Annotated in this window: 54 protein-coding genes (2 of these 54 cut by a window edge); 27 read left to right on the top strand and 27 right to left on the bottom strand. The window is 59.2% G+C overall.

The genetic code is table 11. The features are described from left to right. Nucleotides 1–622, bottom strand: the 5' end (the start) of a protein-coding gene (locus ACAM27_RS04290) for a DUF1631 family protein (RefSeq protein ID WP_011786965.1). It extends 3,128 nt beyond the left edge of the window; only the first 622 of its 3,750 coding nucleotides appear in the window; the start codon lies at nt 620–622; its stop codon lies off the left edge, out of view. A gap of 186 nt (nt 623–808) precedes the next feature. Between ACAM27_RS04290 and ACAM27_RS04285 the strand changes: the two genes are divergently transcribed. Beyond that, on the top strand, nt 809–1,879 hold the full coding sequence (locus tag ACAM27_RS04285; protein WP_369612614.1) for an aminopeptidase: 1,071 nt from the start codon (nt 809–811) through the stop codon (nt 1,877–1,879). Here the strand turns inward: ACAM27_RS04285 and argA are convergent. The 7 genes from argA to coaBC form a co-directional block, all read right to left on the bottom strand. Continuing rightward, nucleotides 1,853–3,160 carry an amino-acid N-acetyltransferase gene (gene argA / locus ACAM27_RS04280; protein ID WP_199452966.1) on the bottom strand — a complete coding sequence of 436 codons (1,308 nt, stop codon included), beginning with the start codon at nt 3,158–3,160 and terminating at the stop codon, nt 1,853–1,855. The two genes, ACAM27_RS04285 and argA, sit on opposite strands and share 27 nt — an antisense overlap. An 85-nt stretch (nt 3,161–3,245) precedes the next feature. After that, nucleotides 3,246–4,409, bottom strand: a complete 1,164-nt coding sequence (gene argE, locus ACAM27_RS04275; RefSeq protein WP_011786968.1) for an acetylornithine deacetylase — start codon at nt 4,407–4,409, stop codon at nt 3,246–3,248. Nucleotides 4,410–4,430: 21 nt separating this feature from the next. Continuing rightward, nucleotides 4,431–5,672, bottom strand: a complete 1,242-nt coding sequence (locus ACAM27_RS04270; RefSeq protein ID WP_022993181.1) for a hypothetical protein — start codon at nt 5,670–5,672, stop codon at nt 4,431–4,433. Between the two features lie 23 nt (nt 5,673–5,695). After that, nucleotides 5,696–6,592 (bottom strand): acetylglutamate kinase, encoded by an 897-nt coding sequence (gene argB / locus ACAM27_RS04265; RefSeq protein ID WP_014422830.1) that lies wholly within the window; start codon nt 6,590–6,592, stop codon nt 5,696–5,698. A gap of 34 nt (nt 6,593–6,626) precedes the next feature. After that, the gene (locus ACAM27_RS04260; RefSeq protein ID WP_022993182.1) at nt 6,627–9,272 is read right to left on the bottom strand and encodes a phosphomannomutase/phosphoglucomutase; all 2,646 of its coding nucleotides are present in this window, start codon (nt 9,270–9,272) and stop codon (nt 6,627–6,629) included. A gap of 96 nt (nt 9,273–9,368) precedes the next feature. After that, nucleotides 9,369–9,830, bottom strand: a complete 462-nt coding sequence (dut, locus tag ACAM27_RS04255) for a dUTP diphosphatase (RefSeq protein WP_011786972.1) — start codon at nt 9,828–9,830, stop codon at nt 9,369–9,371. After that, the gene (coaBC, locus tag ACAM27_RS04250) at nt 9,827–11,041 is read right to left on the bottom strand and encodes a bifunctional phosphopantothenoylcysteine decarboxylase/phosphopantothenate--cysteine ligase CoaBC (RefSeq protein WP_011786973.1); all 1,215 of its coding nucleotides are present in this window, start codon (nt 11,039–11,041) and stop codon (nt 9,827–9,829) included. Before coaBC ends, dut begins: the two co-directional genes overlap by 4 nt. Before the next feature lie 179 nt (nt 11,042–11,220). Between coaBC and radC the strand changes: the two genes are divergently transcribed. The 3 genes from radC (at nt 11,221) to rpmG (ending at nt 12,517) form a co-directional block, all read left to right on the top strand. After that, on the top strand, nt 11,221–11,895 hold the full coding sequence (gene radC, locus ACAM27_RS04245) for a DNA repair protein RadC (RefSeq protein WP_011786974.1): 675 nt from the start codon (nt 11,221–11,223) through the stop codon (nt 11,893–11,895). Nucleotides 11,896–12,113: 218 nt separating this feature from the next. Next, the gene (gene rpmB / locus ACAM27_RS04240) at nt 12,114–12,350 is read left to right on the top strand and encodes a 50S ribosomal protein L28 (protein ID WP_011786975.1); all 237 of its coding nucleotides are present in this window, start codon (nt 12,114–12,116) and stop codon (nt 12,348–12,350) included. An 11-nt stretch (nt 12,351–12,361) separates the two neighbouring features. Beyond that, a complete protein-coding gene (rpmG, locus tag ACAM27_RS04235; protein WP_008173465.1) occupies nt 12,362–12,517 on the top strand; it encodes a 50S ribosomal protein L33 in 156 nt (51 codons plus the stop codon). A 70-nt stretch (nt 12,518–12,587) separates the two neighbouring features. Here rpmG and ACAM27_RS04230 read toward each other — a convergent pair whose 3' ends face one another. From ACAM27_RS04230 to ACAM27_RS04220, 3 genes are all read right to left on the bottom strand, one after another. Beyond that, nucleotides 12,588–13,448, bottom strand: a complete 861-nt coding sequence (locus ACAM27_RS04230) for an endonuclease/exonuclease/phosphatase family protein (RefSeq protein ID WP_011786976.1) — start codon at nt 13,446–13,448, stop codon at nt 12,588–12,590. A gap of 54 nt (nt 13,449–13,502) precedes the next feature. Then, entirely contained in the window at nt 13,503–14,141 is a 639-nt protein-coding gene (locus ACAM27_RS04225; protein WP_011786977.1) for a thiol:disulfide interchange protein DsbA/DsbL, read from the bottom strand. 171 nt (nt 14,142–14,312) lie between these two features. Beyond that, complete coding sequence (locus tag ACAM27_RS04220; protein WP_369612613.1) at nt 14,313–14,921, bottom strand: cytochrome c; 609 nt, start codon at nt 14,919–14,921, stop codon at nt 14,313–14,315. Nucleotides 14,922–15,103: 182 nt separating this feature from the next. Between ACAM27_RS04220 and yihA the strand changes: the two genes are divergently transcribed. Beyond that, nucleotides 15,104–15,748 (top strand): ribosome biogenesis GTP-binding protein YihA/YsxC, encoded by a 645-nt coding sequence (gene yihA / locus ACAM27_RS04215; protein WP_011786979.1) that lies wholly within the window; start codon nt 15,104–15,106, stop codon nt 15,746–15,748. Between the two features lie 200 nt (nt 15,749–15,948). Here yihA and ACAM27_RS04210 read toward each other — a convergent pair whose 3' ends face one another. Further along, nucleotides 15,949–16,626 carry a TetR/AcrR family transcriptional regulator gene (locus ACAM27_RS04210; protein ID WP_022993185.1) on the bottom strand — a complete coding sequence of 226 codons (678 nt, stop codon included), beginning with the start codon at nt 16,624–16,626 and terminating at the stop codon, nt 15,949–15,951. Nucleotides 16,627–16,806: 180 nt separating this feature from the next. Between ACAM27_RS04210 and ACAM27_RS04205 the strand changes: the two genes are divergently transcribed. The 4 genes from ACAM27_RS04205 (at nt 16,807) to coaD (ending at nt 21,492) form a co-directional block, all read left to right on the top strand. Further along, on the top strand, nt 16,807–18,252 hold the full coding sequence (locus ACAM27_RS04205) for a coniferyl aldehyde dehydrogenase (RefSeq protein ID WP_369612612.1): 1,446 nt from the start codon (nt 16,807–16,809) through the stop codon (nt 18,250–18,252). A gap of 195 nt (nt 18,253–18,447) precedes the next feature. After that, entirely contained in the window at nt 18,448–19,086 is a 639-nt protein-coding gene (locus ACAM27_RS04200) for a hypothetical protein (RefSeq protein WP_011786982.1), read from the top strand. 36 nt (nt 19,087–19,122) lie between these two features. Then, on the top strand, nt 19,123–20,721 hold the full coding sequence (locus tag ACAM27_RS04195; protein WP_011786983.1) for a GMC family oxidoreductase: 1,599 nt from the start codon (nt 19,123–19,125) through the stop codon (nt 20,719–20,721). Nucleotides 20,722–21,009: 288 nt separating this feature from the next. Next, nucleotides 21,010–21,492 (top strand): pantetheine-phosphate adenylyltransferase, encoded by a 483-nt coding sequence (gene coaD, locus ACAM27_RS04190; protein WP_014422845.1) that lies wholly within the window; start codon nt 21,010–21,012, stop codon nt 21,490–21,492. Between the two features lie 77 nt (nt 21,493–21,569). Here coaD and ACAM27_RS04185 read toward each other — a convergent pair whose 3' ends face one another. The 5 genes from ACAM27_RS04185 to ACAM27_RS04165 all read right to left on the bottom strand — a co-directional run bounded on the left by ACAM27_RS04185 (nt 21,570) and on the right by ACAM27_RS04165 (nt 26,775). Then, nucleotides 21,570–22,862 carry a DUF945 family protein gene (locus tag ACAM27_RS04185; protein ID WP_011786985.1) on the bottom strand — a complete coding sequence of 431 codons (1,293 nt, stop codon included), beginning with the start codon at nt 22,860–22,862 and terminating at the stop codon, nt 21,570–21,572. A gap of 41 nt (nt 22,863–22,903) precedes the next feature. After that, on the bottom strand, nt 22,904–25,042 hold the full coding sequence (gene ppk1 / locus ACAM27_RS04180) for a polyphosphate kinase 1 (protein WP_011786986.1): 2,139 nt from the start codon (nt 25,040–25,042) through the stop codon (nt 22,904–22,906). 52 nt (nt 25,043–25,094) lie between these two features. Then, the gene (gene hemB / locus ACAM27_RS04175; protein WP_049756904.1) at nt 25,095–26,144 is read right to left on the bottom strand and encodes a porphobilinogen synthase; all 1,050 of its coding nucleotides are present in this window, start codon (nt 26,142–26,144) and stop codon (nt 25,095–25,097) included. 149 nt (nt 26,145–26,293) lie between these two features. Next, nucleotides 26,294–26,515 carry a hypothetical protein gene (locus tag ACAM27_RS04170; protein WP_011786988.1) on the bottom strand — a complete coding sequence of 74 codons (222 nt, stop codon included), beginning with the start codon at nt 26,513–26,515 and terminating at the stop codon, nt 26,294–26,296. Next, nucleotides 26,512–26,775, bottom strand: coding sequence for a hypothetical protein (locus ACAM27_RS04165; protein ID WP_011786989.1), 264 nt, complete (start codon nt 26,773–26,775; stop codon nt 26,512–26,514). Before ACAM27_RS04165 ends, ACAM27_RS04170 begins: the two co-directional genes overlap by 4 nt. A gap of 9 nt (nt 26,776–26,784) precedes the next feature. On the opposite strand from ACAM27_RS04165, the gene ACAM27_RS04160 reads away from it, so the two are divergent. The 4 genes from ACAM27_RS04160 to panP all read left to right on the top strand — a co-directional run bounded on the left by ACAM27_RS04160 (nt 26,785) and on the right by panP (nt 31,524). Then, nucleotides 26,785–27,414, top strand: a complete 630-nt coding sequence (locus ACAM27_RS04160) for a TetR/AcrR family transcriptional regulator (RefSeq protein WP_011786990.1) — start codon at nt 26,785–26,787, stop codon at nt 27,412–27,414. A gap of 2 nt (nt 27,415–27,416) precedes the next feature. Next, nucleotides 27,417–29,108: an isovaleryl-CoA dehydrogenase gene (locus ACAM27_RS04155; protein WP_011786991.1), complete on the top strand. Its 1,692-nt coding sequence runs from the start codon at nt 27,417–27,419 to the stop codon at nt 29,106–29,108. Nucleotides 29,109–29,317: 209 nt separating this feature from the next. Further along, nucleotides 29,318–29,665, top strand: a complete 348-nt coding sequence (locus ACAM27_RS04150; RefSeq protein ID WP_011786992.1) for a DUF503 domain-containing protein — start codon at nt 29,318–29,320, stop codon at nt 29,663–29,665. A 182-nt stretch (nt 29,666–29,847) separates the two neighbouring features. Then, the gene (gene panP, locus ACAM27_RS04145; protein WP_222534050.1) at nt 29,848–31,524 is read left to right on the top strand and encodes a pyridoxal-dependent aspartate 1-decarboxylase PanP; all 1,677 of its coding nucleotides are present in this window, start codon (nt 29,848–29,850) and stop codon (nt 31,522–31,524) included. Between the two features lie 75 nt (nt 31,525–31,599). Here panP and ACAM27_RS04140 read toward each other — a convergent pair whose 3' ends face one another. Further along, a complete protein-coding gene (locus tag ACAM27_RS04140; protein ID WP_031210303.1) occupies nt 31,600–31,866 on the bottom strand; it encodes a hypothetical protein in 267 nt (88 codons plus the stop codon). A gap of 100 nt (nt 31,867–31,966) precedes the next feature. Continuing rightward, nucleotides 31,967–33,532, bottom strand: coding sequence for an inorganic phosphate transporter (locus ACAM27_RS04135; protein ID WP_011786995.1), 1,566 nt, complete (start codon nt 33,530–33,532; stop codon nt 31,967–31,969). Nucleotides 33,533–33,727: 195 nt separating this feature from the next. Between ACAM27_RS04135 and ACAM27_RS04130 the strand changes: the two genes are divergently transcribed. From ACAM27_RS04130 to ACAM27_RS04120, 3 genes are all read left to right on the top strand, one after another. Next, complete coding sequence (locus ACAM27_RS04130) at nt 33,728–34,822, top strand: GGDEF domain-containing protein (RefSeq protein ID WP_022993194.1); 1,095 nt, start codon at nt 33,728–33,730, stop codon at nt 34,820–34,822. Between the two features lie 67 nt (nt 34,823–34,889). Then, nucleotides 34,890–35,336 carry a flavodoxin gene (locus ACAM27_RS04125; RefSeq protein WP_011786997.1) on the top strand — a complete coding sequence of 149 codons (447 nt, stop codon included), beginning with the start codon at nt 34,890–34,892 and terminating at the stop codon, nt 35,334–35,336. 107 nt (nt 35,337–35,443) lie between these two features. Continuing rightward, on the top strand, nt 35,444–38,005 hold the full coding sequence (locus ACAM27_RS04120) for an EAL domain-containing protein (protein ID WP_369612861.1): 2,562 nt from the start codon (nt 35,444–35,446) through the stop codon (nt 38,003–38,005). Here the strand turns inward: ACAM27_RS04120 and tesB are convergent. From tesB to ACAM27_RS04105, 3 genes are all read right to left on the bottom strand, one after another. Continuing rightward, the gene (gene tesB / locus ACAM27_RS04115; protein ID WP_011786999.1) at nt 37,972–38,832 is read right to left on the bottom strand and encodes an acyl-CoA thioesterase II; all 861 of its coding nucleotides are present in this window, start codon (nt 38,830–38,832) and stop codon (nt 37,972–37,974) included. The genes ACAM27_RS04120 and tesB overlap by 34 nt on opposite strands. Nucleotides 38,833–38,957: 125 nt before the next feature. Continuing rightward, nucleotides 38,958–40,115 (bottom strand): NAD(P)/FAD-dependent oxidoreductase, encoded by a 1,158-nt coding sequence (locus tag ACAM27_RS04110; RefSeq protein WP_369612611.1) that lies wholly within the window; start codon nt 40,113–40,115, stop codon nt 38,958–38,960. Between the two features lie 15 nt (nt 40,116–40,130). Continuing rightward, the gene (locus ACAM27_RS04105) at nt 40,131–40,298 is read right to left on the bottom strand and encodes a rubredoxin (protein WP_008173532.1); all 168 of its coding nucleotides are present in this window, start codon (nt 40,296–40,298) and stop codon (nt 40,131–40,133) included. A gap of 279 nt (nt 40,299–40,577) precedes the next feature. On the opposite strand from ACAM27_RS04105, the gene ACAM27_RS04100 reads away from it, so the two are divergent. The 5 genes from ACAM27_RS04100 to phoR all read left to right on the top strand — a co-directional run bounded on the left by ACAM27_RS04100 (nt 40,578) and on the right by phoR (nt 44,856). Further along, nucleotides 40,578–41,135: a hypoxanthine-guanine phosphoribosyltransferase gene (locus ACAM27_RS04100; RefSeq protein WP_011787001.1), complete on the top strand. Its 558-nt coding sequence runs from the start codon at nt 40,578–40,580 to the stop codon at nt 41,133–41,135. Then, on the top strand, nt 41,116–41,682 hold the full coding sequence (locus ACAM27_RS04095; RefSeq protein ID WP_369612610.1) for a chorismate lyase: 567 nt from the start codon (nt 41,116–41,118) through the stop codon (nt 41,680–41,682). Before ACAM27_RS04100 ends, ACAM27_RS04095 begins: the two co-directional genes overlap by 20 nt. A 66-nt stretch (nt 41,683–41,748) precedes the next feature. After that, entirely contained in the window at nt 41,749–42,633 is an 885-nt protein-coding gene (ubiA, locus tag ACAM27_RS04090) for a 4-hydroxybenzoate octaprenyltransferase (protein ID WP_023009486.1), read from the top strand. Nucleotides 42,634–42,754: 121 nt separating this feature from the next. Continuing rightward, the gene (phoB, locus tag ACAM27_RS04085; RefSeq protein WP_011787004.1) at nt 42,755–43,447 is read left to right on the top strand and encodes a phosphate regulon transcriptional regulator PhoB; all 693 of its coding nucleotides are present in this window, start codon (nt 42,755–42,757) and stop codon (nt 43,445–43,447) included. A gap of 86 nt (nt 43,448–43,533) precedes the next feature. Beyond that, entirely contained in the window at nt 43,534–44,856 is a 1,323-nt protein-coding gene (gene phoR / locus ACAM27_RS04080; RefSeq protein WP_014422865.1) for a phosphate regulon sensor histidine kinase PhoR, read from the top strand. A gap of 11 nt (nt 44,857–44,867) precedes the next feature. On the opposite strand, the gene ACAM27_RS04075 is transcribed toward phoR, so the two are convergent. Next, a complete protein-coding gene (locus tag ACAM27_RS04075) occupies nt 44,868–45,764 on the bottom strand; it encodes a response regulator (protein ID WP_011787006.1) in 897 nt (298 codons plus the stop codon). Between the two features lie 219 nt (nt 45,765–45,983). Between ACAM27_RS04075 and ACAM27_RS04070 the strand changes: the two genes are divergently transcribed. The 4 genes from ACAM27_RS04070 (at nt 45,984) to ACAM27_RS04055 (ending at nt 49,952) form a co-directional block, all read left to right on the top strand. Then, on the top strand, nt 45,984–47,216 hold the full coding sequence (locus ACAM27_RS04070; RefSeq protein WP_369612609.1) for a lytic murein transglycosylase: 1,233 nt from the start codon (nt 45,984–45,986) through the stop codon (nt 47,214–47,216). 154 nt (nt 47,217–47,370) lie between these two features. Then, nucleotides 47,371–48,108 carry a THxN family PEP-CTERM protein gene (locus ACAM27_RS04065; RefSeq protein ID WP_011787008.1) on the top strand — a complete coding sequence of 246 codons (738 nt, stop codon included), beginning with the start codon at nt 47,371–47,373 and terminating at the stop codon, nt 48,106–48,108. Between the two features lie 120 nt (nt 48,109–48,228). Next, entirely contained in the window at nt 48,229–49,257 is a 1,029-nt protein-coding gene (locus ACAM27_RS04060) for a metal-dependent hydrolase (protein WP_369612608.1), read from the top strand. Beyond that, nucleotides 49,257–49,952 carry a pseudouridine synthase gene (locus ACAM27_RS04055; RefSeq protein ID WP_011787010.1) on the top strand — a complete coding sequence of 232 codons (696 nt, stop codon included), beginning with the start codon at nt 49,257–49,259 and terminating at the stop codon, nt 49,950–49,952. The genes ACAM27_RS04060 and ACAM27_RS04055 overlap by 1 nt, the downstream gene beginning before the upstream one ends. A 10-nt stretch (nt 49,953–49,962) precedes the next feature. Here ACAM27_RS04055 and ACAM27_RS04050 read toward each other — a convergent pair whose 3' ends face one another. Beyond that, nucleotides 49,963–50,442 carry an asparaginase domain-containing protein gene (locus ACAM27_RS04050; protein WP_011787011.1) on the bottom strand — a complete coding sequence of 160 codons (480 nt, stop codon included), beginning with the start codon at nt 50,440–50,442 and terminating at the stop codon, nt 49,963–49,965. Between the two features lie 16 nt (nt 50,443–50,458). After that, nucleotides 50,459–51,385, bottom strand: a complete 927-nt coding sequence (gene pbpG / locus ACAM27_RS04045) for a D-alanyl-D-alanine endopeptidase (protein WP_011787012.1) — start codon at nt 51,383–51,385, stop codon at nt 50,459–50,461. A 229-nt stretch (nt 51,386–51,614) separates the two neighbouring features. On the opposite strand from pbpG, the gene ACAM27_RS04040 reads away from it, so the two are divergent. Next, nucleotides 51,615–54,218 (top strand): EAL domain-containing protein, encoded by a 2,604-nt coding sequence (locus ACAM27_RS04040; RefSeq protein ID WP_369612607.1) that lies wholly within the window; start codon nt 51,615–51,617, stop codon nt 54,216–54,218. On the opposite strand, the gene ACAM27_RS04035 is transcribed toward ACAM27_RS04040, so the two are convergent. Then, entirely contained in the window at nt 54,215–54,505 is a 291-nt protein-coding gene (locus tag ACAM27_RS04035; RefSeq protein WP_011787014.1) for a type VI secretion system PAAR protein, read from the bottom strand. The genes ACAM27_RS04040 and ACAM27_RS04035 overlap by 4 nt on opposite strands. Before the next feature lie 180 nt (nt 54,506–54,685). Here ACAM27_RS04035 and ACAM27_RS04030 point away from each other — a divergent pair, with 180 nt between their 5' ends. Then, a complete protein-coding gene (locus ACAM27_RS04030; RefSeq protein ID WP_222562222.1) occupies nt 54,686–57,106 on the top strand; it encodes a xylulose 5-phosphate 3-epimerase in 2,421 nt (806 codons plus the stop codon). On the opposite strand, the gene ACAM27_RS04025 is transcribed toward ACAM27_RS04030, so the two are convergent. Continuing rightward, a protein-coding gene (locus ACAM27_RS04025; protein WP_369612606.1) for a cation-translocating P-type ATPase crosses the window boundary here: on the bottom strand, nt 57,087–57,263 show its final stretch. Its footprint extends 2,556 nt past the window's final position; only the last 177 of its 2,733 coding nucleotides appear in the window; the start codon falls outside the window, past its right edge; its stop codon occupies nt 57,087–57,089. The genes ACAM27_RS04030 and ACAM27_RS04025 overlap by 20 nt on opposite strands.

Here is a 57,263-nt window from a genome sequence, read left to right as displayed (position 1 = left end):
GCGCGCCTTTGGGCTCCGGTTTTAAGGGCGATTCCAGACTGCGGCTCATGTAATGCCAGAGCACCCGCTGGCGCCCCTGAATCTGGCCGGAGGCATCCATCAACTCATTGGCAAGCTGATCATTGGGGGCTTTCTGGGCTGTAACACGCAGGGCATCCACCGTCTGCACAAAACAGGCATCCATCAGTGGTTCAATAAACCGCGTAACCGTTTTGGCACACTGATGAAGAACAAACTGAACCCGCTCACTGGGGGCGCGAAGGGATGACCGGGACTGATCACCGGAGCTGCCACACAACTGGAGCATGGCGTTGAAGGCATCGGAATCGGGGCGGGTAAAATGCACGCCCATGGCACCATCAATGCGCCGGACCGGGCTGACATGAAGCTCGTATCGACGATTGCCCTCAAGACCCCGGAACCGAACCACCAGTTCGGTAACACCGCCGCGAGCAAAAGCCCGTTCGATTTTGCCTGAAGTTTCGCCCGAATAACGAATGAACATGCCTTCGGCACAGAAATCTGCAATCTGGCAGGGCCACGCCTCACCACTGCCGGCATCTATCTGAGCGGCAAGTTTGATCGGCTGTCGGGGGCTGCTGCGACGCTCTCTCGGATCCATGAACTACCTGACCAGTTGCAAAGCCGGCATGTTGCCGGATGCGGAAATCCGGCCAACGTCCCTGAGTGGGTGTAGGTTCGAGCTGTTATGATAAGGCCTGCGGCGGTCGGTTAAAAATCTGTGACAGCCGTCGGCGGATAAGGAATTGTACAGCCTCATACCCACAACATCATAATATGATGATTCATGAGACAGCTTAGTCAGATCTATCTCCTTTTGCTACTGGTAACACCCCTGAATGGCTGTACGACCATTGGCTACTATGGCCAGGCCATTGGCGGCCATGTGTCCCTGATGATGAAGGCCAGGCCCATCAACCAGGTAACCACAGCACCGGAAACCGACCCGGAACTTCGCCGACGGCTTGAGCTGGCAGCACAAGCACGAGAATTCGCGGCGAAAGAACTGGCCTTGCCGGTAGACGATGCCTTCAGTAAATACGTGGCGCTGGGGCGGCCATGGGTGGTGGTGAATCTGGTCGCCGTGCCGGAGTTTTCGCTTACCCCCCACCAATGGTGTTATCCGTTTGTGGGCTGCCAGTCGTATCGCGGGTACTTCCAGCTAGCCGACGCCCGACAGGAGCAGACGGCCTTTCGCGAACGCCATTATGATACCTTTATCGGCGCCGTTACCGCCTACTCCACCCTGGGCTGGTTCGATGATCCGCTGCATACCGGGTTCACCTCCCTGGCGGATGACCGCATGGTCGCCCTGATGTTTCACGAGCTGGCCCACCGCGTGCTCTATATCAACGGTGATACCGCCTTTAACGAGAGCTTTGCCACTGCCGTGGAACTGGAAGGGCTTCGGCTCTGGCTGAAGCGGCAAGGGGCATCTGAGGGTTTTGAGCGCGCTCTGGCGCGATTACAGCACCGGCAAAAGACTCTGGAACTGGTCGCCGCCACCAGCGAGCAACTCCAACAACTTTATGCCCGCCAGGATACGATGGACAAATCCACGCTGCGGGCGCGCAAGGCCCAACTGCTCGACGAACTGGCCCGGGACTACGCCAACCTGGCCGACCAATATGAAGAGCCGGGGCCTTTCGGCCCGCCGCCGGTGCGGCTGAATAATGCACAGCTGGCACTGTTCCGCCAGTACAATCAGCATGTTCCCGCCTTCCGACAGATGCTGAAAGAGCTGGACTACCACTTCAGCGAGTTTTACCGGGCCGTCAGGGAGCTTTCCCGGCAACCGGCGGACAGTCGATCTGCGCAGTTGAATTTGCTTTCAGAGCGGTTTGTAGAAAACCTTTGAATTGCGCTGGGTGTTGTATGAGGCCAGCTTTGGCCCCGGCAGATCCTGCACGGCGGTGGGTACGAAACCGCGTTCCCGAAACCAGTGTTCGGTTTGGGTAGTCAGCACAAACAGTTTGTGGACACCCTGGCCCCGGGCCAGCTTTTCAACCATGGCGAGAATCTCGTCACCACGGCCGGCGCGTCGGTAGGAGGGGTCGACCGCAAAACAGGACAACTCTCCGGCGCCCTCCTCCGGATAATGGTAAAGCGCGGCGCAGCCGACAATGGTGCCGTCCCGCTCCGCCACCACAAACCGGTCAATTTCGGTTTCCAGCATTTCCCGTGAACGACGAACCAGCACGCCCTGCTCTTCCAGGGGCTGAATCAGCTCCAGAATACCCCCGATGTCTTCTACCCGTGCCTGGCGAATCTGTTCGTAGTTATCACCGCTGACCAGGGTGCCGGACCCATCGCGGGTAAACAGCTCCTCCAACAGCGCGCCGTCTTCTACGTAACTGATGATGTGGGCACGCCGAACGCCTTTGACACAGGCATCGCAGGCGGCCTTGAGCAAGGCCGCATCGTGGCCGGTGACGGCATTGTCGTTCAAGCGTTCGGACGCCTGACGGGCGGACAACTCACGTATCAGGCTACCATCTTCTTCGAGCAGGCCTTCGTCGTCGATGAAGACAATCAGCTTCTCCGCCTGCAGCGCTGCGGCCACCTGGCTGCCAACGTCCTCATAGGAAAGGTTGAAGGCATCACCGGTGGGCGAATAGCCCATTGGCGGCAACAAAACAATATGCCCCAGCTCCAGCAACTGCTCGATGCCACGGGTATCAACACGGCGAACGCGGCCGGTGTAGCCAAAATCAATGCCATCCAGCACGCCAACGGGTTTGGCGGTGACGTAGTTGCCGCTGCTGACCCGAATCCGGGCGTTGTGCATGGGTGAATTCACCAACCCCATGGAGAGCTGGCTTTCCAGGTAGGCCCTGAGCCCGCCAATGGCTTCCATAACCATCGGCAGATGGTTATCGGGGGTGATGCGCAAGCCCCGTGCGAAGGAGGATTCCAGGCCGGCATCATCCAGTCGCGACTGAATCTGGGGGCGGCCACCGAACGCCACCACCAACTTGACGCCAAGGCTGCTGAGCAAAGCGATGTCGTGGATGATGTTGATAAAATTGCGGTGCTCGATGGCATCCCCGGGCATGGTCAGGACGACGGTTCGGCCGCGATGGGCGTTGATGTACGGAGAGGAATGGCGGAATCCGTGCAGCCAGTCGTTTGATTTCAAACCTTTATTCCTTATGCCCTGATAATACTTGCCAAGAATGGAGAATGCCGGGACGGTTTTCTCGCCCGTCTTACCGCTAGTCTACTTAAAGACAGAACCTTTTGATCAATCCCTTCAGGATATCCACCGTCGGCTGCAACTGGGACAGTTCCAGATATTCGTCCGGCTGGTGCGCCTGATCGATCGAGCCAGGCCCCATCACCAGGGTTTCCAGCCCCAGCTTCTGCAGCCAGGGGGCTTCTGTGGCGAAAGCGACGGCGTGGGCCGTGTGGCCCGTGAGTTTCTCACAGGCTTTGACCAGAGCGGCGTCGGCAGGTGTTTCAAACGGCGGCACGCCGTCAAACAGGGGGGCAAACGTGAGTTTGAGTTCCCGCCGCTCGGCCAGAGGCTGCATCCGGTCAAGAATCGCCTGGCGCAGGGTGTCCATGTTCATGCCCGGCAGCGGACGCAGGTCGAAGTGCAATTCGCATTGGGCGCAAATGCGATTCGGATTGTCACCACCGTGAATACAGCCCAGATTCAGGGTCGGCACCTGTACCTCGAAGTTGGGGTTGCGGTACTTTTCCTGCCATTCGCTGCGCAGAGCCAGCAGTTCGCCGAGCGCCTCGTGCATGCCTTCCAGCGCGTTGCGGCCCAGGGCCGGGTTGGAGGAATGGCCCGATTGCCCGTCAAACCGCAACCTTTCCATCATGATACCCTTGTGCATGCGCACTGGCTTGAGATTGGTAGGCTCGCCGATCACCGCGTAGCGGGCTTTCGGTTTGCCGGCTTCCGCCAGTGCCCGGGCGCCATTCATGGAGCTTTCTTCGTCGGCAGTGGCCAGGATAATCAGCGGCTGCTGCAGGGGCTCGCCGGCAAAGGCTTTGGCGGCTTCGATGGCGAGCGGGAAAAAGCCTTTCATATCGCAGGTGCCCAGACCGTACCAGCGGTTGTCCTTTTCCGTGAGGCTGAACGGATCGCTCTGCCAGCGCTTGTCGTCAAACGGTACGGTGTCGGTATGGCCTGAGAGTACCAGCCCACCCGGACCGCTACCCAGCGTCGCGATCAGATTGAACTTGCCGGGCATGCCCGGCACTTCCATGATCTCGACGGTAAACCCCAGGGGTTCGAGCCATTCCGCCAGCTGGCGAACCACACCTTCGTTGCTGTGATCCCACTCCGGTGAGGCACTGCTGATGGACGGCAATGAAATCAGCCGGGCCAGCATGTCTCTGATACCTGGTACCCCTGTGCTTGCGCTTGCAGTCACTTATTGCCTCCCGTCCCGGCGCTATTCCGGGCGGCCCCGGCGCCAGACTTCAAATTGTGTAATGGCACGAATCAGAATGGGGTACGCCACTTCGCCCCCGGCCACTGTGCGGGCGATTTCCATATCTCGCTCGCCAACGCTGACCAGTCGCCCCTCAACCTGGTTTTCATTCGAGAGCGTAACCTTTACGCGCCGGCCAAGCCAGGTATTGGCGTTCTCAACACTGTCAGGGTACCACTGCTCAAAATCCGGGTCTTCCGGCGGTACCACAGGCTCCATTGCCTGCGCAGGCAATGCTGGTTCCACCCGTTGCATTTCGGTCAGGTACACATCCGGCACGGTGGCACCGTTATAGGATACGCGCAGGCTGACGGTGTTTTCCGAATCGGTGCGTACGGGCAGCCCGAAGGTTTCCGAGCCGGGTGCAAGCATCATGGTCACCTCACCCCCTTCGGTCAGCCATTGCCGATACAGTGCCAGCAATTGCGGACTGGCTTCCAGGCCCCGAGCCTGCAGCCCTTTCTCCAATGCCGCGACACCCCGCCCGGCCCAGTCGCTGACCTCCAGCCCGGTCTCGCGGGCACAATAGGCAGAGAGGCGGCGCATCAGACCCGCGTCACGAACGGTCAGTTGCAGTGGCCCGGCCCCCATGGAGGCCGGGTCGGCCAGATTGCCCATGGTCAGTCTGGCGTCTGGCCAAACCAGCTCCAGGCTTCCGGTTTCACGGGTATTCAGTTCAAAACGCAGGGCATCGGGGGTCTGCTCCAGCAACATGTCGCCCCGGATATCAGGAATCCCCATACGCATCAAATCCCCACTGCCCAGTTGCTGCCTTGGGTCCGGCGCACAGGACAGATTGGCTAGCGGGGCCTGGGCAGTTTCATCCGGCGCCGCCGTCACCCAGTTCCGGAACATGGTAGGTTCCAGCGTAATGCTGGCGCGCTCAACGGATAGCCGCCAACTGGCCGGCAAGCTGTCAGGGCTCATCAGTGTGGTCAACAGAGCGATTGGAGAGCCGGTTTCCAGTTCAATCAGGTCCATCTGCAATGGCTGAGTAAGCTGGAAGTCCTCCCAGTGCGCCTGCCGGAGGATGACCCGGCCATCCACAGAGGAGCTGATGCTCCCCCGCTCGAGTACACCGGATTCCGATAGTACCGTGCGCGCCTCTGCCAGACGCTGGTCCGTCAGCCACCAGACGCCGGCTTTAAAGCCGGCGAAGGCCACTATTCCTGTGATAACGAGAAATGACAGCAGGCGTTTCATCCGGTAACTCCCGGCCAGAAGTATCAGTTACGGGAAATCAGCGTACCGACACCCTCGTCGGTGAAGATTTCCAGCAGGCAGGCGTGGGCCACACGTCCGTCGATGATGTGGGAGGTGCGCACGCCGTTTTCCACCGCACTCAGGGCACAGCGGATTTTTGGCAACATACCGCCATGGATGGTGCCGTCTTCAATCAGATCGTTCACCTGCTGGGCGGTCAGGCCGGTCAGCACTTTGTCCTCCTTGCTCTTGAGGCCGGAGACATTGGTCAGCAGGATCAGCTTTTCCGCCTTCATGGCTTCTGCCACCTTGCCGGCTACCAGGTCCGCATTGATGTTGTAGGAAGCGCCATCCGGCCCGACACCGATGGGCGCGATAACCGGGATCACGTTGCTGCGGGTCAGCATGTCGATAACATCCACGTTGACGCTTGCCACCTCGCCAACATGACCAATATCGATGATTTCAGGCCGCTCCAGCTCCGGCGAGCGATTGACCACTTCCAGCTTCCGGGCCCGGATCAGATTGGCATCCTTACCGGTCAGGCCCACCGCGGTGCCCCCGTGGGCATTGATCAGGGAAACGATTTCTTTGTTCACCTGGCCGCCGAGCACCATTTCGACCACGTCCATGGTCTCCGCATCGGTAACCCGCATGCCGTTAACAAAGCGGGACTGGATATTCAGGCGTTCCAGCAGCTCTCCGATCTGGGGGCCGCCGCCGTGAACCACGATAGGGTTGATCCCCACCAGCTTCATCAGCACCACGTCCCGGGCGAAACTGCTTTTCAGGTCTTCGTTCTCCATGGCGTTGCCGCCGTATTTGATCACGACCGTCTTGCCGGTAAACCGTTGGATATAGGGCAGGCCCCGGCTCAGTACCGAGGCCACCTGCATTGCTGTTTCACGATCCAGCGCCATGATGTTGTGTTAATCCTTACGACAGTAATGGGTTTCAGAATTCCGCCACCAGGTCTGGTGCCGCTTTCTGCAGTTGCTCCCGGAACACGGATTTGATCCGCTCCAGTGCCTGTTCGGTTTCGGCTTCGAAGCGCAGAACCAGAACCGGCGTGGTATTGGACGCACGGCATAGCCCCCAGCCATCGGCATAATCTACCCGAATGCCATCAATGGTACTGATATTGCCGTCACCAAAATCCGCCTGCTGACCTAGCCGTTCAATGATGGCGAACTTGTCGCTCTCGGTCACCTCGACATTCAGCTCAGGGGTACTGATATCCTCGGGGAAATCTTCAAAGACTTCATCGGAGTGACGATCCTCAATACCCAGGATTTCCAGCAGCCGGGCAGCCGAGTAAAGGCCATCGTCAAAGCCGTACCAGCGTTCGCCGAAGAAAATGTGTCCGCTCATTTCGCCCGCCAGCAGGGCGCCGGTTTCCTTCATTTTCGCTTTCATCAGGGAATGGCCGGTTTTCCACATGATCGGGCGCCCTCCAGCTTCCGAGATCACGCTGGCCAGCCGGCGGCTGCACTTCACGTCATAGAGCACATCCGCGCCGGGGTTGCGGGACACCACATCCCTGGCAAAGAGCATCAGCAGGCGATCCGGCCAGATGATCTTGCCGGTATTGGTAACCACGCCCAGACGATCACCATCGCCATCAAAGGCCAGCCCGATATCGGCGCCGGTCTCCTTAACCTTGGCAATCAGGTCCTGCAGGTTCGCGGGTTTGCCGGGGTCCGGGTGATGATTAGGGAAATCACCGTCCACTTCACAATACAGTGGTGTGACTTCACAGCCCAGTTCCTCAACCAGCATGGGGCCCAGCTCTCCGGCAATGCCGTTACCGGCATCCACCACCACTTTCAACGGCGCCGCCACAGCAATATCACCGACGATACGGTCCAGATAGGCGCGGCGCACGTCGTCCCGGGATTGCTCACCCTGCCCTCTGGCAAGGTCGGCGGTCTGGATGCGCTGGCACAGCTTCTGGATAGCCTCACCAGAGAGAGTCTCTCCGCCCAGCATGATCTTCAGGCCGTTATAGTTGGCCGGGTTGTGACTGCCGGTCACCATAACGCCAGAACCGGTCTGCAGGTGATGGGTTGCAAAATACAGCACCGGCGTAGGGATGGCACCCAGGTGAATGATGTTGCACCCGGTCGCCATGATGCCGCGCCCCAGGGCATCGGCCAGTTCCGGGCTGGAATGACGGCCATCAAAACCAATACAGATATCCGTAACGCCATGCTCAGTCGCTTCCGAGCCGATCGCGCGACCAATGACTTCAACCACCTCGGCCGAGAGGGTCTGGCCAACGATGCCCCGGATGTCATAGGCACGGAAGATTTCCGGGTTGACCTGAACGGCAGGCAACTCGGTTTCTGCCACTTCTGGAATGTCCTCGTCAAACAGGGAATCGTCGGAGCCACCAAAGCCGAGCACATCCTCGTCACCATCGAGCATGTCAATGTCGGGCATATCCTTGTCCTGAAACAGCGGCTCCTCCTCCGCCGTCGCTGCCTTGCGGCGGGCAGGAGCCGTTTTGGGGGCGGCCGACTCCGCCGCCTTGGCCACCCGTTTCTCAACCATCTGAGACAAACGAAACAGCACTTCTCCTGTGGACGCCACCATATCCCAGCGCAGGGCGGGCAATTTCATCCGCTCGCCCCCGAACACCTTATGGGCCCACTGAATGAGCGCGGTCACATCCTGGCGAATACCACGCTGGGCATTACCGAGAAGCACCCAGACCAGAACCGCCGCCACCAGCGCCGGCACCCCCACCAGAATCGCCAGGAGGATGGTGCTGACCGGCGCCACCGGCGCCGAAGCGGGTTGATAACTGACGGACCAGTCCGGATTGATCAAAGTGCGGGACAGCTCCGGGCCGCTGCCATTACCGACGCTGGCCACGGTTCGTGAAGCACCGGATACGGATTGGACCAGTGACAACTTGCCACCAAGTTGCGAATTGCTCACAGCCAGCAATGGCTGAATATGGGACGCCTCAAAGACCGCCAGTACGCTACCAACCACGGCATTGCTGGTGGGGTGACGTACCGCCGCGGCAAATTGCAGATACCACTGATTGTCCCGGGGGAAGGCGTCCGGCAACAGGTTCTGTCCATTTTCTGCCCGCCGGGCCAGTTCCAGGCCCGCAAATCCCAGCAGGGTATCGCCGTTACCGGTCCGGGGAACTTCCCGATACGGGAAGACAAACACCTGGGCGGAGCCGGGCAGCGCTGCTTGCAGTTGCTCAGCCAGATTCGCCAGATCGGAGCGCTCCGCCAGAGCAAGGGCGGCGTAGCGCTGGTTGGCCACCGCCCGAACCTGTTCCTGCAGCGCCGTCAGTGACTGATTCAGGCGCCGCTGGGCACTGTCCACCTCCATGGCACTGGCCGCCTCATAACGGGCTTCCCCGGCGGGCACCACCACCAGAAAATGCGCCAGCACCACCGCGACCACGCCGGCCACCAGCACCACCAGTGATTGATTCAGCCCGACCGATCCGAGTTTCTTTAGCCCGGAGCCAGCCGCTTCTTTGGACGCTTTGGACGGTTTCTGTTTCTTTCCGGGCTTCTTCTCCGGCTGCTCATCACCGGAAGACGCGTTGGTTTTTTTCTTGGCGAATTTCATAATGCATCCCGCAGTTATTTTCTTTCCCGGATAGTTCTGTATCCGCTGAGTATAGACGCCGGCCAGTCAACTCGCTGCCAGGTAAACAGGCCCGGCTCAGTGGCTCCCGGTGGAGCCAAAGCCACCTTCACCCCGGTCACTGGCATCAAATTCGGTCACAATCTCGAAATCCGCCTGTACCACAGGCACCAGCACCATCTGGGCAATACGTTCACCCACCTCGATGGTGAATGGCGTCTGGCCCCGGTTCCAGCAGGACACCATCAATTCGCCCTGATAATCGGAATCAATCAACCCCACCAGATTACCGAGCACGATCCCGTGTTTGTGCCCGAGCCCGCTACGGGGCAGGATCATGGCGGCCAACTCCGGGTCGGCAATATGCACAGACAGGCCGGTGGGAATCAAAAAGGTCTCGCCCGGCATGATGGTCTTGGCTTCTTTCAACGCCGCCCGGAGATCAAGGCCTGCAGAGCCTTCCGTGGCATATTCGGGAAACGGAATCCCGGTGCCAATGCGGTCATCCAGAACCCGTACCTGAAATTTTCTTTTGCTCATGCCTGTTCAATCCTGTTGCTGTGGTCTGCAATCAACGCCACCAGACGGGCAGCGATCGACTGTTTGCTTTCTGGCCCGATGGATTCCGACCCCTCGGGCCAGAACACCGTAACCGCATTACGGTCGCTGCTGAAGCCGAGCCCGGGCACGGACACGTCATTGGCGACAATCATATTGAGTTTCTTGCGTTGCATCTTGTCGGTCGCATAACGCGCCACGTCCGTGGTCTCGGCCGCAAAGCCGACCGTGAACGGCGCATCAGCCCGGGCCGCGATGGTCGCCAGGGTATCGGGGTTACGGACCAGCGACAGGCTCATGTTGTCGTTGGTTTTCTTGATTTTCTCGCTGGCGAACACCTCGGGCCGGTAATCTGCCACGGCGGCCGTGGCGATAAAGATATCGCAGCCTTCATCGACCGCTTTGCTGGCAGCTTCGAGCATTTCCTGAGCAGTACTGACCGGCCGGAGATCAACCCCCGCCGGCACCGCCAGACTGACAGGCCCGCTGATCAGCACCACCTCGGCCCCGGCGGCAACGGCCGCACTGGCCAGGGCGTAGCCCATCTTGCCCGAGCTGTGATTGGTAATGTAGCGCACCGGATCGATCGGCTCTCGCGTTGGCCCGGCCGTGACCACCAGGCGCTTGCCCGACAGCGGGCCGGTCGTTTCAGCCACGCCTTCTCCGTTTACCAGACGTGCCAGACGTTCCGGCTCCAGCATGCGCCCCGGACCGGTATCGCCGCAGGCCTGCTCGCCCTGATCCGGCCCCCACAGGGTAATCTGCGGATCTTCCATCAACAGCGCCAGGTTCCGCTGGGTACGAAAGTTCTTCCACATGGCCTGGTTCATGGCCGGCGCAACCGCGATCGGCGCCTCGGTAGCACAGCACACAGTGGTCAGCAAGTCGTCTGCCATACCCTGGGCCAGCCGGGCCAGGAAATCGGCAGACGCCGGCGCGACCACCACCTGGTCGGCCCACTTGGCCAGCTCGATATGCCCCATGCCGGCTTCCGCCTCCGGGTCCAGCAGGGACGTACGAACCGGCTCGCCGCTGAGCGCCTGGAAAGTCAGTGGTGTTATGAACGCCTCGGCACCACGGGTCATCACAACCCGCACTTCCAGCCCGGCTTTTTTCAACAACCGGACCAGTTCGGCACTCTTGTAGGCGGCAATGCCACCGGTGATTCCCAGCAGAATTCGCTTGGCAGCCATGTGGGCTCCGTAATCCCGTAAAATGAAAGGGTTATAAGATAGCACGCCGCGGGCCGGCAGGCAGCCTGCGCGGCCACCCCGTTCGTTTACCAAATGTTACCTTTTCAGGTAACCTTTGTAATTCTGAGAACCCGATGCAGGACGCATCGCCCGTATCAAACCAAAGCAAGGAAGCCCGGATGACCGATTCCAGCTGGCCCACCGACGAGCGGCCCAGAGAGCGCCTGCTCGCCCATGGCGCCCAATCCCTGTCTGACGCCGAATTACTGGCCATTTTTCTGCGCACCGGCACGACCGGCATGCCGGTGATGGCGCTGGCACGACACCTGATTGACGAATTCTCCGGCCTGCGGGGACTGATGACCGCCTCCCGCCGGCAGTTTCTGCAAGTGAAAGGCCTGGGTACCGCCAAGTACGCCCAGGTGCAGGCCGCCATGGAAATGGCCCGGCGGGTCATGGACGAACCCCTGCGCCAGGGTGATCCGCTGCGCTCACCGGCAGACACCCGGCGCTTTCTCACCAGCCGGCTGGGCACCTATCCCCACGAAGTATTCGCCGGACTGTTCCTGGACAACCGCCACCGGGTCATCCAGTACCGGGAGCTTTTCCGGGGCACCATCGACGGCGCCGCAGTGTATCCGAGGGAAGTGGTGCGCCAGGCCCTGGAAGACAACGCCGCAGCCGTCATTTTCGCCCACAACCACCCCAGTGGCGTGGCCGAGCCCAGCCAGGCCGACATTTCCCTGACCCGCAGATTGAAGGAAGCGCTGGGATTGGTGGATATCAGGGTTCTTGACCATATGGTTATCGGCCACGGTGAGGTAATATCGCTGGCTGAACGAGGGTTGATGTAACCGCTGCGGGGTCGCCACCGGAAAACTGGACAATTTCCCAACAATTTTTTGCGTTGGCTGGCCAGTTCTGGTATAAAAGCGTCCCTTTCTGGCGGCGTCTGGCGAGCAGCGTTCAGTTTAGAGGCGCGAACCGGTAGCAGTTATGGCTCCGGAGCAACCAGAGACGCATTAAATAACGAATTCGTATAGATAGACCATTGCTCAGGTCGGAGGCAAGTATGTCCAGAGTTTGTCAGGTTACCGGTAAGCGTCCGGTTACCGGTAACAATGTATCCCACGCGATGAACCACACTCGTCGTCGTTTTCTGCCGAATCTGCAGAACCACCGTTTCTGGGTTGAGTCCGAGAAGCGTTTCGTGAAGCTGCGCGTATCCACCAAGGGCATGCGCATCATCGACAAAAAAGGCATTGACGCTGTGCTGGCCGATCTTCGTGCCCGCGGCGAGAAAGTTTAAGGAGCCGCATCATGCGCGAGAAAATCAAGCTGGTTTCATCAGCAGGTACTGGTCACTTCTACACGACCAAAAAGAACAAGCGTAACACCCCGGAAAAAATCGAGATCAAAAAGTACGATCCGGTTGTCCGCAAGCACGTTGCGTATAAGGAAGCCAAGATCAAGTAATTGATCCTGCCTCCATAAAAAAACCCGGCATCTGCCGGGTTTTTTATTGCCTGGACGCATCAGACAAGACTCAGAATGTTTCCAGATAGCCTTTGGGCAGCGCCACATCCATGGCAATGGGAAGGTGGTCGGAAACCGGATAGCTCACCACTTCAGAGCGCCGGATTTCCAGAGAGGGACTGACAAGAATATGGTCAAGCGCCTTTTCCGGGCGCCAGCTCGGGAAGCTGTGCGCGGTGTCGGGCAGCGGAATCAGATCGGTTTCTTTCAGCGGTGTTCGTGTCAGCAACTGCTCTGCATGGGCATTCATGTCCCCCATGAGCACCACATGCCGATAGCTCGCAATCTGCTCGCGGATAAATCCAAGCTGCTTCTGCTGGGCCGACTTGCTGAGAGAGAGATGCATCAGCACCAGTACCAGCGGGTCTTCCTCATCCCCGTAGCGCGCAATGATGGCGCCACGTCCGGGAATCAGCCCAGGCAACTTGTGTTCAGTGACATCCAGCGGGCGGAAACGGCTCAACAGGCCATTACTGTGCTGGGCAATCTGGCCGAGGTTACGATTTAATTGCTGATACCAGTAAGGAATCCCGGCCGCCTCGGCCAGGTATTGCACCTGATTGATGTAACCACTGCGGAGACTGCCGCCATCACACTCCTGCAGGGCAACCACATCATACTGGCTGAGCAGGGTGGCAATCCGATCCAGGTTTTCGTAGCGCCGGCGATTGGGCAGAAAATGCTGCCAGCTGCGGGTCAGGTAATGGTGATAGGACGAAGTGTTGATACCAACCTGAATATTGAAAGTCAGTAGCCGGATGTGCCGGTGAGCTTCAAACTCCGGCACATGCTCGCTCCCGGAACAAGTGCCCCGGGAGCTTTCCTGGTTTCTGAGTATACCGTTCAGCTGGTTACGGATTCGCTTGTACATTATCAGCCGCTTCTCCGGTCAGCCCATCCAGCGTCCGGCGAACCGCATGGCGCCTTACTCAGACCCGCTGCGCTCTTTTTCCGCCAGATACTCGACCACCTTCAGGGTGTTTTCGTGACTACCCGCCATGGAGGCACTTACCACGTACTTGCCATCAACCAGCATAGTCGGTGTACCGGTAATGCGCGCGCCACGAATCTTGGCCTGGGCCTGCTGCACTCTGGCACGCACCCCGAAACTGTTGTAGTTTTCCAGAAACTTCTCGGCGTTCACGCCATACCCGGCAACAAAATCAGCCAGAGCTTCCGGGGTATTGAGGGGACGGCGCTCTCCGGCCAGGGCATCGAACAGCGCGTCATGCACCTTGTCCAGCTCGCCCATCGCCTCAAGGGCATAGAATGCGTAGGCATGCGGCTCCCAGCTGCGACCCAGTGCCGCTGGCAGCTTCACATAGTTGATGTAGTCCGGAGCCTCCGCTTCCCAGGCTTCAGCCAGCGGCTTGAAGTTGTAGCAGTGCGGACAGCCGTACCAGAAGACTTCCGCCACTTCGACACCGTTATCCGATGCCGTTCTTACCGGATTATCCAGTACCCGGTAATGCTCTCCGGCCACCCAGGGCTGGGCATTGACCAGGGAAGCGGCAGACAACAGTGAAAGTGCCAGAACGGCGGAAGATGTCAGGGTTCTGATCATCGGGAATCTCCGAGCCATCAATGAATTTTAACGGGGATTATGACCCAGGGATGCGGAAAAGTTCCACCGGAGGGCCAAAGGAATGCGTTACCGAACGGTTAGGTATTATGAATACCGGATACCAAAAACCCCGCCGAGGCGGGGTTTTCAGTCGTAACTGACGGCTGTCGATCAGTTCAGGCCGGATACGTAGCTGGCGACCGCCTCAATCTCAGCGTCTGTCAGCTTGGAGGCAACATCCATCATGATGCCGGCATTCGCGCCTCCAGCACGCTCACCCGCCCGGTAAGCCTTCAACTGCTTGATAACATATTCTGCAGTCTGCCCGCCCAACGCAGGGTAACCTGCCGGCTCGTTGCCAATGCCGGAGGGGTTATGGCAACCGGAACAGGCCGGTACACCAGAGGCCATATTGCCGCCGCGGTACAGTGCCTGCCCCTGCTCAACCAGATCCGGATTGGCCTGACCAACAACCATTTCCTGGCTGTTGAAGTAGGCAGCCAGATCCTTCAAATCCTGATCGGACATGGCGTTGAGCAGGCCCGTCATTTCAGGAATGGCACGATCCCCGGATTTGATGTCAACCAGCTGGTTGTACAGATATTTCTCGCCCAGACCGGACAGTTTCGGATACACAGCCATTACCGGCTTGGCTCCGCCCTGACCATGACAGCCCGCACACACTGCTGCGTTCTGTTCACCCGCTGCCGGATCTCCTGCCCCGTGAGCCATCGCTGTAAGGCCAACTCCGAGAACAACTCCTGCGATCAGTCTTTTCATGCTCGCTCCGCTTCTCTCATCTTTGCATCTTGAAAGTATTCTTCGTTGTGCAGCCGGCAGGCACTGGGTCGTCAGGTGCAAAACCGGGGCATACAGCGGCAACGCGAGGCGTCCCGCCGGAAATTGGTGTAGCATTATACATTAATCGCCGATAACTGAAATCCAAAGGAACACCAACCGTCGTGGACCCTGATCTGACTCAAAAAAGCCTCTCGTTCAACAGCGCCCGTTTTCTCATCAGCGCCTCCAAACTGGACGAATGCCCCCCCGACCATGGCGCTGAAGTTGCCTTTGCCGGCCGCTCCAATGCGGGCAAATCCAGCGCCCTGAACGCTATCACCGCCAACGGCAAACTGGCCCGCACCAGTAAAACGCCCGGCCGGACCCGGCTGATCAACTTTTTCAGCCTGAACCGGGAACATGCCCGTCTGGTCGACCTGCCCGGTTACGGCTATGCGAAAGTGTCCCGGGACATGAAAGACGACTGGCAACAGCATCTCGGCCATTACCTGAATGATCGCCGCTGCCTGCGTGGCCTGGTTCTGGTGATGGACATCCGGCACCCGCTCACAGATTTCGACCAGATGATGGTGGAATGGTGTGAACATAACCACCTCCCGCTCATGATTCTGGCCACGAAGGCCGACAAACTGAAGTTTGGTCAGGCAAAAACCGCCATGCTGGGTATCGCGAAAAAGCTGAAGGAATATCAATGTGTGGAGCACCTCATCATGTTCTCCGCCACCTCCAAGCGCGGAGTCGACGAGTGCCGGGAAGCGCTGACCCACTGGCTGGAAGCCTCGGAACAGGCGCCGGTTGAGGCATAAAAAGCCGGCCTGAAGAAGACAGGCCGGTGAAAACGTCAGGGTTTGCGACGTGCTATGTGCCTCTGCAACCACAGAGGCCGAAAACCTGAGAACTCACTCAGGAGACGCAGGGAGTGTCCGGTTCCCAACGTCATTAGCTGTGACTGCGCCGCATTCAAAAAGTTCAATATCAGATCAAACTTTGACCAAACCAGCCAGGCTCATGCCTCAACGCCAGAGATACCCTGGGCCTCAGGCAAGGTAGGACGGTATTTTTCTCGCAATGCCAGCACCCGTTCACGATACTCCGGCGTGAGATAGGGCACTTCCAGGGTAAGCACCTGATAGATCCCCTGTTTTAACTCGGTCAGGGACAGACTGGCAGGCTCCTCGGCCGCATGAGCCGTCTTCAGGAAAGCCATCCAGTTGGTAATCACCAGCCAGACATTCAGTGACATGGCCGAACGCAGATCCTCCGGCTGAGGCTGGATAATGCCGGCATCCGCCAGCTTTGCGAAGATCCGGTTGATGGCCGCCAGACAGCGATTGGTAAACTCCCGGTAGTCCTGGCGCAGCCGCGGGTCACTGTCGAGCAGGTATTCCAGATCCCGGTGGAAGAAGCGATAGCTCCAGAGGCCGTCAAACACCGACTCCAGATAGAAGGTCATATCCTCCAGGGTGATCGGTCGGTCTTCCGGAATATCCAGGTAGTAGTCCACCAGCTTTTCATATTCCTGGAAAATCTCGTAGATGATGTCGGACTTGTTGCGGAAGTGGTAATACAGATTACCCGGCGATATCGCCAGGTGCGCGGCAATGTGATTGGTGGTGATGTTGCGCTCACCCTTGTCATTAAACAGCTCCAGGCTGGATAACAGTATCTTGTCTCTGGTTTTCATCGTCATGCCGGTGTTTGTTGTTATCAGTGTCACGGATGGCCTAAAGAGCCATCCGGCTTTCTTGACTGCCTAGAGTATATACTCTAATAATAGCCTCAAGCGCAAATCGCACAGATTTTGGCCAACGACAATAACCGACTGCCAGCGCCTGTCGCTCCAGGCAGTCAGGGGGAGAAAACCATGGGTGCCACCGTCGTCCAGCTCACCGAGAGCAAAAAGCAGATCCAGCACACGCATCGCGTCTTTGAGGACCAGAAGAAGGCGTTCCGCAACAACCCGATGCCGTCCCTGACCGAGCGCAAAGAGAACCTCAAGCGTCTGAAACGGGCGCTACTGGCCCATCAGGATCGCCTGGTCGAGGCCATCGATCGGGATTTCAGCTGTCGCTCCAAAGACGAATCCCTGATCGCCGAAGTCATGCCGTCTATTCAGGGCATCAATTACACGCTGAAGAATCTTGGCGACTGGATGAAGCCCTCCAAACGCCATGTTTCGGTTCTGTTCCAGCCCTCCAGCAACAAGGTTTACTACCAGCCCAAAGGGGTTGTAGGCGTCATCGTGCCCTGGAATTACCCTCTGTATCTGGCGGTCGGTCCACTGGTCGCTTCCCTGGCGGCTGGCAACCGCACCATGATCAAGATGTCGGAATTCACTCCGCACACGTCGGCCCTGTTCAAGGAGATCATCGAGTCGATGTTCCCGGAGGATCTGGTGTCGGTGATCACTGGCGAGGCCGATGTGGCGGCCGATTTCTCCCAACGGCCTTTCGATCACCTGCTGTTTACCGGTTCTACTTCGGTGGGCAAGCTGGTGATGCGCGCGGCAGCCGAAAACCTGACCCCGGTAACTCTTGAGCTCGGCGGCAAATCCCCGGCCATTGTTTCGCCGGATGTGCCGATGGAAGATGCAGCCCAGCGTATCGCCTTCGGCAAAGCCTTCAATGCTGGCCAGACCTGTGTGGCACCGGACTATGTGCTCTGCCCCGCCGACCGGGTGCAGGCGTTCGTGGATGAATTCCGGGCGCGGTTCGCCGAGATGTACCCGAGCCTGCGGGATAACGACGACTACACGGCCATCATCAATGAACGCCAGTACAATCGTTTGCAGGGCTATCTGGAAGATGCCAGGGCCAAGGGGGCTGAACTGGTGGAGATCAATCCCGCCAACGAGAACATGAAGGACGGTACCCGGAAGATTCCGTTGACGCTGGTGCTGAAGACCACGCCGGACATGAAGGTGATGCAGGATGAAATTTTCGGCCCGATCCTGCCGGTCATCAGTTACGGCAGTCTGGACGAGGCGATCCATTACATCAATGACCGGCCACGGCCGCTGGCGCTGTATTTCTTTGGCTATGACAAGTCGCACCAGCAGCATGTGGTGGACAACACCCATTCCGGCGGCATGTGCATCAATGATGCCCTGATGCACGTGGCCCAGGACGACCTGCCGTTCGGCGGGATTGGTGATTCCGGTATGGGGCACTATCACGGTAAGGAAGGCTTCCTGACCTTCTCTCATCACCGGGCGATTTTTACCAAGCAGAAGTTCAACAGCGGCAAATACGTGTATGCGCCCCATGGCACCGCAGCGCATCGGTTGGTGTATAAGCTGTTTATTCGCTGACAAAACACGCCTGCCTGCTTGGCAGGGAGCAAGGCCAGGGTGCAGGGTGTCTCTCCAGGACACGCCGTTAATACGTCCATGTAGGCTTGAGCAAAACATCCGTGTTTTGCACAGTCCTGGAAAGACCTCCCTCCCACCGGCGATCAAACGTTTCGCAACGCGCAAAAAAAAGATAACAAAACGGCCAACAATCAGATGACAGACCCAGTTTCGACAGACAGCTCGCCCAACGCATCCTCTCTGGACCGCCGCAGTTTCCTCAAAACCGGTTTAGGCGGCGCGGTGTTCCTGAGCACCATCAGCCTCTCTGCCGGGCTAACCGGCTGCGCTACGGCCCCCGCAGGCCGGGTCAGCGCGGTCGACAGCCGCATGGACGCCCGCCACCAGTTCCAGTTTCTGAGCCGGGATGACATCGCCCTGTTCGAGGCCCTGTTGCCGGCCATGTTTGCCGGAGCTCTGCCGGAGGAACCGAACCAGCGTCGCTTTGCCATTGCCGGCACGATTGAACGGATCGACCAGGGCATTGTGAAGTTCGGCCCGGCGAATCAGCAGGAGCTGCGCAAGCTCTTTGATCTGCTTAACTTCGCTCCCACCCGGATCGCCCTGGCCCGGGTATGGTCAGACTGGCCTTCAGTCAGTACCGCCGATGCCGACGCGTTTCTGCGGCGCTGGCGCGACAGCCGGATCGGACTTTTGAATAACGGCTACATTGCCCTGACCAAGATCGGCAACGTCGCCTTCTATGGGCATGAAGACCACTGGCACCTGTCTGGTTATCCGGGGCCTCCCGCCTGGATGGTAGATGCCTTGCCACAGTTCAAACCTGCCGTCTGAGAAACCCCGGATACCCATCGTATTGAGGAGCGAAGTATGTCCATGAACGATCCCATTGCCCGGGGACTGGCTGCCGGCTGGAATGTGACCGATGCCAGCAAACTGAGCGAAAACCGCACGGTAGAGGCGGATGTTGTGGTTATCGGTACCGGTGCCGGAGGTGGCACAACCGCGGAGATCCTCGCCCGTCAGGGGCTGTCCGTGATTCTGGTGGAAGAGGGTCGACTGTATTATCAGAAAGACTTCAAGATGGACGAGCTGACGTCCTATGCCAATCTGTACCAGGAAGGCATGAGCCGGGTCACCGCCGATGGCGCCATCGCGATTTTGCAGGGCCGCTGTGTCGGCGGCTCCACCACGGTAAACTGGACCAGCAGCTTCCGCACACCGGACGAAACGCTCACCTACTGGAGCCAGGAGCTCGGCCTCGAAGGACTGGCGCCGGACGCCATGGCCCCCTGGTTTGAGGGCCGTGAGCAGCGCCACAACATGGCGCCCTGGGAAACCCCACCCAACCTGAACAACGACATCCTGCGCCAGGGCTGCGAAAAGCTCGGCTACTCCTGGCAGGTAATCCCAAGAAACGTCAAAGGCTGCTGGAACAGCGGTTACTGCGGCGTAGGCTGCCCCACCAACGCCAAACAGGGGGCACTACTCACCACCATCCCGGGCGCACTGGATCACAAGGCACAGCTCTTCCACGGTCTGCGGGCAGAACGCCTGGTGATGAGTCAGGACCGGATCGACCACCTGCTCGCCTCCGCCATGGGCCCGGACGGCGTCACCCCATCCGGCGTCACGATCACCCTGAAAGCCCGGCAATTCGTGGTCGCCGCCAGCGCCATTGGCTCCCCCGGCCTGCTGCTTCGCTCGCAGTTGCCCGACCCTTACCAGCGCGTGGGCAAGCGATCCTTCATCCATCCGGTCAACGCCACCGTCGCCCGCATGCCGGCGAAAATCGACCCGTTCTACGGCGCTCCCCAGTCCATCTACTCGGACGAATTTAACTTCAAGGCAGGCACCGACGGCCCGGCAGGTTACAAACTGGAAGTACCGCCCCTACACCCGGCCATGGCAGCCGGCGTGGTACCCGGCCACGGCCAGCCACAGCGAGACAACCTGGGCCAGCTGCCCTGGATGCAATCCGTCATCGCCCTGCTGCGCGACGGCTTCCACCCGGACAGCCCGGGCGGCACAGTGTCACTCAGAGACGACGGCAACCCGGTACTGGACTACCCGATCACCGACTACCTCTGGCAAGGCTTGCGCAAGGCCTACCTGACCATGGCCGAAATCCAGTTCGCCGCCGGCGCCGAAGCCGTCCAGGCCATGCACCTGGACTCCGACTGGTACACCAGTTGGAACCAGGCCAGAGACGCCATCAACAACCTGCCCATGAAGCCCCACCGCGCCCGCCTGTTCACCGCGCACCAGATGGGCGGCTGCAGCATGGGCACTGACCCGAAAACCTCGGTAGTGAACAGTTTCGGTGAGCATCACCACATCGCCAACCTGAACATCCACGATGCCTCCATCTTCCCCACCAGTATCGGCGCCAACCCGCAGTTGTCGGTGTATGCGTTGGCAGCGAGGAACAGCTCGAGACTGGCGCAGAGGCTTGCCAACTCTGCCTGAACCGCGATTAAGAGGCCCCCTTCCAGAGAGGCAATAAGGAGTCTGAAGTAGGAGGCCGGGGCGGCCAGCACTCCAGTTGATCGCGCAGGTCGGGGGCGGGTTTCCGGGAGTCTTGAGGGCCATGGACGGCCCGAAAGAAGCGCACATGGATGTGCTTGTAGCGTCTCCCGGAAACCCGCCCCCGACCTGCGCCAGCACCAGAGTCATAAAACAGATTGTCGGCGCTCCGGACTACAGCCCCAAAGGCAATGCTGCTATCCTACGGCTCACCAACAAAAGGAGCTGTGCATGCCCAAAGTCATATATCCCGGCACCTTCGACCCCATCACCAACGGCCACACCGACCTCATCGAACGGGCCGGCCGCATGTTCGATGAAATTGTCGTCGCCGTCGCCTACAACCCGAAAAAGCAGCCACTTCTCAATCTTGAAGAACGCTGCGAACTGGTCCGCAAGGCTACCGCACACCTCCCCAACGTCAGCGTCACCGGTTTCAGCAACCTGCTCGCCGACTTCGTGCGCGAGCAAAACGCCTCCGTTATCCTGCGGGGACTGCGCGCGGTTTCTGACTTTGAATATGAATTCCAGCTTGCCGACATGAACCGCCGACTGGCGCCGGAAGTTGAGAGCGTGTTCCTGACTCCCGCCAACCACCTCTCTTACATCTCCTCCACCCTGATTCGCGAAATTGCCTCGCTGGGCGGGGACATTTCCGAGTTTGTAGACCCGGCTGTGGCAGAAGCCCTGCAACAGAAGTTCAGCGAATCCTGAGGAAAATCCGAAGGGCGTTGATGATCACCGAAGCGCAGCTGATGGCGAAGTACCAGCAGCTGGCGGGTCGTTGAGATTCAGAGCAGCGGAGGCAGGGGGATTTCCACGTCGTTTACGGTGAGTACCAGATCCTCCATCCGGCCATCCATGACCAGGCGCTCACCGTTCTGAACCAGCAGGCCCTGTTTGATCAATGGCGCCACCTGCATACGCACGGCGGGATAGTCTTCCGCAAGGGCAACCGGCATGCTGAAATTCACACTCCCGGTCAGCGCCTGCATGACCATCAACATGTTGTCACGCTGTTGATCGGAGAGCTCCGGATGGCTGATGTCCAGTGAGCCGGTAACTTCCCCTTCAGGCGTTGCCAGACTGAGCTCCCGGATCCCCATGGAAAAGCCTTCGGCAGCAAGACTGCGGAGGGCTTCGTTAAAACGCTGCATCACCGCCATCTGTTGTTCAAACGCGGCCCTCGGGTCGTCTCCGGCGGTCAAAGCCAGTGCCTGCATATCCGCCATGGCGCCACTGAAGTCATTCCAACTGGCCACATCCAGGTTCTCCAGCGCCACCTCCAACCGATGCGGCCCAAAGGCCTGATCCGCCAGAGCGGCCGATTCCAGCGACAGGGTAACCTGCGAGTCCAGGCGCTCGCCGTTCTGGCGGGCATCACTGGCGCTTTCAAGCGACATCCCGGCCAAGGTCATTGCGGGAGCCTGAGCCCCCTGCAAGGTCAGGTTATCCACGGTCATCACGCCAGCGCCGGTCCAGATATCCCCCACCAGCCATTCCATGCTCTGTTCCATATGGACGTTATCGATCGTCACATCCATTTCCGGATCGCTGAGGCGGATAGCCGGCCAGACCACCAGCAAGTCTGCCGCTTCACCAAGACGCCCAACATCAATCCGCACCAGACCGCCACTGCTCTTGAGTGAGGTCTCCCGCTCCGGGTTATCAATGTCCATCACCGGTGCTGTCAGCTCAAGCGTGGCGCTGCCCCAGAGCCGGGTTTCCAGCGTCAGACTGGGCTCATCGTCCGGAAACCAGTCAGCACCCTCTGGCTGCCACCCCTGGCGCGGGCGGAAATCCATCAGGCTGCCGGTGACGCCATGGGACACCTGGATTTCGATCGCTATGGTGTGAGAATCCCCGGTCTCAGGATCTCTCAGGGTCACGGTAGCGGATACCTCGGAACCAAGCACACCACGACGATACTGCTCGGTCTCAAGATTCAGAAAGGGCTGGGCCCGGTTTACTTCCAGTGTTGCTTCACGCCAGTGCTGCTCGGTGACATAGCCCACACCCCAGGGAGCACCGCCAGCCACCAGCAGTACGGCCAGACCGGCCAGCGTCCATTTTTTCAGTTTCAAGGTATCCGTCCTGTGTTTTTTTCGGTGCCGGCCCACCGGCCTCAGTTGGGTTTGCCGGTCAGGCGCTCCAGCAGGACCAGCTGTGATGCCAGTCGCTCTTCGCCTTCCCCGGGCTGATTCTGAATGTAACTGCCATCGGGCTGCAACACCCAGGCCTGGCAATTGTCCGCCAGATAGGTATCCAGATCTTCCCGCAGGCGTGCAATCAGCGCGGGCTCCTCAACCGGGAACGCGGTTTCGACCCGGTGCAGCAGATTACGCTCCATGCCATCAGCACTGGAACAATACACCTCCGGCCGGCCACTATTACCGAAATAGTACACCCGCGTGTGCTCCAGGAAGCGGCCGATCACCGAACGCACCCGGATATTGTCCGAGAGTCCCGGCACTTCCGGACGCAGGCAGCAGATGCCACGGATGATCAGATCAATCTTGACCCCGGCCTGGGAGGCCCGATACAGGGCCTTGATCATCTGCGGCTCGGTCAGGGCATTGAACTTGAAGATAATCCGCCCCTGCTCACCATAGCTGGCCTCTCGTTCGATCAGACTGATCAGACGGTTGTGTAAGGTAAACGGCGCATGAAACAGCTTTTTGATCTTCAACGCCTTGCCCATGCCGGTCAACTGCTGGAACAGCTTGTTGACGTCGTCGCCTATGGACTCGTCACAGGTCATGAAACTGTAGTCGGTGTACAGGCGTGCGTTCCCGGCATGGTAATTACCGGTGCCCAGATGCACGTAGCGCCGCAGGCGGCCTTCTTCCCGGCGGACAATCAGGATCATCTTGGCGTGGGTTTTGTACCCGACCACACCGTAAACCACGATCACGCCGGCTTCCTGCAGCCGACTGGCCAACTCCAGGTTCTCGGCCTCGCTGAAACGGGCTCTCAGTTCGATAACCGCCGTCACTTCCTTGCCTCGACGCGCGGCATCGGCCAGGGCCTCGACAATTTCCGAGTCGGCACCGGTGCGATAAAGCGTCTGGCGAATGGCCAGCACCTGTGGATCCTTGGCTGCCTGGCGCAGCAGGTCCACTACCGGGCTGAAGTTTTCATAGGGATGTAACAGCAGCAGGGGCCGTTTGCGAATGGCATCGAACATGGATTCCTTGCTGCGAATCTGGCGCGGAATCGACGGCGAGAAGCTGGAATAGGTCAGGTCTGGGCGGTCCACCAGGCCACCCACCGCCATCAGGCGGGTCAGGTTTACCGGGCCGTGGACCTGGTAGAGATCCCGCTCGGTCAGGCCGAACTCCCGGAGCAGGAACTGCACCAGCTCTTCCGGGCAGTTATCCGCCACCTCAAGGCGAACGCCATCGCCAAACCGACGGCTCAGCAGCTCGCCGCGCAGGGCCGAGGCCAGGTCTTCCAGATCGTCTTCAAGCTCAAGGTCCGCGTTCCGGGTCAGCCGGAACTGATAGCAGCCCTTCACTTCCATCCCCGGGAACAGCTCATCAGCATGGGCGTGAATCATGGACGACAGGAACACCAGGTTGTCACCACCCTCGCACACCTCATCCGGCAAGCGCACCAGGCGCGGCAGGGAGCGAGGCGCGGGCACAATCGCCATCCCGGTCTCACGACCAAAGGCATCCTTGCCGTCCAGCTCAACGATGAAGTTCAGGCTCTTGTTCACCAGGCGGGGGAACGGGTGTGATGGGTCCAGCCCGATCGGGCTGACCACCGGCAGAATTTCCTCGTCAAAGTAATTGCGCACCCACTCGGCCTGGGCCGGTGTCCACTCGCGGCGCCGGACAAAATGGATGTTCTCCTGCTCCAGCTCCGGAATCAGGACATTATTGAGAATATCGTACTGTTCGTGGATATAGTCGTGGGCAACGCGGCTGATCTCCGCCAGCACCTGTTCCGGCAACATGCCGTCGACACCCACCGTTTCGCGGCCATACTTCATCTGCTGGCGCAGGCCCGCCACCCGGATTTCAAAGAACTCATCCATGTTACTGCTGAAAATGCAGCAGAAGATCAGACGATTGATCAGAGGATGCGTGGTATCCAGCGCCTGCTTCAACACCCGGTAATTGAACTGCAGCTGGCTCAGTTCGCGGTTGAAGTAGTTCTCGCTGGCATCCAGATTCACTTCCTCACCAACGGGAGGAAGATCCACCGGCGCCGGGACGCTCTGTTCACTGCCTGGCTCTGTCACGGTTTCGCTTGTCATTGCTCTTTATATCCATCGTTGAGGCGGGCTTCGGCCACCAGCCGCTGCCCGGTTATGATCGCTGTCGTTCCCGCATCAGTCTGGCGGCGCGCACGGCGAAATAGGTCAGAATGCCATCGGCACCGGCACGACGCATCGCCATCAGGCTCTCCATCATGACCGCATCGCCATCCAGCCAGCCGTTTTGAGCTGCGGCCATATGCATGGCGTATTCGCCACTGACCTGGTACACAAACGTTGGCACCTGCAGTTCGGTTTTCACCCGGCGCACGATATCCAGATAAGGCATGCCCGGCTTGATCATCACCATATCGGCGCCTTCAGCCAGATCCATGGCCACCTCATGAATGGCCTCATCACTGTTGGCCGGGTCCATCTGATAGGTGGCTTTGTTACCCTTGCCGAGGTTGGCAGCCGAGCCGACCGCATCCCGGAACGGACCGTAATAACTGGACGCATACTTGGCAGAGTAGGCCAGAATCCGGGTGTTCACATAGCCTGCCCCCTCCAGGGCTTCACGAATGGCCGCCACCCGACCATCCATCATGTCAGAGGGTGCCACCACATCGGCACCGGCATCGGCATGGGACAGTGCCTGATTGACCAGCGCTTCAACCGTGACATCGTTCAGCACATAGCCATCGTTGTCGATAATGCCGTCCTGCCCATGGGTGGTGAACGGATCCAGCGCCACATCGGTAATCACCCCCAGTTCCGGATGCGCCTTTTTCAGGGCACGAACCGCCCTCTGGGCCAGGCCATCAGAATCCCACGCGCCGGAGCCGGACAGGTTCTTTTTCTCCGCCGGCACTACCGGGAACAGCGCCACGGCTGGAATACCGAGCTCTACCAGTTCCGCCGCCTGCTCCACCAGCAGATCGACGCTCAGGCGCTCGACACCCGGCATGGAGGGTACGGATTCACGCTGATTCTCGCCTTCAAGCACAAACACCGGGAAAATCAGGTTATCGGGTGACAACTGGTTCTCCCGAACCAGACGACGGGAAAAATCACTGGCACGATTGCGACGCAAACGGGTGAACGGATAGGCTCGACTGGAGTGCGCAAGACGCGGCTTCGACACGGATAACCTCCTGAACATGGATGGCCTTGGAAAGTGATGACATCATACACCCCAGAAGCCGCCCGTTGCAGGCCTGAGCCGAGTGTGCCGTTGACAGATGACAAAGAGATGACAGATAAACGGAGTTGCCGGGGCAACGGAAGCCGCTGCCCGGCGAGGAAACGCCATCAGAGGGAGCGGTTGTTGAACCCGATCTCCACCTTGCGCGGGGTATCAGAACGGAAGGTGGTGTCCACCTCCTGTATCTTTCCGCCGCCTTGCAGGAAGGCCTCAATATCTGCCTGCAACTGGGCCCGGACCCGGGCACGGCCGGCAATGGAATGGTTATCGTCGCTGTCGCTGGTCCAGTTGCTGGACTGCTCCAGATTGCTTTCGTCGAATTCACTCATGGTTTATCTCCATCAACGAAAACAGCTTTACGGGTGGCCAGATGCTCTGGAAGACGCACCCCGTCTCGACTGCCGGCCATCTGACGGCCCGTCTTGGCGTCTTTATAATCCGCTTTCACGACCGATGCTATTTCCTGACAACCACTTTTTTGTAATTTTTTGTAATCGGAGATAACCCATTGTTTTAAAAGATCAGATAACAGCCTTTTAACGGCACATATAATTGACACAAAGAATGAATATTGATTCAATGCTTGCAAGGAGCCGGCATGGCCTACCGCGAAACTGAAAAAATGCGCCAGCGCAAAGCCGAAGCGCGGAAAAAGATCATTGAATGCACCTGGGAGTGCGTATCCGAAGGCGGTTTCCGCAGCGCACGCATTACCCGCATCGCGGGACTGGCCGGCGTTGCCACAGGCACCATCTACCGCCACTTCGAGTCACGGGAGGACCTGTTTGCGGAAATCTTTCGCCTGGCCACCCAACGTGAAGTCGACAAGGTCGCCGAAGCACTCGCGGTAGACGGTAGTGCGGTTGAACGCCTGGACAACGCTCTGCGTCAGTTCGCCCGCCGGGCACTGAAAGGCCCGATGAAAGCCTGGGCACTGATTGCCGAGCCGGTAGACCCGAAAGTCGAAGAAGAGCGGCTGGTGTACCGCAAAGCCTACGCCAACCTGTTTGAACAAGCGATCCGGAGCGGCATAACCGAAGGCTGCATACCGGATCAGGATGCCCGCCTTACCAGCACCTGCCTGGTTGGCGCCATCTCGGAATCCCTGGTGGGGCCGCTGTCACCGACCCAGACAGAAACACCACCGGGACACGACAACAACGAAGATGAGCTGGTCGACACCATCGTTTGCTTCTGCCTACGGGGGTTAACCGGCACCAGGAGCTAACCATGAACAGCCCGCAGCGCAAGACCGAGTCCAACGCCGACAGCCACTATCTGTCAGCCACTCACGAGGTCATCAACCAGCCCCGACCGCTGGAAAACTATAACCTCTACGAACAGGACAGCGCGCTCCGGGAAGCCGTATTGCGAGAAGGCGCCGGCCACGCCAGCGAAGACCTCAGCCGCTTCGGCGCCTGGGCCGGCAAGGCCGACACCATCGAGCTGGGCAACCTGGCGAACGCCAACAAACCCAGCTTTCGTACCCACGACCGCTACGGCCACCGGGTAGACGAAGTCACCTTCCACCCGGCCTACCATGAACTCATGCGCGTGGCCTTGGAAAACGGCCTGCACAGCTCCCCCTGGACCAACCCGGGCAAAGGCGCCCACGTGGCCCGGGCCGCCAAGTATTACCTGCACTCCCAGGTGGAAGCCGCTCACTGTTGCCCGGTCACCATGACCTTCGCGGCCATCCCATCCATCCAGAACCAGCCAGACCTGGCCAAACTCTGGGCCCCGAAAATCCTGGCCAACGAATACGACAGTCGCAACGTGCCAGACGGCGACAAAACCTCCGTCACCATCGGCATGGCCATGACCGAAAAACAGGGTGGCAGCGACGTGCGCGCCAACACCACCGTGGCCTACCCGACAGGACGGGAAGGTCCCGGACAGGCCTACGAACTGGTCGGCCACAAATGGTTCGTTTCCGCCCCCATGTGCGACGCCTTCCTGGTACTGGCCCAGACCACCAATGGCCTGTCCTGCTTCCTGATGCCCAGATGGCGCCCGGATGGCAGCAAGAACCCCTGGCAGGTACAGCAACTCAAGAACAAAATGGGTAACGTTGCCAACGCCTCCAGCGAAGTGGAAATCCGCGGTGCGCTGGCATGGATGGTGGGCGAGGAAGGCCGCGGCGTCAGAACCATCATCGAAATGGTCGCCATGACCCGCTTCGACTGCATGATTGGCAGCGCCGCCGGCATGCGCCAGGCCGTGGCACAGGCGACGCACCACTGCCACAACCGCAGCGCCTTCGGCGCAACCCTCAGCGACCAGCCGCTGATGCAGAACGTCCTGGCCGACCTGATCATCGAAAACGAAGCCGCCCTCGCCTACACCATGCGCGTCGCACGGGCCATGGACAACCAGAACAACGAACACGAACGCCTGCTGGCCCGCCTGGCCACCCCCGTCGGCAAATACTGGATCTGCAAACGCACCCCCAACCACGCCTACGAAGCCATGGAATGCATCGGCGGCAGCGGCGTGATGGAAGACTGCATCATGCCCCGCCTGTTCCGGGAATCGCCGGTCAACGCCATCTGGGAAGGCAGCGGCAACGTCCAGTGCCTGGACACCCTGCGCGCCCTTCAGAAAGAACCCGAAACCCTCGACGCCTTCTTCAAAGAAACGGCCGAAGCCCGTGGCACCGACCGCCGCTTCGACCAGTACCTGGCACAACTGCAACACGACTTCGCCGACATCAGCGATTTCCAGTACCGGGCCCGCAACCTGGTCGATCGCATGGCCCTGGCCATGCAGGGCTCCCTGCTGCTGCGCTTTGGCGACAAAGACGTCGCCGACGCATTCTGCGCCTCACGCCTGCAAAGCGGCGGTGGCATGAACTACGGCAACCTGCCCTCCGGCACCAACCCGGCGGCGATTATCAAACGGGGGACGCCTGTAGTAGGCTAGAGGAAACTCAGTCCGCTAGGCGCACCAGTAAGATGCCAGCAGACTGACAAGACTCCCCTTGCGAGGTTTGTGAACCGGCGGGGGATGGCTTTCCAAAAATTTGCGGAGCCAGGGATGGCGGAGCAGAAGCGCCACAAGGATGTGCCGAAGGAGCGGTTTTTGGAAAGCCATCCCCCGCCGGTTCCTGCACCAACACGCGGTATCGGACCATGTCAGAAGCCCTTAGAAAACTGCTGAAAGAAGGCAAAACCCCACAACAGCACCAGGATATTACCCCCCACGTAGGCGTCCTCACCCTGCACTTCCAGCTCTACGGCTGCGAAGACCTGAAAGCCAAACGCAAAGCCTTCACCGCCATGAAGGCCATCTGGGGCAGAGAACCCGACCTCGCCGTCGCCGAAACCGCCGACCAGGAAGCCCTCGACTGTGCCACCTGGACCATCGCCGCCCTGGGCGCCAGCGCCCAGCAGATCACCCAGCGCCTTGACCAGGTGGAAAAAGACATCCAGGACCGCATCGACGCCGCCATCCTGGATGTACACCGGGAAATCCTCTAACCCGGACCAGTGGCCCGCCAGGCATGGCGTCATTGCCTGACAGGTCTTATACTACGCAGCCTCAGGGAACCAATGCCCCGCTTGGCGGCTGGCAGACATTTTTCGCAACCGGGCCACGCCCGGCTCCATCCGACGGGTTTCCGGAACCAACCCATCGGATACCACTGAATGTGTGTGGTGCTATGACCGGAAAGAAAAAATCCGCCCAGGCCTCATTAGAGGCAATGTATCGCGTGTTCACGGTGCCCGAAGCGCCGGAGTCGACCCTGAGCCGGATCGACCAGGACATCTCCCGTAACCTGGCCGGATTCCTCCAGGAGCACATCGTCGCCATCGAACGGGACCTGTCCGAAGTCGAGAAAGACTTCTCCGACTACGTCATCCCGGAGAAACCTGTTTTTGTCTCCGAGCAGACCCAGTTCCTGCTCGACAAACTGGTGGCCAACTCCGTTCATACCGCGTCACCCGCCTTCATCGGCCACATGACCTCGGCACTGCCCTACTTCATGCTGCCGCTGTCGAAGATCATGATCGCCCTGAACCAGAACCTGGTGAAAACCGAAACCTCCAAAGCGTTCACGCCCATGGAACGCCAGGTACTGGGCCAGATACACCGGCTGGTGTACCAGGAAGACGGTTCTTTCTATCGTAAATGGATGCACGATCCCCGGCACGCCCTGGGCGCCATGTGTTCCGGCGGGACGGTCGCCAACCTCACCGCCCTGTGGGTGGCTCGTAACCGTGCCTTCCCCGCTGAAGGCAGCTTCCGCGGTCTGCACGAAGAAGGCCTGTTCCGCGCCCTGAAATACTACGGCCATGAAGGCGCCGCCATCGTCGTGTCCAAACGCGGCCACTACTCCCTGCGCAAAGCCGCCGACGTCCTCGGTCTTGGCCGGGACGCCCTGGTGCCAGTGGAAACCGACGAGTTCAACCGCATCCAGACGGACGCCCTGCGCGACAAATGCCTGGAGCTGCAGAAGCAGAAGATCAAGATCATGGCCATCTGCGGCGTGGCCGGCACCACCGAAACCGGCAACGTCGACCCACTGGACGCCATGGCCGACATCGCCCGGGAATTCGGCGCCCACTTCCACGTCGACGCCGCCTGGGGCGGGCCAACCCTGTTCTCACGCACACACCGGCACCTGCTGCGCGGCATCGAAAAGGCCGACTCGGTCACCTTCGACGCCCACAAACAGCTTTACGTACCCATGGGTGCCGGCCTGGTGGTCTTCAAAGACCCCAGCCTCGCCAGCGCGGTAGAGCACCACGCCCAGTACATCATCCGGAAAGGTTCCCGGGACCTCGGCAGCACCACCCTGGAGGGCTCACGGCCGGGCATGTCCATGCTGATCCACTCCGGCCTGAAAATACTCGCCCGGGAAGGCTACGAAATCCTGATCGATCAGGGCATCGAAAAAGCCCGCACCTTCGCCGAGATGATTGACGAACAACCGGATTTCGAACTGGTCACCCGCCCGGAACTGAACATCCTGACCTACCGCTATTGCCCGGAAGATGTACGCCAGGCACTGGCCATGGCCGATGAGCTGCAGGCAGAAAAGATGAATACCTGCCTGAACCGCATCACCAAGTTCATCCAGAAAACCCAACGGGAACGCGGCAAAGCCTTCGTCTCCCGAACCCGGCTGGAGCCAGCCCGTTACTATCACTTCCCGTGCATTGTGTTCCGGGTGGTTCTGGCCAACCCGTTAACAACGCCGGATATTCTGGAAGATATTCTCAGGGAGCAGAGGGAACTGTCGAAGGAAGATGGGATTGCCGATGAAATCGGCATCCTGCACCAGATGGCTGCGGCGGTTTTGAAGCAGAACCAGAAAGAAGCCCGACAGGCCTAGTGCTTCCGGAATACAGCTCCGCGGCGTGGGGCGGGGCGGGGCTTGTGGGAGCCCCAACCTACTCCAAAGCCAGAATCAGTAAAGCGCCTCTTCGTCATCCAGCACCTCGTGCAGGATTTCCAGAAACATCTTGTCGGCCTCACTCCAGCTCTCCGGAATCCGGATCGTGGTATTGGCACTGATCTCACGAGCCATCAGCTCATCGGCATTGGCCTCGCCCTTGTACTTGCGGGCAATCTCCATGGATTTCACGGCAATCGTCGGATCGCTCATCACTTTCTTGATGAACACCCGCAACTCTTCAATCATCCGCGCCTGACGGCTCTCGACAGATGAACTCATGCTGTACTCCCCGAATATGGATAGCGACAGGCCACGCCTGCCGGATGCATTGCCTATAGTATGGACAAAGCGCGGGGCCATCACCAGCCCCGCACAACGGTCAGACCATCAGGCCACGCAGGGTAAAGAACAGGAACGCCGCCATAATCGCTGACGCCGGCACGGTAATGATCCAGGCCGCGGCAATCTTTACCAGATGGGAGCGCTTGACCATCTCCTCGCGGTAAATCTTCTTCAGGCGCTTGCGCTCCGACTTGGACAAAGGCACCTGCTGCTTTTTCTTCTTCGCCTGCTTCAGCAGCTTCTCCATTTCCTCCACAGAGGCATTACGGAAATCATCCAGGAACGGCTTGAGGCGCTCCTGATCGGTCGGGTCATGCTGTTCGATGATTTTGTGCAACTGGGTCGCGTAGTTGGATTTCAGGTACTCACGCAGGAAGCCGACACCGAAAACGCCGCCAATGGCAATGTGGGTGGAACTGACCGGCAGGCCAAGCTGGGAAGCCAGAATCACCGTCAGTGCCGCAGACAGTGCAATACAGAAAGCCCGGGTCTTATCAAGCTCAGTAATCTCGGAACCCACGGTTTTAATCAGGCGCGGGCCGAACAGCATCAGCCCGACCGCCAGCCCCAGGGCACCGACCAGCATCACCCAAAGCGGGATCTTCGCTGAGGTAACCACACCACCACCGGCCTGAATGGCATCATTGATGGCCGCCAAAGGGCCAATGGCATTGGCCACGTCGTTGGCGCCGTGGGCAAAGCTCAGCAGGGCCGCGGCGAAGATCAACGGCCAGGTGAACAGGGTATTCACCCCCTGCGCACTGTTTTCCATGGTCGAGGCTTTGCGGCCCACCAGGGTCCGCATCACGAAAAACACTACCCCCGCCACAATCAGGCCGATCACCGAGGCTTCCACCATATCCACTTTGACGATCTTCTTGACGCCCTTGATCATCAGATAGGTGGCAAAGGCCCAGGCCATAATCGCCACCAGCCAGGGCACAAAGGTACGGGCAGAAGACACCAGATTCTGGCGGTAAAGTACGGTTTTCTTGATTGCGAACAGGAACAACGCCGCCAGGGCACCGCCCAGCACCGGCGAGATCACCCAGCTTGCAGCAATTTTGCCCATCACCGCCCAATCGGCAATGGCCCAGCCCCCGGCCGCAATACCGGCCCCCAGGACACCGCCAACGATTGAGTGGGTGGTTGAAACCGGCGCACCCATCCAGGTGGCCAGGTTCAGCCACAGGGCGCCAGCCAGCAGGGCCGCCGTCATTAACCAGACAAAGGCGCGCGGATCTTCCAGGCTAGTCGGATCAATAATTCCGCCCTTGATGGTCGACACGACATCGCCACCGGCGATCAACGCGCCGGCCGCCTCGAATACCGCAGCAAGAAGAACGGCAGCCCCCAGCGACAAGGCGCCGGAGCCCACCGCCGGGCCGACATTGTTGGCCACATCGTTGGCCCCGATATTGATCGCCATATAGCCCCCGATAACGGCGGCGGCCATCAATAACATGGCGTTAGGCAGGCCCTGGCTGAAGGAGCCAACCACAAGCCAGACACAAAGAAGGAAAAGTACGCTAAGTCCGACCCTGTACCGTTCCGTGGAGGGGCTGGTGAGAAGGTTATCCAGAAAGCTGCTGGAACGGGCCATACCAATTGATTCTCTTGTCTTGTGGACAGAAGGGGTTTCGGCAGTATTCGCCGGGGGCAAACTATAAATTTTTTGCCATCAAATTGAAACAAATCCCGGTTGATGGCCCCCTTCACAATCCTGATAGTTAATGCTGCAATTCAGATGGTTTTTGACGCATAATTCCGGAAAATATGTCAAAAAGAACAACAGTTAATGACGAATACCAGCCAAATCCAGTCCAGCGAGCATGAAGAGCTGCAGATCTCCCGGCTGCTCAATGGCCTGTCAGCCATGGCGGTCCTGTTCCTGGCCGGTATCGGTGCCAAGGCGTGGTATGCCGAGCATTATATGCACGCATGGGTGCTCTGGGCATTTGTTGTTCCAATTGTCGCCAATATAGGCTGGTACGCTTGGCGCCGGGATCGAACGGTACAGAAAAGGGGACTGCTGGTCATTGTCGGCCTGCTGTTTACCTACCTGATTGCCTCCGGCGGCGAGGGCAACACGGGCCCACTCTGGTTCTATGTGTTCCCACCGTTGCTGTTCTACCTGACCAGCCTCAAGGGTGGCACCGCCATCCTGCTGTTCTGCTACCTGCTTGCCGTTCTGGTTTTTCAGTTTCCCGATATGCCCGGCGTCAGTGCCGAATACAGTACCGACTTCAAGATCCGTTTCTTCGCCACGCTTACCTTTGAGTCAATCTTCTGTTTCGTGCTGGAAGCCGGACGTTTACGGGCCCGCAACAAACTGGTGGCACTGGCCCAGGCCCACGAACACGCTGCCCGCACCGACGAACTGACCGGGCTGGCCAACCGGCGGGACATGCAGGGCCGTCTGAACACCGAATTCTCGCGGTTCGAGCGCTCCGGCCACCATTTTTCCGTTGTGCTGATCGATCTGGATCTGTTCAAACGCATTAACGATGATTTCGGCCATGATGCCGGCGACGAGGTCTTGCGCCAGTTCGCCGATCTGGTCCGGCAAATGGTCCGCCAGTCGGATGTGGCTGCCCGCTGGGGCGGCGAAGAGTTTCTGCTGCTACTGCCCGACACCACCTTGCTGCAGGCCCTCACACTGGCTGAGCGCCTGCGCGCCGAAGTGGCGGCCACCCGTTTTCACCACCGGGAACAGACCCTGCCGGTCACCATCAGTGCCGGGGTATGCTCGATTTCCAAATCCGGATCGATCAACGAATTACTCAAGCAAGCAGATGTGCAGCTCTACAACGCCAAGGAGAGCGGTCGGAATCGAATTTCACCCCGGGTAAGGAGCCAGGACACCGGGTCCAGCCCTCAGACGCCGGCTTGAGCCGAACCCGCCACGCCATTACTATCTGCTCCCGAATATTCCCACCCCACCAACACAGGCAGTGGTCATGGCAGCAATCCGCATTCTAACCGGCAGCGTTTACGGGGGCGCCCTGCTGACAGCGCGCCGTATCAAGCAGGAACTGGAACCCGAAGGGCATACCGTCACGGTTCTGGAGAATCCAACTCTGGCCGATATCAGCGACAACCACGATGCCTTGCTGGTATGCACCTCCACCACCGGCCAGGGAGAAGTCCCTGCCAACCTGTTACCGTTTTATCTGGATTTGCGCGAACAACTTCCCCAACAACCCGGCCGCCCCTTTGGCGTGATCGTGCTGGGCGACAGCTCCTACGGCGATACCTTTTGCGGTGCCGGAGATCTGATGGAAGAGGCGCTTTATGAAACCGGCGCCCGCAAGGTCGGTGACACTCTGCGGATTGATGCGCTGGAAACTCTGGAGCCGGAGGCCGAGGCCCTGCCCTGGGTACGGAACTGGATTAACGGCATTTGACCAATAATTACACAAGTTACCAAAAGTCTGCCGGTTACGACTTGAGCCGCCTCAGACGACAGGCCATACTCAGGCCATAACGACAAGAACGGTAACCTGTGATTCTGATGCAACTGGCCCGATCCCTGGCAGCCCTGCTGATTCTTCTGGCGCTTTCGCTTCCCGCTATGGCTGCCAGTGATGGCTATATTCCAGCCATTGAGTATCTGAGACTGGCGCCGGACGACCAACGCAGCCCGCAACAGGCTCTGGAATCCGGCGACTGGCAAATCCTGAACGAACAAACGCCTAATTTTGGTTACACCCGGGACCAGGTCTGGCTGAAGTTCCCCATCACCCGGCCCCAAACCACCAATCTCCTGGAGATCACCTACCCGCACCTGGACCGGATCGATTTCTATCTGTTACGGGACGGCGAAATCCAGCTGAACTACCAGACCGGTGACCGCATGCTGTTCTCGGAGCGCCCGGTGGAGCATCCGCATTTCCTGTTTCCGTTCCAGCTTGAAGCCGGTCACGACTACCGCATCTTGCTGAGAATCGACACCGACGGTGCCATGCAAGTGCCGCTCAGGCTGTGGAACAATCGCAGTTTTTTCGAGAAGACCTCCGTAGAAAGCCAGGTTCACGCCCTGTACTACGGAATCCTGATTACCGCCATCTGCTTCAACCTGTTTGTATTCCTGGCGCTCAGGGAGTCGATCTACCTCTATTACGTACTCTCGACTCTGGGCTACCTGATCCTGATCGGCACCCTGAACGGTATTACCTACCAGTTTATCTGGCCCGCGCTTCCTGGCCTGCAAAGCAACGCCATGGTCCTGTCCATACCACTGGCCTTGCTTTTCACACTCATGTTCGCCAGATCCTTTCTGAAACTGGAGCAATGCAGCCCCCAACTCGATCGACTCATACTCGGCACTATCCTACTAAACGGCGCCCTAGCTCTTGCTCTTGCCACAACTGTGATTGACTATGGCACGGGTATCCGTCTGGCTGTCGCTCTGGCCATGCCGAGTTGCCTGCTGTTAACGGTTGTCGGACCGATACAGTGGGCCAGAGGCAATCCACAGGCGGTTTACTACACTCTGGCCTGGGGGGCCGTCACTCTGGGCAGTGCCATTACCGCCGCCAATAAGTACGGTCTGATTGCCACCAGCTTCTTCTCTGTGTATGGCATGCAGCTGGGCTCGGCCTTCCAGGCCATACTCCTCAGCCTCGCCCTTGCCATCCGGATATATCACGAACGCCAGGAGAAAGTGCTGGCCCAGGAGGCTGAACTGAAGGCGCTTGAAGCCCGACGCGCGGCCGAACTCCGGCTGATGGACCAGGCCCTGCATCATCCGCTCACCGGCCTGCCTAACCGCAGCAGCTATGAAATGCGCCTGAACGAATTGATCCGGAGCCAGCGCGGCAAACGCTTCGGCGTGGTCATCATCCATCTGGACAACCTGTATGCGGTCACCAAGACCCTGGGCCACCGCAACACCGACCGCATACTGGAGCTGGCCTCCAAACACTACAACGCGGTGATCAAGGATGTACCTGGGGCCATCTCTCTGGAGCAGACCGACAACCGAACCTTCTTCCTGGCCAGCCTCGACCCGCAAACCTTTGCCTTTGTGGTGGATGCTGACCAGGCGCTGTCGGTACCCAGAATCGTGCTGCGCAGCATTGAAGAGATCCGCTACCCGGTAGATTTCCTTGGCATGCAGGTTCCCCTGAACCCACAGCTCGGCGTGGCTTTCTACCCGACTCACGGAAACGATGCCAACACCCTGATTCGCCGGGCGGTGATCGCCGAAGGTTCTGACCGCGCCCGAGACCGCGGAATTGCCTACTACAAATCCTCCCGTGACTCCTACAGCGCCGACCGACTGACTCTGGTCTCCGACCTGCGCCACGCCATCGATCACAACGAGCTGACTCTGTTCCTGCAGCCCAAGCTGTGCCTGCGTACCCGCGCTATTACCGGATTTGAGGCACTGATTCGCTGGCCAGGACGGGAACAGCCGGTTCGGCCCGATGAAATCATCGCAGTGGCCGAACAGACCGGCCTAATCAAACCGCTGACGCGCTGGGTACTGAAAGAGGCCCTGGAAATGCGCGGGCGGCTGCTGGAGATCGGCTGGGATGCCGGAATCGCCGTCAACATCTCGCCCAACAATCTACGGGAACCGGATTTCGCCGTGTTCGTGCAACGGTTGATGCAAAGCTACCAGATCCACTCCGGGGCCATCACCTTCGAGGTCACGGAGACCTCCATGATGCAGGACCCTACCAATTCCCTGCGGGCGCTGAATGCGCTTGATGCCGCGGGCATTCCGCTCTCCATTGACGACTTCGGTTCCGGCTATTCATCCCTGTCCTACATCAAGCAATTGCCAGCTGGAGAAATCAAGATCGACCGTTCGCTGATTACCGATATCGCGGAACGGGAGCAGGACAGAGTGATCGTGCGCACCACCATCGATATGTGCCACAGCCTCGGCTACACAGTGGTGGCCGAGGGGGTGGAGGATGAGGAAACCCTGTCACTGCTGCACGACATGGGGTGCGATCTGATACAGGGCTACTTCCTAACCCGACCGCTACCCTTTAACGAAATGGTTGACTGGCTCGGCAACTACAATCCTCAGGCCTTACGTTCCCGGATCAGTGCTTCCTGAGTGGTGGAGGCCACCAAAACACCATCCCGGGTAAAGAAATTACCCCGATTGAAGCCCCTGCCCGCCGAGGCACTCGGACTGTCCTTGTCATAAAGCAGCCAGTCATCCATACGGAAATCCCGATGGAACCAGATGGCATGGTCCAGGCTGGCAACCTGCATGTTCTTGCTCATGAAGGTGCGCCCGTGAGGAGTCAGGGACGTTCCCAGAAAGGAGAAGTCAGAGGCATAAGTCAGCAGACACCGATGCAGTACCGGGTCATCCGGTAAAGGTCCGAGGGCCCGAAACCAGTTCTGGCGATGGGGCGGGCGCTTTTCCGGCTTGAATGGATTCATCGGGTCTACCGGACGGATCTCTATGGGCCGGTCACGGGTCAGCATGTCCCGCATTTTCTCCGGCACTTTATCTGCGATCAGCTTGCCCCAGTCCTGCTCCGACTTGAGCGTATCGGGGTCCGGCGCTGCCGGCATGGCAACCTGATGGTCCAATCCGTCTTCTGCGACCTGGAACGACATGGAACCGGTCAGGATTTCCTTGCCGTCCTGACGGGCAATCACCCGGCGCACCGAGAACGTGCCGCCATCCCGAACCCGCTGGACTTCATAATCGATCGGCATGCTGTGATTGCCAGGGCGCAGAAAATAGGCGTGCAGGGAATGGCACAGGCGATTTTCGACGGTCCGGCTGGCCGCCATCAGGGCCTGCCCCAGAACCTGCCCCCCGAATACATGCGGAAAGCCCAGATCCTCACTGTCGCCCTGAAAATGATCGTCTCCGATCGGGGAAAGATCCAGCAACTCCACCAGTTTTCGGGTTACATCCAGCATGCGCGCTCCTGTCTTTTGTTAGCTCACGAACGGGTTTTCTACCCCAGACAGGAAAATTTCGCAACGGCTGAAACTGCCAAAGACGACAAACGGCTACCAGCCAACCTCACTGGTAGCCGCAGGCTTCAGTCCCGGTGAATAGGAGGGACTTCCTTCGCCAGTGTCTGCTTTTCCAAAGCAAACCTGCCGGTCACTGCGAAGCCAAGCGTGTCGCCGTCCGGGCTCCGGAACAGGGCTTTGACATCAGCCCCGTCCCGCTCCACCTGCCATTCGCCCTCGGCATCCATCGGTGGTGAGCAGACTGCGGTCGGGCAACAGGGTGTTTTTACCATCACCGGCATGGTGCCGTAGCTCACTTCCGTGCGCTCACCGGCCAGAGTTTTCGCCAGCGCCCGGGCACAGGCCATCAACGGCAGCACGTAGAGCAGAACGCGCCCATCCACTTCGGCACAGTCACCCAGGGCATAGACATCCGGTGCGGAGGTTTCCAGAGCCCGATTCACCTGAATGCCCCGGCCAGCATTGATCCCGGAAGCGCGAGCCAGTTCAGTACGGGGGCGCAGGCCCACTGCCGACACGACAAGGTCAGCCTGTAATGACTCACCATTACCGAGTGTCAGCTCAACGCCACTGCCCTGGTGCTCTACCCGCTCAACCACCGACCCCAAATGAAACCGAACGCCAAGCTTCTCCAGCTCTGCCTGCACGGCACCTGCAGCCGCCTCCGGCAGCAGGCTGGGCATCAGAGATGAATCCGGGGCGATCACATCAACTTCGTAGCCACCGTTACGCAGATCATTGGCAAACTCACACCCGATCAGGCCCGCCCCCATAATCGCAACCCGCTTGCCACCGGCGAGGGCTTTACGGAAGGCACGGTAATCCATCAGGTCGTTGATGGAATGAACTCGATCCTGCGCGTTGCCATCCAGACTCAGGCGGATGACATCGGCGCCCAAGGCCAGAACCAGCTTGGCATAGCGTATGCGCTGATCGCCCAGCTTGAGCTCATGGGCATCGGTATCAATGCCCGTGACCGTGGACCAGGGACGAATCTCCACCCCCAATTGCTCGGCCATGGCCTCAGGGTTTGCCTGGGCCAGACCATCGGCATCCTTGTCTTTGGTAAAGCCGGTCGACAACATGGGCTTGGAATAGCTGACGCCGTCGTCGGCAGTCACCATAATGACCGGGGTTTCCTTATCCAGTTTGCGAAGCTCCCGTACCAGCGAGTAACCCGACAAACCAGTACCAACGATCACAATGGGTGTCTGCTCGGTCATGATTCTTTCCTGCCTTTAGCCGATTTCTATCATTTCAAAATCTTCCTTGCCCACACCACAGTCCGGGCAAACCCAATCCTCAGGCACGTCTTCCCATTTGGTGCCAGGCTCAATACCGTCCTCCGGCCAACCCTCGGCTTCATCGTAAATCAGACCACACACCACACACTGCCACTTCTTCATAACTAGCTCCCACCGATTTGTCTGCGAGGATATTATTGTCGAACAATAAAGCAATCAAGCAAAAATCGCAAAATGCGACCGAGTTCCAGCCGACCACCACTCACCCGATTGGCTGCCATCATAACCGCGACACCGGCATTGACCAATGCCACCACCGACAGCCCGGATCGGGGTTTTCTGCCAATAGCCATAATTACAGACCTGGCAATACCGCCGCGCCCCTCCCTTCGATCGCCCCACTTCGGTATAATCCGTCGTTTTGGACAGGACCCGATCGTTATGACCGATACCGTCGCTGAAATGAACCAGGTCATGGCAGACGCTGACTGCCTGGTTCCCGAAGAGCAGGTGCATGCCGCCATCGACACCATGGCCAGCGCCATCACCGATCGCCTCAAAGACAGCAACCCATTATTGTTCTGCGTCATGAACGGCGGCCTGATCCTGACCGGTCAGCTCCTGCCACGACTGAAATTTCCGGTTCAGGCCGAGTATCTGCATGCTACCCGCTACCGCCAGGAGACCACCGGCGGCATTCTGGAATGGAAGCTGCAGCCAGAAGCCGACATGAAAGGCCGCACGGTTCTGATCGTCGACGACATTCTCGACGAAGGTACGACGCTGTGCGCCATCGCAGATTACTGCCTGGCACATGGCGCCAGCGAGGTTCTGACTGCGGTGCTGGTAGACAAGGAGCACGATCGCAAGGCGCGCCCCGGCCTGAAGGCAGACTTTACCGGCCTTTACGTTGAGGATCGATTCCTGTTCGGCTATGGCATGGACTATAAAGGCTATTGGCGCAACGCTCCGGGAATCTATGCCGTTAAAGGACTGTGACCAGCCCCCCGAGCTGAGCATACCTCCCACGTTCTGGTACCGGTCGCTGGCGGCGGCCGGCCTTTACTGTCCTGAGGTTCATGGCCCGGCCCGCTACTGGCTGACGATAGAAGGTTCCTTTACCCGGGCACTGCAGCAAAAATGCCAGGAACGCTTTCACGTTGAAATTCTCAGGGAAGGCTTCTCGGCGCCAACCCCTGAAGAAGCGAAGCGCCTGAACCTGGCACCGCGCCAGCTCGCCTGGGTACGGGAAGTTCGCCTGTGCGGTGACGGCCGCCCGTGGGTGCTGGCTCGAACGGTTATTCCACAGAACTGCCTGCACGGCCACGGCCGCCGCCTGCGCAATCTTGGCAACAAGCCCCTGGGCGCCTATCTGTTCAGCAGCCCCGAGTGGCAGCGGGGGCCACTGGAAACTGGGCTCTGCAAAGTCCGCAGCAACGGCCACCCTCGCCTTGCCCGCAGATCCCTGTTCCACCGGGGTTCCTGCGCTCTTCTGGTGGGGGAATATCTTCTACCCCGGTTATACCAGTCGCCCAACCGGGGTTAACCCTACCGCTGCCGCTGGCTATAATCTGATGCACTCTCACGCATCAACACGCGGATACCAGCTCCTATGTTGCAGATCACCCTGCCCACCCACGTTCATGCCCGCCTGGCGGATTACGCACGCCTGCTGCGCATCGACCGCCCGATCGGCACTTTGTTGCTGCTGTGGCCAACCTATTGGGCACTCTGGCTGGCGGCCAAGGGGGCACCGTCATTTGCCAATCTGGTGATTTTTACCCTGGGCGTGTTCTTCATGCGGGCGGCAGGCTGTGCTATCAACGATTTTGCCGACCGGGACTGGGATCGCCATGTCAAACGCACCAAAGACCGCCCGCTCACCGCCGGCCGGGTCCGTGCCTGGGAAGCCGTCGCCCTGTTTGCCGGGCTATGCCTGGTGTCGTTTCTGATGGTAGTGCTGTTCACCAACACCCTGACCCTGTATCTGTCATTCGGTGGTGCACTGCTGGCCTTTATCTACCCGTTTATGAAGCGTTACACCCATTTGCCCCAGCTGTTTCTGGGCGCAGCCTTTTCCTGGGCCATTCCCATGGCCTGGGCAGCTGAGGCCAACCAGCTCAGTCAGCTCACCTGGTTGCTGTTTACTGCCAACGTGCTCTGGACGGTCGCCTATGACACCCTCTATGCCATGGTCGACCGGGATGACGACCTGAAGGTCGGCATAAAATCGACAGCCATCCTGTTTGGTGATGCAGATCGGGCGATCATTGCTCTGCTGCAGACCATGGTGGTGGTGATTCTGGTGATGGTGGGCCAGCGGGCGGAACTGGGCTCTTTCTATTATCTCGGTGTCGTGGCCATGGCCACGCTCTTCGTCTACCACCAGTACCTGGCCAGGGAGCGGAACCGGGAAGGATGCTTCAAGGCATTTCTCAATAACAACTGGGCCGGCTTTGCAGTGTTTCTGGGGCTGGCGTTGGATCTGGCGTTCTGACTACCCGCCCATGTCATATACTTGTAACAAAGACGCGTTGTAATGACTCGGCAACATTACAAGGGAGTGTGTTCGCACCTCTGATCAGAGAACTCCCGAGGTCTGACACAGGTTGATGCATATGAGTGGAAAAACTGTCCTGATCGTCGATGACGAAGCGCCTATCCGTGAAATGATTGCGGTCGCGCTCGAAATGGCGGATTACGACTATCTGGAGGCAGCGGATGCCCGTGAAGCCCATGCCCTGATTATCGACAAGCAACCAGACCTGATCCTGCTGGACTGGATGCTGCCGGGCACCAGCGGTGTCGAACTTGCGCGCCGGCTGAAGAAAGAAGAGGCCACCGCCGATATCCCTATCATCATGCTGACCGCCAAGGTGGAAGAGGATAACAAGATTCAGGGCCTGGAAGTCGGTGCCGACGATTACATCACCAAGCCGTTCAGCCCACGTGAGCTGGTAGCCCGCCTGAAAGCGGTTCTGCGTCGTGCCACACCGCCGGGTGTCGACAGCCCCATCGAAGTGGACGGTCTGACCCTGGACCCGATCGGCCATCGTGTGACCACGGTCGACGGTGCCATTAATATGGGCCCGACCGAGTACCGCCTGCTGCAATTCTTTATGACTCACCAGGAACGGGTCTATACTCGGTCTCAACTGCTGGATCAGGTCTGGGGCGGCAACGTGTATGTCGAGGAACGCACCGTCGATGTTCACATCCGCCGCCTGCGCAAGGCGCTGGGAGACAGGTACGATCATCTGATTCAGACCGTGCGGGGAACGGGCTACCGGTTTTCCACCAAAGTGGCCTGATTTACTCCCTGGCGACAGCTCCGGACCGCCCCTCATCGTCCGGCGATCACGGCATCAGCGCCGGCAACACGACAAGGCAGTAGTGGATGCAACACAACTGGTCCCGTTACCTGAGACTGATCATCACCGCGCTCGCAGGCACCACACTGGTGGGGTTCTATTTCGGCGAGCCGCTCTACGGGCTGCTGGTGGGACTTGTTGCCTATCTCTGGTGGACCCTGGTCCAGGCCCGGCGCCTTTACCAGTGGCTGGGCAACCCCAGCGCTTCCGACGAAGCGCCCCAGAGCATCGGCTTGTGGGGTGATATCTTCGACAGCCTGCACAAGCTGAACCAGAACCACCTGATGACCCAGGATCGCCTACGGGCCCGTATCAACCGGGTTCAGGAATCCACCAACGCCATGCGCGACGGCGTTATCATGACCGATGCCCGTGGCGCCATGGAGTGGTGGAACGGCTCGGCCGAATACCTGCTGGGTTTCCGCCGCAGCACCGATCAGGGTCAGTACATCCATAACCTGATCCGCAACCCGGCATTCAAGGCCTATTTCGATACCCGGGATTACCGCGAGCCCCTGGAAATCAACTCGCCGGCCAAGCCCCACATCCATCTGCAGATCCAGATCAGCCTGTTCGGCGACGATGACCGACTGATCGTGGCCAAGGATGTCACCCGGCTGTATCAGCTTGAACAAATGCGGCGGGACTTTGTCGGCAACGTTTCCCATGAAATGCGCACACCGCTGACCGTGATCAGTGGCTACCTTGAAACCCTGGTGGATCATGGTGATGAGCTGCCTGCCAAGTGGCGCCGGGCTATCAATACCATGGCGGCACAGGCCTCACGGATGGAGGCCCTGATCACAGATCTGATTCTCTTGTCCCGTATCGAAACCGGCGAGCATACGGTGGATGACACCCTGACCGATGTCGACGCCCTGCTGAACCAGATCTGTCATGATGCCCGGGCCCTGAGCGGCGACAAGGGCCACCAGATCACGGTTCAGATCAGTGACCACCGACTGCTGCAGGGCGATGAAAGCCAGCTACGCAGTGCGTTTTCCAACCTGGTGTTTAATGCGGTGAAATACACACCGGCCGGCGGAGCCATCACAGTTGCCTGGAGCACCAATCGCGACGGCGCCCACCTGTCGGTGAAGGATACCGGCATCGGTATTGACCCGATCCACATCCCCAGGCTGACCGAACGGTTCTATCGCGCCGACCCCAGTCGCCACAAGGACACCGGCGGAACCGGCCTGGGCCTGGCTATCGTCAAGCATGTGCTGATCAATCACGACGGCAACCTGGAAATCCGCAGCAAAGTCGGCGAAGGCAGCGAATTTATCTGCCATTTTCCAAGGGAGCGACTGGTCGAGAGGATTCCCGAACAGGTTCCGGAGGACTGAGGCGCCCTCAGTTAGCGGTTTGAGGCCCGGAACCTGGCCACAAATCGTGACAGATCCTCCAGCTTCTTCGGGTCTTCATCGACAAAACGGATAGTGACACTGACAAAGTCGGTATCCTGGCGCTTGTCCACAGCCTGCAACTGATGCACGTAACCGTTCAGACGCGCCATCTGGCCATCGCCCATGTCGATATCCACCACCGCCTGATCGAGAATCCCCGGGAATTCCTGATCCCGCTTGGCGATCACCCGCACTTCCGTCAGATTGATATCCTTGACCACCGATTTCAGTGTACTGTCGGAAAACCTCACAGAGGCCATACTCATGACACCACGAGTCTGAGGCTTGCCGGTCGCCGCTTTTGCACTACCTGCATTCAGCAGCGGGTTATCAGCAACGGGCTCAGGCTTTGAGGCTTCGGGCCTGGATGCCGGCGCCTCCCGCTTCTGGGTGAGCAAGGCGGCGGACTCCTTGAACGCCTCCGCCGGTCCTTCCAGTGATTTGCCGCTGCGATCCATGGCGTCCTTCAGGCGGCGACCCATCACTTTGATGATTTTCTTACTCAGCCCATCCGGACTGAAAGGCTTGCCCAGGTATTCAGAAACCCCTTCCTTGACCGCCTCAATAACATGATCCTTGTCGCCGCGACTGGTAATCATGATGAACGGCACCTTCTGGTACTGCGGTTGCTGGCGCATCCACTGCAGCAGTTCCAGCCCGGACATCTCCGGCATTTCCCAGTCGCACAGCACCAGGTCAAAACTGGTTCTGGACATCAGGGACTGGGCACGCCGGCCATTCTGGGCATCAGTGGTTTCAATGACGGGAAAGCGCTGTCGCACTGTCCGTTTCACCAGATCTCTCACAAAACTGGCGTCGTCGACCACCAGCGCCTTCAGTATTGCCATAGCGACATCTGCTCCGGATTCCACTCATGCTCCAACTATAGAACATCCCGGTCTTGACGTGACCTAAGTGCTACAAAAAGACGACAAAACCGGCGTTCACCGGGACCATTCCCAACCGAAAAAAACACGTGGCACTGTAGGCTATGGCGGTATTTCCCGACACGGAAAACGCGCTAACATGGCAGCCGATGCCCAAACGATTCTATTGCGAGGATTCCCGTGCCTGACCTGATCTCCCGGACTGCCATTCGCCGTACACTGTTGGCGATTTCCCTGAGCACGCTAGCGCTGGTTGCCAGGGCAGAAACCGAAACAACCAACACACCGGCGTTTGAGCAATGCAAACAGGCGCTCGGAGAGAAAGCCGTCGCCGCCGGTGTGCGTGAATCCACGGTGCAGTCCGTGATGGCCGGCGTGGTGCACCTCGACAGAGTGATTGAGCTGGACCGAAGACAGCCCGAATTTACCACCACCTTTGCCGACTACCTGAACCGACGGGTTAACGACGCCCGGGTCGGCAAAGGCCGAGAATTATTGGCAGAACACCGTAAACTCCTGGACCGCGTGACCGCGGAAACCGGTGTTCCCGCCCCCTATCTGGCCGCATTCTGGGGTCTGGAAACCAACTATGGCAGCTACTTCGGCAAGATGCAGGTGCCCAGTGCCCTCGCCACCCTGGCTTGCGATGCCCGGCGCAGCAGCTTCTTCACAGAGCAATGGATCGCTGCCCTGCGGATTATTGACGAAGGCGCTATTCCCGCTGATCAGATGGAAGGCTCCTGGGCCGGCGCCATGGGCCATGTGCAGTTCATGCCGACGGTATTCCTGAAACACGCGGTCGACGCCGATGGCGATGGGCGCCGGGATCTCTGGAACAGCCTGCCTGACGCCATGATGTCTGCCGGTCGTTTTCTCGAGTCCATGGGCTGGGATGGCGACTATCGATGGGGGCGGGAGGTGCTGTTACCCGACAACTTTGATTTCAGTCTGGCCGATGGCCGTCGCCTGCCCCTGGCTGACTGGCGCAAGATGGGAATCACCGATGCATTTGGTAACCGTCTGGCCAACGAACCCATTGAAGCGGCCCTGATCGTGCCCAGCGGCCATCAGGGCCCGGCCTTTCTGGTATACAGTAATTTCCGGGTGATCATGGGCTGGAACCGATCCGAGTTCTACGCCATTGCCGTTGGCCACCTGGCCGACCGGATTGCCGGCGCCGGAAAGCTTCAGAACCCTCCCCCGGAAGACCAGCCCGCGCTGTCAAGAAATCAGGTGCTGGAGCTCCAACAGGCTCTGAATGACAAAGGCTACCCGAGCGGGGAACCCGACGGCATACTGGGCTCCAATACTCGCAAGGCCATTCGCGCGTACCAGAAGGCGGAGGGCCTGGTGGCTGACGGCTTTCCATCAGAACAGGTATTAGCGGCTCTCGGAGTTTACAGCGGCTCCTGAAAGCGTCCAGTTTTTTTACATCTAGAGAAATACCACGCTATAAGGCATTGTATTACATAGACAAAAAATACTGGCACGCATTTAGCTACACACCTTGGCAGTGCCTGGCCATTTCCAGGCAATCCTACAACTGCGAGTAGTTAAGGTGTGGACAATGCTTAAAATGATGAAAGGAATCGTAGCGGCGGTAACATTTGGATTCGCCGCAACTGCCTGGGCCTTCCCGGTGGACCTCGAATCGGTTTCAGGAACCTGGAACGCTCCGAGCAATGGCAGCAACGTTACGGGCGTAGGTACTGATACCCTGCGCTGGGGAACCGGCGAGGTTAGCTGCACCGGGCACTTGTGGTGGAAAACCTGCAGCGAGGGCCCGCAGAGTGGCTATGGTTTTCAGGGCCCGAACAGCCTGCCACAGACCATCACATCAGACGATCCGTTTGTGCTGGGAACCTTTACCCATTTCAACAACCGCATTACCGGTGAAAGCATTACCGGCGTGAGCCTCGATGTATTCGCCACGTTCTCCACAACGGCTAGCAACAGCAAGGTAACTGGCCCCTACACCTTTGATTTCATCCATGATGAGACACCGAATGTCGGTCAGGAATGCTGGTGGGTGTTTTGCTGGAGCGTCGAGCAGGACGTTGATGATGTCGTCATTCTCGACAACATGATCGAGAGTTCCGAGTTCCAGTTCGGCTCCAACATCTATTCCCTGTCTCTGCTTGGCTTTGCCAACGGCCTGAATGAAGTTGAAACCCAGGAAGGCAAAGCAACCTCTGTGGATCTGCTGGCCAAGCTGAATGTTCGCTCCGTACCGGAACCCGGCACTCTCGCGCTGCTGGGACTCGGTCTGGCTGGCCTGGGCCTGGCACGCCGCCGCAAGCTCTGAGCAATATCTGCTTCGCCGGCAGTACCTTGTGCTGCCGGCGATTCTGCTGCCCTCCCGTGATCTGAATCCCGAATCCGCGCATAATACTGGTATCACCCAGTCACCACGAATCGGGATACTATGGATTCCATCACACAGGCCGCCCTTGGCGCCTCCATTGCGGGGGCTGTTGCCGGCAAAACCCTGGGGCGATCGGCCCTTCTGACCGGCGCATTGCTCGGCACATTACCCGACCTGGATGTGGTCATTGACTATGGCACAGCCGTTGCCAACTTTACCCAGCATCGGGGGTTCAGCCACTCCCTGTTTATTCTGGCACCCTTGTCTCTGCTCATCGCCTGGGGTCTGTGGCGCTGGAACCCGTTCATTTCCTATCAGCGATGGCTGGCACTGGTTGGCCTGATACTGATTACGCATCCATTACTGGATGCCTTTACCACCTACGGCACCCAGCTGTTCTGGCCCATCGGCCCACCCGTAGCGATCAACAGTATCTTTATTATTGATCCGCTCTATACCTTGCCACTACTGGCGGGTTGCCTGGCCTTTCTGTATCGCCCACCGGCGTCGAGAACCGTTGCCGCCGGATTACTTGTTTCCAGCCTTTATCTCGGCTGGACCCTGATTGCACAACAGATCATCACCGATCGGGTGCGACCGGCGCTGGCGAACGCCGGTATGGAACAGGCGGCCCTGATGGTTCAACCCATGCCATTCAACACCGTTCTGTGGCGTGCCACAGCGGTCAGTGCCGGGCAAAGAATCGAAGTAGTGACCGGTTTCCTCGATGCCAGCGACGAGCTGGTACTGGAACGCTTCCCGCGGCAACCAGAGCTTGCCCGCCTTGTCGCCGAGCTGCCGGAAGCCCGGCGGCTGGAATGGTTTACCGGCGGTTTCCTGGACTACCAGCAGAACGGCACTCAGATAACCGCAACGGATATCCGGCTGGGCATACCCGGCGCTCACCCTTTCACCTTCATCCTGGCGGAAACCGCCGAAGACGGACTGCAGCCACTGGCCAGCGATCGCCTGCCCCGCCCGGCGCTGAACCGGGCCGCCCTGCCCCTGTTGTGGAATCGAATGACCGGCCAGGTACCGGTATTGTGCCTGGCCACGCTGTCTGCTCCCAACCACGGGAGCTCCTGCTGATGCGGCTGGATCAATATCTGAGCAACGGTACAGAGCTTTCCCGCAAAGAGGCGAAAAAGGTCGTGTCAGCGGGACGAGTGAAGGTGGATGGCGAAACCTGCCGACAGGCCAATCGCCAGGTGGAGGCCGAACAGTCCGTTCATCTTGATGGAAAACCGGTTAACCCACCCGGCGATATCTACCTGATGATGCATAAACCCGCCGGAGTGCTCAGTGCCACCACCGACAGCAGCCAGCCAACGGCACTCGACCTGCTGCCCCGCGGCCTGGCCAGTCGGGTTCATATCGCCGGGCGGCTGGACAAGGACACCACTGGCTTGCTGTTGCTGACCAGTGATGGCCAATGGTCCCACGCGGTCACATCCCCCCGGCGGGAATGCCGCAAAAGCTATCGGGTCTGGCTGGCTGAGGCTATCCCGGAACAGGCCTGCCGGGCACTTGAGAAGGGAGTCATGCTGAACGGTGAAACCACAGAGACCAGACCCGCCGAAGTTCGTGTACACAACAACCAGCTGATCGACCTGACCATCGGCGAGGGCCGTTACCACCAGGTCAAACGGATGCTGGCGGCGGTTGGCAATCGTGTTGAGGCCCTGCACCGTTTCCGTATCGGCAGCATTGAACTGGATGATAAGCTGGCGCCCGGAGAATTCCGGGCACTGACCTATCAGGAAATCCGCTCAGTAACAGAGTGAAGGCTTCGGCCTAGGCACGCTCGAACCGCTGGGCTGCCAGATTTTTCCGCACTGAACCTGCTTCAAACACCTCGCCGTTCATGGCGATGTAGACCCCCGCCGGTAACAGCGACACCGCGGCCCAGGCAAAGCCGATGTTGAAGATAGCGTCGGTGCGCCGCATCCGCGCGGGCTGCATGGCACCGGTCAACACAATCGTGCGATCGGCTACCGATTTCAGTGCCTCGGCGGTCTGCGCCATGGTATCGGTGCCATGGGTAATCAGGATACGCTGGCAGGCCGAAGCCTTGACCGCTTCCAGAATGGCCTGACGGTCCTCATCGGTCAGTTCCAGGCTGTCCTTCCGCATCAGGGGACGAATCTCGTAGCCGTCGTGGATGTTGGATTCCGTCAACAGTTCCGGTAACAGGCTGTCACCGATTTCAAACTTGCTGTTGGCATCAAAATAGACCTTATCGATGGTGCCACCGGTGGTCAGTATCTCAATCATGGTCTGAACTGTTCCTTTATTGTGAGGACGCTGTGGTGGCCCGAGACTGCTTCGCCTCTGCCGCCATCAGAACTGCATTCTTTTCCTGTGCATAACGCTTCGCGGCCGATGCCACCGAGCCTGGCTGGCCGGTGGCAAGCCAGCGTTTGATTCGGCCGGCATCGCCCATCGGAGACCGGGTACCCAGGGAGTCCAGCAAAACCGTGATTACCGGTGTTCCGTTCATCTCAGAGACCATCACCAGACAACGCCCCGCCTCTGTGAGGTATCCGGTTTTACTCAGGCTCACGCCCCAGCTGTCCCGGTGCACCAACGCATTGGTATTGCCAAACGACAGGCTGTACCGGGGTTTCCGGAATTCGGCCCGGTAGTATCCGGTGGTAGAGGCCTCACGAATCTCAGGATGCTTGAGCGCAGCACGTGCTAGGATCACCAGATCGGCGGCCGTGGACACGTTGTCGGTAGAGAGACCGGTCGGGTCAACAAATCGGGTCTGGAGCATCCCCAGAGCTTTTGCCTTGGCATTCATCGCGGCAACAAAACCGTCGAAGCCACCCGGATAGACACGCGCCAGAGTGTAGGCAGCAAAGTTCTCGGATGACATCAGGGCAATCCGCAGCACATCCCGGCGCCGAAGCTGAGAGCCCACCCGAATGCGGCTCCAGGCGTTCGCGGCAGCCTCGACATGACGCTCCTCGAACGTCAGCCACTCGTCCATATCCTGTCCCGATTCCACCACCACGAGTGCCGTCATCAGCTTGGTGATCGACGCCACCGGTACCGGGCGATCGGCGTGCTTACCGAACAGCAGGCCCTCTTTGCCAACTTCGGCCGCCGCTGCCTGCACCGACGCCAGGTTCGGCGCCCGCTCCGGACTGGCGAGGCTCTGGCCGGACACCGCCAGGAAAAAGACGACAACAGTGACAAACACGGAATAACGCATGGTGAACTACCTGCCTCTCAGGCCTTAACAAGGAATGGGTCAATAGCGCGAACTATATCAGCGCAGACGGGCCGAACGCAGGTCTCATTTTCAATCATGCGTTTTAAACAGCAAATGCAAAAAATCTTAAATTCCTGTAAAATATTAATCAAATCAATTCGTTACATCTCGTTAATCATTGTAACCAGAGTGTAACGGTGCCGCTTTCCAGTTTCAGGATGCGTTCAGGATGGACTCTCCGTCGCTCGGCCAGACTCTCTCCAAGGAAACCCGCTCGGACAGATTACCGGCGTGGCTGCACCAGTCGTTCCCGTTTGTCATCCTTCTCCTGGCCATTACCTACGGACTTGCGACGACCTTCTGGCAGGATCCGCCGACTCTTTCGGTCAGTCCTTCGGTGCAGACCAACAGCGACACAAACGGCCCTCACATCGCAGGCCAGATCGAATATCTGATCCACCCCCTGGGCAAGGTACTGCAAGACAGACTCTGGCAATCCGAAGTCTGGAGCCGGACGGATACCCGCTATTCCGGAATCGGCTATCCCTACAAACCCGCAACTTTCCGGCTGACACTCGAAAACCCGACGTCAGAACCTGCCACCAGCCAGGTGACGGTACCTGCACCTTACCTGGACCACCTGCAGCCTGCCCTGGTTCACCCGGACGGAAGCATCGAACACCTACCCGCCATGGGCGACCGATACCCCTTTGATCAACGATTCCTGGCGTTACCGCAGTGGGTCTGGCCGGTCACGCTGCAACCGGGCACCACCACCCTGCTGATGGAAGTGCAGAATCATGGCCCGGTACTGTTGCCGGTCATTCTGTCAGACAGCGCCGAGGCTCTCGGTGCCGGCACCGCCATCACCGCCTGGAAGTCGTTTGTCACCGGTCTGCTGGTGTTTGCACTCTTACTCAACCTGAGTATTGTGGCCAAGCTCCGCCGACCGGGCCTGGCCTGGCTGAGCGTGCTGATGATCAGTGTTATCTACAGCCAGCTGGTGATGGACGGCCTAGGGCTGTGGCTGATCTGGCCGGCACTGCCAGAGCTCAATGCCCTGCTCAGCATCAGTCTGCCGCTGTGCCAGATCGCGCTTTGCGAATTCACCCCACACTTCCTCCAACTGACCCGCACGGAAGCCCGGATACTCCGGGCCTTCAGCCTTCTTGCCGGAGCGCACCTGCTGGCAGCGCCTCTTGGGTTTCAATTCCTGGGTCAACATGCCTTCCTGATGAGCAGTGCCGTCGGCGGGCTGTTCATCTTTGCCCTGAGCCTGCGCCAGCTGAACAGCCACGTTTACGCCCGTTACTATGCCCTGTCGGTACTGGCGATCGTGATCGGGGCTGTCACGTCGTCACTTCGTACCGTTGGCTGGCTACCCGTGAATGCGGTGACCGACTCCGCCTTTTTCCTGGGCGCAGCCACCGGCTCCCTGATCCTGACCAGTGGTGTGGGTAAACTGCTGCTGGAAGAGCGCAAGAAACGTCTGAGCTCGGACATACGTGTACAGGAGGAACAGAAACTCCGGGCCAGCATCGAGCGTGATTATGACCGTTTGCTGAAAACCCACAGGGTAACCGGAAAGCCAAACAGGCCCATGCTGGAGGAAACCCTGGGCGCGCTGGACTGCCACAAAACGCCCTACACCCTATGCATGATTCGCCTGGCCCGGTTCAATGAACTGGAACAGGCCCTGGGCTACCGAGCGGCCGAAGAACTCCTGAAGCAGTATCTGCGGCAACTCAACCGGTATCTGAAGCAAACGGTGGGCGATCAACTGGTGATGATCAACGGTTACAGCGTGGCCACCCTGGACACCGTCAACCATGCTTTTGCCCTGTTGCGCCATCCCGACGAGGCGCTGGAGAGCCAACGCCTGCAGGCCATCAGCCGCTGGTTGTCCGAGAACTTCCGTGAGGGCCGTTTTTCCTTTTCCTGGGCCGCCTCGGTTGGCGTCGCCCACGCCCCGGAACATGCTGCAGAACCGGCCGGCGTACTCGCCTGTGCCGGCTTTGCCTCACTGGACGAAAGCCTGCCGCTGGTGGTTTATGATCCTGCCATTGCCGAGTGGCAATACCGCCAGCAAATGCTGATGCTGGATGTGGAACAAGCGCTGCGTTCCGGCGAAATGTGGCTGGAGTACCAGCCCAAGATCAACATCCGCGATGGCCGGATTGGCTCACTGGAAGCCCTGATTCGCTGGCAGCACCCGGAATTCGGCAGGATTGCGCCCAGCCAGTGGATTCCCCTGGCCGAAGAAGTGGGGATCATTCACACGGTCACACTCTGGGTTCTGGACCGAGCCTGCAGGGACAGCCATCAGCTTCGTGAACAGTATGGGCGTGATATTACGGTCGCGGTGAACATTTCCGCCAAGGATCTGGCCCACAGTCTGTTCCACGAGGAAGCCGGCGCCATCGTCCGACGACACAAACTGGAGCCGGCCAACGTCAGCCTGGAAATTACCGAAACCGCCATGATGACCGATCCGGAAACGGCCCGCAGCACCATCCGGACCCTGAGCGCGATGGGCTTCCGGATTGCACTGGATGACTTCGGATCCGGCCACTCATCACTTGGCGCCCTGGCACAATTCGAGCTGGATGAGCTGAAAATCGACCGCAGTTTTCTGGAGGGGGTACTGGATTACCCCTCAAGACAGAAAATACTTCGTGCCGCTCTTGAGCTGGGCACAGCCCTGGACCTGGATGTGGTGGTCGAAGGCGTGGAAGACGAAACCATCGCACTCTGGCTGCATCAGTTTCCGGGCTTGCAGGGGCAGGGTTATTACTGGGGCCGCCCATTCAGCCTGGAACACAAAACCCGTTAGCTGCCGATAATCACCGTTCCACTGCCAACGGTAACGCCCCCGCAGGATACAGCACCGCCGGTAACCGCAGCCGGTTTGCCATTGATCATCACGGTTCCGGAACCGGCCGCAATGGCCCGGGGATGGGGCGGATGCTTGGGCTTTGAATGGGGTTGCAGCGGATCGCCTACCCGGGCAACGGGTTTACCGTCCACGAGAACATCGGGGGAACCGGCAATCACCGGTGTGGGCGGGAATCCCTGATGGTCCATACCGAGATCGCCCAGCAATACTATTGCCTTACTCATGGATTGATTCCTTTCATCATTGAGTCCTGAGCCACCATCCTATACCGAAATCCGCACGGACCCAAGTCCCGCACCAGCTCAGTGCATGCTAAAAGATGCAGATACGACTGACCTGCATCAAGGGGGCTGACGGCGGTCCGTTTTACACTTCCTTCACACTCATCAGCCATGGAGGCCGTCATGTCATCGCCCACTGAACCCGTTCAGGCGCCCAACGAGGCAACACCAGGCTCAGCCTTCCATTGCTGGCAGCAGGGCTATGGCGTTATCCGGCACTCCGAACAGACCTCCGCCAGAGTCCGGGAACTCGCTGGAAAACTGGTTAGTGCCGGGCACCAACCGGATGAAGATACGGTGTACCGGAAGCTGATCGCCCTGGACCGGCTCACCAGCGCCGGCCTGTGGCTGGTGGTGCACATGACCTATTGCAACCGGGTGGACATTGCCGGCGCCCCCCTGGTCGCCCAGGATTTCAAGGCTTCGCCGGAAGGCCATACCGGAGGCGCCCTGAACATGGCGCCTGCCTACGCGGCCTACCTGGCCCTCAACAACCTGACCGGAAAAACCCGCAGCTGGCTGATGGGACAAGGGCATTGTGTGGCCGCCGTGGATGCACTCAACGTTCTGACCGGCAATCTGCATCCCGAGCAACGCGCCCGTTACCTGGCGCCTGAGGGACTATCTCGACTGGCCTCCGACTTCTACAGCTATCGCCAGAAACCGGATGGCACGATGGCCGCCCCCCTGGGCAGCCACGTAAACCCCCATACCGCCGGGGGCATTATCGAAGGCGGCTACCTTGGGTTTGCAGAGCTGCAGTACGCACATATGCCTCTGCCCGGTGAATCTCTGGTGGCCTTCCTTTCCGACGGGGCCGCCGAAGAACAGCGCGGAAGTGACTGGATACCCCGATGGTGGCGTGCCGAGGACTGCGGACTGGTCTTGCCGGTGATGATTGCCAATGGCCGTCGCATTGAACAACGAACCGAGCTTGGTACCCGAGAGGGTCTGGAACGGTTTGAGCAGCACCTGCAACACCGGGGCTTTGACCCGGTGCGATTTGACGGCCGTGATCCCGCGGCTTTCGTCTGTGCCATGTACGACATGGAGCAGGCACTAGCAGCCCATGGCACTGCTGCGCAACAAGGTGAGACCAGCTACCCGGTTCGCATACCCTACGGTATCGCAGAGACCGTGAAAGGCTATGGTTTCTATGGCGCCGGAGAAAACGCAGCTCACAATCTACCTCTGCCCGGCAATCCTCGTATGGATGCCATATCCAGGGAGCTGTTCAATGAGTACGCAACACCGCTATGGGTAAAACCGCAGGAGCTGAACCTGGCGGTATCCGAGCTGAATGAACACAGCCAACAGGGCCGGCCACTGGAGCGGGATCACCCGCTGGCGCTTCGCCGTCCCTCGGAACCTGCCATTCCGGTTTTGCCCTGGGCTCAGAACAAATGCTCACCCATGACTGCCGTTGATGAATTCTTCAAGGCTCTGGTCGCGGACAACCCGGAACTCCGGCCCCGGGTCGGCAACCCGGACGAACTCGCCAGCAACCGACTCAAAGGCGTGCTCGACAGCCTCAAGCACCGCGTGAACGACCCGGAGAACGAGGCCGAGTCAGTACACGGCAAGATCATTACGGCACTGAATGAAGAGGCGGTCGTCTCTGCCTGCCTGGCCAACAAAGCGGGATTGAATCTGGTGGCCAGCTACGAAGCCTTCTGCGTGAAAATGCTCGGCGCTATCCGCCAGGAGTTGATCTTCGCCCGACATCAGAAAGAAGTGGGCCGGCCACCCCAATGGCTGGGACTGCCAGTGATTGCCACCTCGCACACATGGGAAAACGGCAAGAACGAGCAATCCCACCAGGACACCAGCTTCTGTGAGGCTTTACTGGGAGAAATGAGTGATGTCTCCCGGGTGATTTTCCCGGCTGACTACAACAGCGCCCTGGCGATTCTGCCATCGGTTTACCGGGAGCGGGGCCGCATCAGTTGCCTCGTTATCCCGAAACGGGAGCGCCCGTGCGTCTTCAACGGCAGCGAAGCCGAAGCACTGGCAAGACACGGCGCACTGGTGGTGGACGAGGATACCTCGGCTGGCGAAGAACCCCTTCTGCTGATTGCCAATGGCGCCTATCAGCTTTCCGAGGCCATACGGGCTTGCGAGCGTCTGCGCGAGACCGGCACACCGTTCCGGCTGGTCTATCTGCAGGAACCCGGGCGCTTCCGTCAACCCCGGGATCCGATGGAAGCCACCTCCTGCCTGACCGAGTTTGAGCGGGAGCGTCTGTTCCCCCATCGCATGCACCGACGGGTTGCCCTGACCCATATGCGGCCGGAAGTGTTTCGCGGACACCTGCACACGCTGTTCCCGCATCCCGGCCATTCCCGGGTACTGGGCTACATCAATCGGGGTGGTACCCTGAATGAAGCGGGCATGCTGTTCGCCAACCGTTGCTCTTGGGGCCATGCCCTGACGGCCTGCGCCGAGGTGATGGACAAACCTCCCGGAGAATGGCTCTCCAGCGCCGAACTGGCCGCGGTGGAGGGCCGAGGCGATCCGGGAGTGATTACCCGCGGACTGCCTTGACCCGGTTACGTATCGCAGTTTCCAGTTCCAACACCAGCAGAACCACAACACCAGCCACCACGGAAAACGCCAGCTGCTCCAGGCTCAGGGCCGCAGTGGTAAAGGTGTGCTGGAACCAGGGCAGGTAGGTGAACAACAACTGCAATACCACGACCGC

The sequence above is a fragment of the Marinobacter sp. RI1 genome, from assembly GCF_041155085.1.
In the GTDB taxonomy this organism is placed as follows: domain Bacteria; phylum Pseudomonadota; class Gammaproteobacteria; order Pseudomonadales; family Oleiphilaceae; genus Marinobacter; species Marinobacter nauticus.
The sequence above is the reverse complement of the archived record's forward strand: the minus strand, read 5'-3'. Positions and strand labels throughout refer to the sequence as shown.

Bases quoted from the DNA above. Each gene is read 5' to 3' on its own strand.
- phoB (WP_011787004.1), top strand. From the start codon at position 42,755: ATGAGTGGAAAAACTGTCCTGATCGTCGATGACGAAGCGCCTATCCGT.
- ACAM27_RS04230 (WP_011786976.1), bottom strand. From the start codon at position 13,448: ATGTACAAGCGAATCCGTAACCAGCTGAACGGTATACTCAGAAACCAG.
- ACAM27_RS04270 (WP_022993181.1), bottom strand. From the start codon at position 5,672: ATGAAACGCCTGCTGTCATTTCTCGTTATCACAGGAATAGTGGCCTTC.
- hemB (WP_049756904.1), bottom strand. From the start codon at position 26,144: ATGTTCAGGAGGTTATCCGTGTCGAAGCCGCGTCTTGCGCACTCCAGT.
- ACAM27_RS04170 (WP_011786988.1), bottom strand. From the start codon at position 26,515: ATGAGTGAATTCGACGAAAGCAATCTGGAGCAGTCCAGCAACTGGACC.
- ACAM27_RS04065 (WP_011787008.1), top strand. From the start codon at position 47,371: ATGCTTAAAATGATGAAAGGAATCGTAGCGGCGGTAACATTTGGATTC.
- tesB (WP_011786999.1), bottom strand. From the start codon at position 38,832: ATGCTGGATGTAACCCGAAAACTGGTGGAGTTGCTGGATCTTTCCCCG.
- ACAM27_RS04200 (WP_011786982.1), top strand. From the start codon at position 18,448: ATGACAGACCCAGTTTCGACAGACAGCTCGCCCAACGCATCCTCTCTG.
- ACAM27_RS04155 (WP_011786991.1), top strand. From the start codon at position 27,417: ATGAACAGCCCGCAGCGCAAGACCGAGTCCAACGCCGACAGCCACTAT.
- rpmG (WP_008173465.1), top strand. From the start codon at position 12,362: ATGCGCGAGAAAATCAAGCTGGTTTCATCAGCAGGTACTGGTCACTTC.
- ACAM27_RS04210 (WP_022993185.1), bottom strand. From the start codon at position 16,626: ATGAAAACCAGAGACAAGATACTGTTATCCAGCCTGGAGCTGTTTAAT.
- ACAM27_RS04105 (WP_008173532.1), bottom strand. From the start codon at position 40,298: ATGAAGAAGTGGCAGTGTGTGGTGTGTGGTCTGATTTACGATGAAGCC.
- ACAM27_RS04110 (WP_369612611.1), bottom strand. From the start codon at position 40,115: ATGACCGAGCAGACACCCATTGTGATCGTTGGTACTGGTTTGTCGGGT.
- ACAM27_RS04125 (WP_011786997.1), top strand. From the start codon at position 34,890: ATGGCAGCAATCCGCATTCTAACCGGCAGCGTTTACGGGGGCGCCCTG.
- ACAM27_RS04050 (WP_011787011.1), bottom strand. From the start codon at position 50,442: ATGATTGAGATACTGACCACCGGTGGCACCATCGATAAGGTCTATTTT.
- ACAM27_RS04055 (WP_011787010.1), top strand. From the start codon at position 49,257: ATGCGGCTGGATCAATATCTGAGCAACGGTACAGAGCTTTCCCGCAAA.
- ACAM27_RS04160 (WP_011786990.1), top strand. From the start codon at position 26,785: ATGGCCTACCGCGAAACTGAAAAAATGCGCCAGCGCAAAGCCGAAGCG.
- ACAM27_RS04035 (WP_011787014.1), bottom strand. From the start codon at position 54,505: ATGAGTAAGGCAATAGTATTGCTGGGCGATCTCGGTATGGACCATCAG.
- ppk1 (WP_011786986.1), bottom strand. From the start codon at position 25,042: ATGACAAGCGAAACCGTGACAGAGCCAGGCAGTGAACAGAGCGTCCCG.
- ACAM27_RS04095 (WP_369612610.1), top strand. From the start codon at position 41,116: ATGCCGTTAAAGGACTGTGACCAGCCCCCCGAGCTGAGCATACCTCCC.
- ubiA (WP_023009486.1), top strand. From the start codon at position 41,749: ATGTTGCAGATCACCCTGCCCACCCACGTTCATGCCCGCCTGGCGGAT.
- ACAM27_RS04135 (WP_011786995.1), bottom strand. From the start codon at position 33,532: ATGGCCCGTTCCAGCAGCTTTCTGGATAACCTTCTCACCAGCCCCTCC.
- phoR (WP_014422865.1), top strand. From the start codon at position 43,534: ATGCAACACAACTGGTCCCGTTACCTGAGACTGATCATCACCGCGCTC.
- ACAM27_RS04140 (WP_031210303.1), bottom strand. From the start codon at position 31,866: ATGAGTTCATCTGTCGAGAGCCGTCAGGCGCGGATGATTGAAGAGTTG.
- rpmB (WP_011786975.1), top strand. From the start codon at position 12,114: ATGTCCAGAGTTTGTCAGGTTACCGGTAAGCGTCCGGTTACCGGTAAC.
- coaD (WP_014422845.1), top strand. From the start codon at position 21,010: ATGCCCAAAGTCATATATCCCGGCACCTTCGACCCCATCACCAACGGC.
- panP (WP_222534050.1), top strand. From the start codon at position 29,848: ATGACCGGAAAGAAAAAATCCGCCCAGGCCTCATTAGAGGCAATGTAT.
- ACAM27_RS04150 (WP_011786992.1), top strand. From the start codon at position 29,318: ATGTCAGAAGCCCTTAGAAAACTGCTGAAAGAAGGCAAAACCCCACAA.
- ACAM27_RS04220 (WP_369612613.1), bottom strand. From the start codon at position 14,921: ATGAAAAGACTGATCGCAGGAGTTGTTCTCGGAGTTGGCCTTACAGCG.
- argB (WP_014422830.1), bottom strand. From the start codon at position 6,592: ATGGCGCTGGATCGTGAAACAGCAATGCAGGTGGCCTCGGTACTGAGC.
- ACAM27_RS04130 (WP_022993194.1), top strand. From the start codon at position 33,728: ATGACGAATACCAGCCAAATCCAGTCCAGCGAGCATGAAGAGCTGCAG.
- ACAM27_RS04040 (WP_369612607.1), top strand. From the start codon at position 51,615: ATGGACTCTCCGTCGCTCGGCCAGACTCTCTCCAAGGAAACCCGCTCG.
- ACAM27_RS04260 (WP_022993182.1), bottom strand. From the start codon at position 9,272: ATGAAATTCGCCAAGAAAAAAACCAACGCGTCTTCCGGTGATGAGCAG.
- ACAM27_RS04225 (WP_011786977.1), bottom strand. From the start codon at position 14,141: ATGATCAGAACCCTGACATCTTCCGCCGTTCTGGCACTTTCACTGTTG.
- ACAM27_RS04100 (WP_011787001.1), top strand. From the start codon at position 40,578: ATGACCGATACCGTCGCTGAAATGAACCAGGTCATGGCAGACGCTGAC.
- ACAM27_RS04075 (WP_011787006.1), bottom strand. From the start codon at position 45,764: ATGGCAATACTGAAGGCGCTGGTGGTCGACGACGCCAGTTTTGTGAGA.
- ACAM27_RS04120 (WP_369612861.1), top strand. From the start codon at position 35,444: ATGCAACTGGCCCGATCCCTGGCAGCCCTGCTGATTCTTCTGGCGCTT.
- ACAM27_RS04060 (WP_369612608.1), top strand. From the start codon at position 48,229: ATGGATTCCATCACACAGGCCGCCCTTGGCGCCTCCATTGCGGGGGCT.
- ACAM27_RS04205 (WP_369612612.1), top strand. From the start codon at position 16,807: ATGGGTGCCACCGTCGTCCAGCTCACCGAGAGCAAAAAGCAGATCCAG.
- coaBC (WP_011786973.1), bottom strand. From the start codon at position 11,041: ATGGCTGCCAAGCGAATTCTGCTGGGAATCACCGGTGGCATTGCCGCC.
- ACAM27_RS04195 (WP_011786983.1), top strand. From the start codon at position 19,123: ATGTCCATGAACGATCCCATTGCCCGGGGACTGGCTGCCGGCTGGAAT.
- dut (WP_011786972.1), bottom strand. From the start codon at position 9,830: ATGAGCAAAAGAAAATTTCAGGTACGGGTTCTGGATGACCGCATTGGC.
- ACAM27_RS04030 (WP_222562222.1), top strand. From the start codon at position 54,686: ATGTCATCGCCCACTGAACCCGTTCAGGCGCCCAACGAGGCAACACCA.
- pbpG (WP_011787012.1), bottom strand. From the start codon at position 51,385: ATGCGTTATTCCGTGTTTGTCACTGTTGTCGTCTTTTTCCTGGCGGTG.
- radC (WP_011786974.1), top strand. From the start codon at position 11,221: ATGACCGATTCCAGCTGGCCCACCGACGAGCGGCCCAGAGAGCGCCTG.
- ACAM27_RS04285 (WP_369612614.1), top strand. From the start codon at position 809: ATGAGACAGCTTAGTCAGATCTATCTCCTTTTGCTACTGGTAACACCC.